The 55447-nt window shown below is 69.0% G+C and carries 52 protein-coding genes (2 of these 52 only partly in view); 24 read left to right on the plus strand and 28 right to left on the minus strand.

The annotated features are described in order from the left end of the window. Together B043_RS0108740 and ilvD are read left to right on the plus strand one after the other, a co-directional pair. A protein-coding gene (locus tag B043_RS0108740; RefSeq protein WP_016329483.1) for an SDR family NAD(P)-dependent oxidoreductase crosses the window boundary here: on the plus strand, nucleotides 1-187 show its 3' end. Its footprint begins 548 nt before the window's first position; only the last 187 of its 735 coding nucleotides appear in the window; its start codon lies beyond the left edge, outside the window; it ends in the stop codon at nucleotides 185-187. Continuing rightward, complete coding sequence (gene ilvD / locus B043_RS0108745; protein ID WP_026234202.1) at nucleotides 184-1857, plus strand: dihydroxy-acid dehydratase; 1674 nt, start codon at nucleotides 184-186, stop codon at nucleotides 1855-1857. The genes B043_RS0108740 and ilvD overlap by 4 nt, the downstream gene beginning before the upstream one ends. On the opposite strand, the gene B043_RS0108750 is transcribed toward ilvD, so the two are convergent. Genes B043_RS0108750 through B043_RS0108790 form a run of 9 tightly spaced genes read right to left on the minus strand, consistent with a single transcriptional unit; the run spans nucleotide 1844 to nucleotide 8464 of the window. Continuing rightward, nucleotides 1844-2221: a c-type cytochrome gene (locus tag B043_RS0108750; protein ID WP_018461715.1), complete on the minus strand. Its 378-nt coding sequence runs from the start codon at nucleotides 2219-2221 to the stop codon at nucleotides 1844-1846. The two genes, ilvD and B043_RS0108750, sit on opposite strands and share 14 nt — an antisense overlap. Nucleotides 2222-2256: 35 nt before the next feature. Next, entirely contained in the window at nucleotides 2257-3312 is a 1056-nt protein-coding gene (locus B043_RS0108755) for a polyamine ABC transporter substrate-binding protein (RefSeq protein WP_016329486.1), read from the minus strand. Then, entirely contained in the window at nucleotides 3309-4088 is a 780-nt protein-coding gene (locus B043_RS0108760; protein WP_018461716.1) for an ABC transporter permease, read from the minus strand. Before B043_RS0108760 ends, B043_RS0108755 begins: the two co-directional genes overlap by 4 nt. Next, on the minus strand, nucleotides 4085-4945 hold the full coding sequence (locus B043_RS0108765) for an ABC transporter permease (protein WP_018461717.1): 861 nt from the start codon (nucleotides 4943-4945) through the stop codon (nucleotides 4085-4087). The genes B043_RS0108760 and B043_RS0108765 overlap by 4 nt, the downstream gene beginning before the upstream one ends. Continuing rightward, the gene (locus B043_RS0108770; RefSeq protein ID WP_018461718.1) at nucleotides 4938-6008 is read right to left on the minus strand and encodes an ABC transporter ATP-binding protein; all 1071 of its coding nucleotides are present in this window, start codon (nucleotides 6006-6008) and stop codon (nucleotides 4938-4940) included. The genes B043_RS0108765 and B043_RS0108770 overlap by 8 nt, the downstream gene beginning before the upstream one ends. Before the next feature lie 42 nt (nucleotides 6009-6050). Next, a complete protein-coding gene (gene rodA, locus B043_RS0108775; protein WP_016329490.1) occupies nucleotides 6051-7127 on the minus strand; it encodes a rod shape-determining protein RodA in 1077 nt (358 codons plus the stop codon). Between the two features lie 4 nt (nucleotides 7128-7131). Beyond that, complete coding sequence (minE, locus tag B043_RS0108780; RefSeq protein WP_016329491.1) at nucleotides 7132-7356, minus strand: cell division topological specificity factor MinE; 225 nt, start codon at nucleotides 7354-7356, stop codon at nucleotides 7132-7134. After that, complete coding sequence (gene minD / locus B043_RS0108785) at nucleotides 7356-8162, minus strand: septum site-determining protein MinD (RefSeq protein WP_016329492.1); 807 nt, start codon at nucleotides 8160-8162, stop codon at nucleotides 7356-7358. Before minD ends, minE begins: the two co-directional genes overlap by 1 nt. Continuing rightward, nucleotides 8159-8464: a winged helix-turn-helix transcriptional regulator gene (locus B043_RS0108790; protein WP_016329493.1), complete on the minus strand. Its 306-nt coding sequence runs from the start codon at nucleotides 8462-8464 to the stop codon at nucleotides 8159-8161. Before B043_RS0108790 ends, minD begins: the two co-directional genes overlap by 4 nt. A 79-nt stretch (nucleotides 8465-8543) precedes the next feature. Here B043_RS0108790 and B043_RS13355 point away from each other — a divergent pair, with 79 nt between their 5' ends. From B043_RS13355 to B043_RS0108805, 3 genes are read left to right on the plus strand one after another with little or no spacing between them, the layout of a single operon-like run. Next, entirely contained in the window at nucleotides 8544-8678 is a 135-nt protein-coding gene (locus B043_RS13355) for a hypothetical protein (RefSeq protein ID WP_274532297.1), read from the plus strand. A 9-nt stretch (nucleotides 8679-8687) separates the two neighbouring features. Beyond that, on the plus strand, nucleotides 8688-10232 hold the full coding sequence (locus B043_RS0108800; protein ID WP_018461721.1) for an acyl-CoA mutase large subunit family protein: 1545 nt from the start codon (nucleotides 8688-8690) through the stop codon (nucleotides 10230-10232). 6 nt (nucleotides 10233-10238) lie between these two features. Next, nucleotides 10239-10625 carry a nuclear transport factor 2 family protein gene (locus tag B043_RS0108805; RefSeq protein WP_018461722.1) on the plus strand — a complete coding sequence of 129 codons (387 nt, stop codon included), beginning with the start codon at nucleotides 10239-10241 and terminating at the stop codon, nucleotides 10623-10625. A 75-nt stretch (nucleotides 10626-10700) separates the two neighbouring features. Here B043_RS0108805 and acs read toward each other — a convergent pair whose 3' ends face one another. After that, the gene (acs, locus tag B043_RS0108810; RefSeq protein ID WP_018461723.1) at nucleotides 10701-12647 is read right to left on the minus strand and encodes an acetate--CoA ligase; all 1947 of its coding nucleotides are present in this window, start codon (nucleotides 12645-12647) and stop codon (nucleotides 10701-10703) included. A gap of 130 nt (nucleotides 12648-12777) precedes the next feature. Between acs and B043_RS0108815 the strand changes: the two genes are divergently transcribed. Both B043_RS0108815 and B043_RS0108820 read left to right on the plus strand, forming a co-directional pair. Next, nucleotides 12778-15306: an AMP-binding protein gene (locus B043_RS0108815; RefSeq protein WP_026234203.1), complete on the plus strand. Its 2529-nt coding sequence runs from the start codon at nucleotides 12778-12780 to the stop codon at nucleotides 15304-15306. Further along, complete coding sequence (locus B043_RS0108820) at nucleotides 15284-17167, plus strand: acetate--CoA ligase (RefSeq protein ID WP_018461725.1); 1884 nt, start codon at nucleotides 15284-15286, stop codon at nucleotides 17165-17167. Before B043_RS0108815 ends, B043_RS0108820 begins: the two co-directional genes overlap by 23 nt. Before the next feature lie 25 nt (nucleotides 17168-17192). Here the strand turns inward: B043_RS0108820 and secA are convergent, their stop codons facing one another. Then, complete coding sequence (gene secA / locus B043_RS0108825; RefSeq protein WP_018461726.1) at nucleotides 17193-20186, minus strand: preprotein translocase subunit SecA; 2994 nt, start codon at nucleotides 20184-20186, stop codon at nucleotides 17193-17195. 53 nt (nucleotides 20187-20239) lie between these two features. Between secA and tsaD the strand changes: the two genes are divergently transcribed. Genes tsaD through dnaG form a run of 9 tightly spaced genes read left to right on the plus strand, consistent with a single transcriptional unit; the run spans nucleotide 20240 to nucleotide 30898 of the window. Next, nucleotides 20240-21211, plus strand: coding sequence for a tRNA (adenosine(37)-N6)-threonylcarbamoyltransferase complex transferase subunit TsaD (gene tsaD, locus B043_RS0108830; RefSeq protein ID WP_018461727.1), 972 nt, complete (start codon nucleotides 20240-20242; stop codon nucleotides 21209-21211). A 6-nt stretch (nucleotides 21212-21217) separates the two neighbouring features. Next, nucleotides 21218-22540 (plus strand): vWA domain-containing protein, encoded by a 1323-nt coding sequence (locus B043_RS0108835; protein ID WP_018461728.1) that lies wholly within the window; start codon nucleotides 21218-21220, stop codon nucleotides 22538-22540. Nucleotides 22541-22544: 4 nt separating this feature from the next. Continuing rightward, a complete protein-coding gene (locus B043_RS0108840; protein WP_018461729.1) occupies nucleotides 22545-22970 on the plus strand; it encodes a DUF1999 family protein in 426 nt (141 codons plus the stop codon). A 28-nt stretch (nucleotides 22971-22998) separates the two neighbouring features. Then, nucleotides 22999-23208: a heavy-metal-associated domain-containing protein gene (locus tag B043_RS0108845; RefSeq protein WP_016329504.1), complete on the plus strand. Its 210-nt coding sequence runs from the start codon at nucleotides 22999-23001 to the stop codon at nucleotides 23206-23208. Next, nucleotides 23208-25409, plus strand: coding sequence for a DEAD/DEAH box helicase (locus B043_RS0108850; RefSeq protein WP_018461730.1), 2202 nt, complete (start codon nucleotides 23208-23210; stop codon nucleotides 25407-25409). The genes B043_RS0108845 and B043_RS0108850 overlap by 1 nt, the downstream gene beginning before the upstream one ends. Before the next feature lie 47 nt (nucleotides 25410-25456). Beyond that, nucleotides 25457-26086, plus strand: coding sequence for a hypothetical protein (locus tag B043_RS0108855; RefSeq protein ID WP_018461731.1), 630 nt, complete (start codon nucleotides 25457-25459; stop codon nucleotides 26084-26086). A 50-nt stretch (nucleotides 26087-26136) separates the two neighbouring features. Continuing rightward, nucleotides 26137-26538 (plus strand): hypothetical protein, encoded by a 402-nt coding sequence (locus B043_RS0108860; protein WP_018461732.1) that lies wholly within the window; start codon nucleotides 26137-26139, stop codon nucleotides 26536-26538. Continuing rightward, a complete protein-coding gene (locus tag B043_RS0108865) occupies nucleotides 26538-29177 on the plus strand; it encodes an AAA family ATPase (RefSeq protein WP_018461733.1) in 2640 nt (879 codons plus the stop codon). Before B043_RS0108860 ends, B043_RS0108865 begins: the two co-directional genes overlap by 1 nt. Continuing rightward, nucleotides 29156-30898, plus strand: coding sequence for a DNA primase (gene dnaG / locus B043_RS0108870; RefSeq protein WP_016329508.1), 1743 nt, complete (start codon nucleotides 29156-29158; stop codon nucleotides 30896-30898). The genes B043_RS0108865 and dnaG overlap by 22 nt, the downstream gene beginning before the upstream one ends. Here dnaG and malQ read toward each other — a convergent pair. The 5 genes from malQ to B043_RS0108895 all read right to left on the minus strand — a co-directional run bounded on the left by malQ (nucleotide 30895) and on the right by B043_RS0108895 (nucleotide 36630). Next, a complete protein-coding gene (gene malQ, locus B043_RS0108875) occupies nucleotides 30895-32397 on the minus strand; it encodes a 4-alpha-glucanotransferase (RefSeq protein ID WP_018461734.1) in 1503 nt (500 codons plus the stop codon). The two genes, dnaG and malQ, sit on opposite strands and share 4 nt — an antisense overlap. Before the next feature lie 71 nt (nucleotides 32398-32468). Next, entirely contained in the window at nucleotides 32469-33341 is an 873-nt protein-coding gene (locus tag B043_RS0108880; protein ID WP_018461735.1) for a 3-hydroxyacyl-CoA dehydrogenase family protein, read from the minus strand. 26 nt (nucleotides 33342-33367) lie between these two features. Further along, nucleotides 33368-34222, minus strand: coding sequence for a DMT family transporter (locus B043_RS0108885; RefSeq protein ID WP_018461736.1), 855 nt, complete (start codon nucleotides 34220-34222; stop codon nucleotides 33368-33370). Then, nucleotides 34212-35432 carry a M16 family metallopeptidase gene (locus B043_RS0108890; protein WP_018461737.1) on the minus strand — a complete coding sequence of 407 codons (1221 nt, stop codon included), beginning with the start codon at nucleotides 35430-35432 and terminating at the stop codon, nucleotides 34212-34214. Before B043_RS0108890 ends, B043_RS0108885 begins: the two co-directional genes overlap by 11 nt. Beyond that, a complete protein-coding gene (locus B043_RS0108895; RefSeq protein WP_018461738.1) occupies nucleotides 35422-36630 on the minus strand; it encodes a M16 family metallopeptidase in 1209 nt (402 codons plus the stop codon). The genes B043_RS0108890 and B043_RS0108895 overlap by 11 nt, the downstream gene beginning before the upstream one ends. A 15-nt stretch (nucleotides 36631-36645) precedes the next feature. On the opposite strand from B043_RS0108895, the gene recG reads away from it, so the two are divergent. Both recG and B043_RS0108905 read left to right on the plus strand, forming a co-directional pair. Further along, entirely contained in the window at nucleotides 36646-38958 is a 2313-nt protein-coding gene (gene recG, locus B043_RS0108900; RefSeq protein ID WP_018461739.1) for an ATP-dependent DNA helicase RecG, read from the plus strand. Next, entirely contained in the window at nucleotides 38955-39701 is a 747-nt protein-coding gene (locus B043_RS0108905; RefSeq protein WP_018461740.1) for a hypothetical protein, read from the plus strand. The genes recG and B043_RS0108905 overlap by 4 nt, the downstream gene beginning before the upstream one ends. Here the strand turns inward: B043_RS0108905 and B043_RS0108910 are convergent. The 11 genes from B043_RS0108910 to B043_RS0108960 all read right to left on the minus strand — a co-directional run bounded on the left by B043_RS0108910 (nucleotide 39685) and on the right by B043_RS0108960 (nucleotide 49666). After that, the gene (locus B043_RS0108910) at nucleotides 39685-40674 is read right to left on the minus strand and encodes a pectin acetylesterase-family hydrolase (protein ID WP_018461741.1); all 990 of its coding nucleotides are present in this window, start codon (nucleotides 40672-40674) and stop codon (nucleotides 39685-39687) included. The genes B043_RS0108905 and B043_RS0108910 overlap by 17 nt on opposite strands. Before the next feature lie 94 nt (nucleotides 40675-40768). Then, a complete protein-coding gene (locus B043_RS12390) occupies nucleotides 40769-41146 on the minus strand; it encodes a CBS domain-containing protein (RefSeq protein ID WP_018461742.1) in 378 nt (125 codons plus the stop codon). A 162-nt stretch (nucleotides 41147-41308) separates the two neighbouring features. Continuing rightward, the gene (atpD, locus tag B043_RS0108920; protein WP_018461743.1) at nucleotides 41309-41971 is read right to left on the minus strand and encodes a V-type ATP synthase subunit D; all 663 of its coding nucleotides are present in this window, start codon (nucleotides 41969-41971) and stop codon (nucleotides 41309-41311) included. 9 nt (nucleotides 41972-41980) lie between these two features. Continuing rightward, the gene (locus B043_RS0108925) at nucleotides 41981-43408 is read right to left on the minus strand and encodes a V-type ATP synthase subunit B (protein ID WP_016329074.1); all 1428 of its coding nucleotides are present in this window, start codon (nucleotides 43406-43408) and stop codon (nucleotides 41981-41983) included. Nucleotides 43409-43418: 10 nt separating this feature from the next. After that, nucleotides 43419-45155 (minus strand): V-type ATP synthase subunit A, encoded by a 1737-nt coding sequence (locus tag B043_RS0108930; protein ID WP_016329073.1) that lies wholly within the window; start codon nucleotides 45153-45155, stop codon nucleotides 43419-43421. A 12-nt stretch (nucleotides 45156-45167) separates the two neighbouring features. Continuing rightward, nucleotides 45168-45482 carry a V-type ATP synthase subunit F gene (locus B043_RS0108935; RefSeq protein WP_187288205.1) on the minus strand — a complete coding sequence of 105 codons (315 nt, stop codon included), beginning with the start codon at nucleotides 45480-45482 and terminating at the stop codon, nucleotides 45168-45170. A gap of 2 nt (nucleotides 45483-45484) precedes the next feature. After that, complete coding sequence (locus tag B043_RS0108940) at nucleotides 45485-46456, minus strand: V-type ATPase subunit (RefSeq protein WP_018461744.1); 972 nt, start codon at nucleotides 46454-46456, stop codon at nucleotides 45485-45487. 4 nt (nucleotides 46457-46460) lie between these two features. After that, nucleotides 46461-47027: a V-type ATP synthase subunit E gene (locus B043_RS0108945; protein WP_018461745.1), complete on the minus strand. Its 567-nt coding sequence runs from the start codon at nucleotides 47025-47027 to the stop codon at nucleotides 46461-46463. Between the two features lie 58 nt (nucleotides 47028-47085). After that, nucleotides 47086-47385: an ATP synthase subunit C gene (locus tag B043_RS0108950; protein ID WP_016329069.1), complete on the minus strand. Its 300-nt coding sequence runs from the start codon at nucleotides 47383-47385 to the stop codon at nucleotides 47086-47088. An 11-nt stretch (nucleotides 47386-47396) separates the two neighbouring features. Next, nucleotides 47397-49355 (minus strand): V-type ATP synthase subunit I, encoded by a 1959-nt coding sequence (locus B043_RS0108955; RefSeq protein WP_018461746.1) that lies wholly within the window; start codon nucleotides 49353-49355, stop codon nucleotides 47397-47399. Beyond that, on the minus strand, nucleotides 49352-49666 hold the full coding sequence (locus B043_RS0108960; RefSeq protein ID WP_016329067.1) for a V-type ATPase subunit subunit G family protein: 315 nt from the start codon (nucleotides 49664-49666) through the stop codon (nucleotides 49352-49354). The genes B043_RS0108955 and B043_RS0108960 overlap by 4 nt, the downstream gene beginning before the upstream one ends. A gap of 112 nt (nucleotides 49667-49778) precedes the next feature. Between B043_RS0108960 and B043_RS0108965 the strand changes: the two genes are divergently transcribed. From B043_RS0108965 to B043_RS0108990, 6 genes are read left to right on the plus strand one after another with little or no spacing between them, the layout of a single operon-like run. Continuing rightward, nucleotides 49779-50921: a 23S rRNA (cytosine(1962)-C(5))-methyltransferase gene (locus B043_RS0108965; protein ID WP_018461747.1), complete on the plus strand. Its 1143-nt coding sequence runs from the start codon at nucleotides 49779-49781 to the stop codon at nucleotides 50919-50921. Nucleotides 50922-50946: 25 nt separating this feature from the next. Beyond that, nucleotides 50947-51168, plus strand: a complete 222-nt coding sequence (locus B043_RS0108970; RefSeq protein ID WP_016329065.1) for a DUF3248 domain-containing protein — start codon at nucleotides 50947-50949, stop codon at nucleotides 51166-51168. After that, on the plus strand, nucleotides 51156-51497 hold the full coding sequence (locus B043_RS0108975; RefSeq protein ID WP_038037012.1) for a DUF3809 family protein: 342 nt from the start codon (nucleotides 51156-51158) through the stop codon (nucleotides 51495-51497). The genes B043_RS0108970 and B043_RS0108975 overlap by 13 nt, the downstream gene beginning before the upstream one ends. Nucleotides 51498-51518: 21 nt before the next feature. After that, nucleotides 51519-52193 carry a metal-dependent hydrolase gene (locus B043_RS0108980; protein WP_018461749.1) on the plus strand — a complete coding sequence of 225 codons (675 nt, stop codon included), beginning with the start codon at nucleotides 51519-51521 and terminating at the stop codon, nucleotides 52191-52193. Continuing rightward, nucleotides 52186-52953: a serine/threonine-protein kinase gene (locus B043_RS0108985; protein ID WP_018461750.1), complete on the plus strand. Its 768-nt coding sequence runs from the start codon at nucleotides 52186-52188 to the stop codon at nucleotides 52951-52953. Before B043_RS0108980 ends, B043_RS0108985 begins: the two co-directional genes overlap by 8 nt. Before the next feature lie 10 nt (nucleotides 52954-52963). Beyond that, nucleotides 52964-54865: an AMP-binding protein gene (locus B043_RS0108990; RefSeq protein ID WP_018461751.1), complete on the plus strand. Its 1902-nt coding sequence runs from the start codon at nucleotides 52964-52966 to the stop codon at nucleotides 54863-54865. Here the strand turns inward: B043_RS0108990 and murJ are convergent. Then, on the minus strand, nucleotides 54833-55447 hold the end of the coding sequence (gene murJ, locus B043_RS0108995; RefSeq protein WP_018461752.1) for a murein biosynthesis integral membrane protein MurJ. It continues 843 nt past the right edge of the window; the window shows 615 of its 1458 coding nt (coding positions 844-1458); the start codon falls outside the window, past its right edge; its stop codon occupies nucleotides 54833-54835. The genes B043_RS0108990 and murJ overlap by 33 nt on opposite strands.

A 55447-nucleotide genomic window follows, 5' to 3' on the forward strand; every position in this document is an offset into this window, starting at 1 on the left:
AACGGAGATGCAGCGCGCGGCCCGGGAGGCCCAAGGCGGGGCCGCCCCGGTGCTCCAGCGGGTGTTTAGGGGGTACAAGGAGGAAGGCCGCCTCCTCTCCCCCGAGGAGGCGGCCAAGGCCCTGGTCCGGCTTCTCCCCCGGGCCCGGAGTTTTCACGGAAAGATCGCCACCTGGAGGGACGCATGAGGTCAGACCGGATCAAGAAAGGACTGCAGCAGGCCCCCGCCCGGGCCATGCTCCGGGCGGTGGGCGTGGGGGACGAGGACTTCTCTAGGCCCTTTGTAGGGGTGGTGAACACCTTCACCGACGGCATGCCCTGCAACGCCCACCTCCGGCAGCTCGCCCTGGACCTGAAGGCGGGGCTCAAGGAGGCCGGGGTCTTCCCCTTTGAGTTCGGGGCCCCCGCCATCTCCGACGGCATCAGCATGGGCACCCCGGGGATGCGGGCAAGCCTGGTAAGCCGCGAGGTCATCGCGGACAGCGTGGAGCTCGTGGCCCAGGGCTACCTCTACGACGGGATGGCGGTGCTCTCCGCCTGCGACAAGACCATCCCCGGGGGGGCCATGGGGGTCATCCGCAGCGGGGTGCCGGGGATGGTCCTCTACGGGGGGACCATCGCCCCGGGGGTCTACGGGGAGCGGAAGCTCACCATCGTGGAGGTCTTTGAGGCGGTGGGGCAACGGGCCGCGGGAAGGATCTCCGAGGAGGAGCTTCTGGAGATCGAGCGGCGGGCCATCCCCGGCCCCGGGGCCTGCGGGGGGCAGTACACCGCCAACACCATGGCCATGGCCCTGGAGGTCCTGGGCCTTTCCCCCATGGGCTACAACGCCATCCCCGCGGTGCACCCCGAAAAGCCTAAGGCCACCCGAAAGGCCGCGGAGGTCCTAGCCGAGGCCATTCGGAGGGACTGGAAGCCCAAGGACTTCCTCACCCGGAAAAGCTTCCTCAACGCCATCGCCGCGGTGGCCGCCACCGGCGGGAGCACCAACGCCGTGCTCCACCTCCTGGCCCTGGCCAGGGAAGCGGGGGTGGAGCTCAGCCTCGAGGACTTCGACCGGATCTCCCGCAAGACCCCGGTCATCGCCGACCTCCGCCCCTGGGGGACCTACACCGCCTGGGAGCTCTACGAGGCGGGGGGCACGCCCCTCGTCTTCAAGCGGCTTCTGGAGGCGGGCCTCCTTTACGGGGAGGAACGGACGGTTACGGGCCGGACCCTGGAGGAGGAGGTGGAGGCCCACTTCCGGGAGGCGGAGGGCCAACGGGTGGTCTTCCCCGTGGAGAAGGCCCTAAAGCCCCAGGGGGGCCTCGTGGTCCTCTTCGGGAACCTGGCCCCTAGGGGGGCGGTCTTAAAGCTTGCGGGCACGGAGCGCACCTTCTTTGAGGGGCCCGCGCGGGTGTTTGACTCGGAGGAGGAGGCCATGGCCAAGGTCCTGGCGGGGGAGATCCGCCCGGGGGACGTGGTGGTCATCCGCTACGTGGGGCCCAAGGGGGCGCCCGGCATGCCCGAGATGCTCTCCGTGACCAGCGCCCTCGTGGGGGAGGGCCTGGGGCCCGAGGTGGCCCTCCTCACCGACGGCCGCTTCTCCGGAGGCACCCGCGGCCTCATGATCGGCCACATCGCCCCCGAGGCCTTCGTGGGCGGGCCCATCGCCCTATTGGAAGAGGGGGACCGGGTGCGGATTGACGTGGAGGGCCGGCGCCTCGAGGTCCTCCTCCCCGAGGAAGAGCTGGAAAGGAGGAGGGCCCGCTGGCAGCCCCGCCCCCCCGCCTTCCGCCACGGGCTTTTCGCCCGCTACGCCGCCCTGGTGCGCCAGGCGGACGAAGGGGCGGCCCTGGAAGACCCTAGGGGCGCTTGACCGCGTCGGGGGTGAGGTTCTTCCCCCGCTCCCGGGCCACCTCCTCCGGGCTGAAGGGCTCCCCCTTGGCCCGGAGGAGGTCCTTTAGGTGGTTCAGGAGCCGGGCCACCTCCTCGTCCTTGAGCTGGTAGAAGCCGGGCATGAGCCCGGCCTCCCCCTTCCGGCCGTAGAGGACCACCAGCACCAAGTAGCGGCGGCCCTCCGGGGTGGCGAAGAAGGGAAGGGCGGAGGCCAGGCCGGGGTAGGGGCGCACCCCCTGGGCCTTATCCCCGTGGCACTGGGCGCAGGTGCGCCCCCACAGGGCCTCCACCCCCTGGGCCAGGGCCAGGCCCAGGAAGAAGAGGAGGAAAAGGGCCCGCTTCATGGGGCCAGTATACCTTGCCGGGGAGGGCCGCCCCTTTAGCGGGCCTTTACCTCCGTCCAGACCTGGTCAAAAAGGGCGATGTCCGGACCCAAATCCTTGAGGTACTCCAGCTTGGAACGCACCTCCTCCGGCGGGAAGACCACCGGGTCCTGGCGCATCTCCTCGGGGAGGAGGGGGATGGCCGCGGCCACGGGGGTGGCGTAGCGGGTGTACTCCGCAAGGGCCGCGGCGTTTTCCGGCTCCAGGAGGAAGTCTATGAAGCGGTAGGCCAGGTCCTGGGCCGGGCCCCGCTTGAGGACCACCATGGCGTCCGTCCAGAGGGTGCCCCCCTCCTTGGGGATGGCGTAGCGCAGGCGCGCGTCCTCCTGGCGGGCCTGGAGGACATCCCCGGAGTAGGCCAGGGTCACCGCCGCGTCCCCTGCCAGGAGGCGGTTTAAGGCCTCTATTCCCCCGGCAAAGCCCACGGAGCGGGCCTTGGCGGAAAGGAGCAGGGCCTTGGCCTCCTCCAGGGCCTTGGGGTCGGTGGCGTTCACGGAGTAGCCCAGGTACTTGAGGGCGGCCCCCACCGTCTCCCGCATCTCGTCCAGGAGGAGGAAGGGCCCCACGGCCTTTTCGGGGTCAAAGAACACCGCGTAGGAGTCCACCGGCCCCGTCACCAGGTCCTCCCGGTAGGCCAGCCCCGTGGTGCCCCAGAGGTAGGGGACGGAGTACTGGAGGCCAGGGTCGTAGGGGGGGTCCTGGAAGAAGGGGTCCAGGTGGGCCAGGTTCTTAAGCCTTCCCTTGTCTAGGGGAGCCAGGAGGTCCTCCCGGGCCATCTGGAGCACGTAGTAATCGGGGGCCACCACCAGGGAGAACTCCCGGTCGGCCCCCGCCTTGAGCTTGGCCAGCATGGCCTCGGGGGACTCAAAGGTGTCCAGGACCACCTTGGCCCCCGTTTCCGCCTCAAACTTCTGAACCAGTTCCTCCGGGATGTAGTCCGCCCAGTTCAGGAAGTACAGGGTGCCCGCGGTTTGAGGGGGCTTGGGCCGAAGGAAGAGGTACCCCACCCCCACCAGCAAAAGCGCCAAGAGAATCCAAACTCCCCGCTTCATACCCGCCTCCTTCCCACCGCGTAGGCCAGGGCCAGGAAGAGGGCGCTTGCCCCCACGATCAGGGTGGAGAGGGCGTGGACCTTGGGGCTCACGCCCAGCTTCACGCTGGAGTAGATGTAAAGGGGCAGGGTGGTGGCCCCAGGCCCCGCGGTGAAAAAGGTTACCACGAAGTCGTCCAGGGAGAGGGTGAGGGCGAGAAGGGCCCCCGCCGCCACCCCCGGCCAGGCCAGGGGGAGGGTCACGTGGAAGAAGGTCTGCCAGCCCCTAGCCCCCAGGTCCCGGGCCGCTTCCTCCAGGGCCGGGTCCAGGAGGAGGAGCCTGGCCCGCACCACCAGGGTCACGAAGGCCACCTGGAAGGTGATGTGCCCCAGGATGACCGTGAGGAGGGAAAGCCGGGGGAAGCCGAGAAGTTCCCGGCTCATGGCGAAGAGGAGGAGCAGGGAAACCCCCATGACCACGTCCGGCACCACCACGGGCACGTAGAGGAGGTAGTAGAGGAAGCCCTTGCCGGGGAAGCGGTAGCGCACCAAGCCGAGGGCGAGAAGCGTGCCCAGGACCGTGGCCACCAGGGTGGAGACCAGGGCCACGAGGAGGGTGTTCAGGGCGTACTCCAAGACCCTGGGGTCGGCGAAAAGGGCCCGGTACCAGTCCAGGGTGAAGCCGGTGAAGCGCACCCCCCGGCGGCTTTGGTTGAAGGAAAGGGCGACGATGACCAGGATGGGGAGGTAGAGGAAGAGGTAGACGAGCAGGGCGTGGAGGGCAAGGAGCCGCTTCATACCAGGTCCTCAAGCCCCCTTTCCCCCTGCACGCGGGCGTAGAGGTAAAGGGCCAGGAGCACGAAAGCCATGAGGAAGACGCTTAAGGCGGCCCCGAAGGCCCAGTCCCGGGTCACGCCGAACTGCTGCTGGATGAGGTTGCCGATGAGGACCACCCGCCCAGCCCCCAGGAGGTCCGCCACCACAAAGGTGCCCATGGCCGGGATGAAGACCAAGGCGCTGCCCGCAAAAAGCCCGGGGTAGGTCTGGGGCAGGACCGCATGGAAGAAGGCCCTCACCGGCCTCGCCCCCAGGTCGTAGGCCGCCTCGAGAAGCTGCCAGTCCAGCCTTTCCACCGCCGCGTAGAGGGGCAGGACGAAGAAGGGAAGGAAGGTGTAGAGGGTGGCGAGGAGCACGGCCAAGAAGGAGGGGTAAAAGGGGAAAGGCCCAAGGCCAAAAGCCCCCAGGAAGGCGTTTAAGAGGCCCTCCCGCTGGAGGAGGACCAGCCAGGCGTAGACCCGGATGAGGAAGTTGGTGAGGAAGGGCAGGAGGAGGAGAAAAAGGAGGAGGTCCCTCCTGGGATGGCGGGCGATGTAGAAGGCCAGGGGGTAGCCCAGGAGGAGGGAAAGGAGCGTGGTGAGGAGGCCTAAGAGGAGGCTATTGGCGAAGACCTCGAGGTAAAGGGGGTTGAGGAGCCGGGCGTAGTTGTGAAGCCCCAAAGGAAGGACAAGCTCCCCGTAGGGCCCCCGGGTGAGGAAGGAGGCCAGGAGGACGAGAAGGGTGGGCAGGAGGACGAAGAGGAAAAGCCAAAGGGCCCCGGGCCCCACGGTCACCAGGACCCGGAAGAGGCGCCTTAGAGGGGTAGCCGCCTCATTCATGGATCACCACCAGGTTCTCCGGGGGAAGGTAGCAGAAGACCTCCTCCCCATAAGCGAACTCCTCGGCCCCCGGCTCCTGCAGGTCCTGGTTCAGGGTGTAGGCCAGAAGCCTTAAGGGGCCCGCCTGGAGGATGTACTGGTTCTCCGCCCCCGTGTAGACGATCTCCTCCACCCGGGCAAGGACCAGGTTCCGCCCGGGCAGGTTTGAAGCGGAGCGGGGGTAGAGCCGGATCTTCTCCGGCCGGACGGCGAGAAGGGCCTCCCGCTCCAGGGGGCGGGGGAGGTGGAGGGGGCCCAAAGGGGTCTCGGCCCCTTGGGGGTGGGGCCTTGCGGGGATGAGGTTGGAGCGGCCCAAAAACTCCGCCACGAAGCGGGTCTTGGGGCGCTCGTAAACCTCGTCGGGCAGGCCCAGCTGCTCAATCCGCCCCGCGCGCATGACCGCGATGCGGTCCGACATCACCAGGGCCTCCTCCTGGTCGTGGGTGACGAAGATGAAGGTGGTGCCAAGCCGCCTTTGGAGCTGCATGAGCTCCACCCTGAGCTCCTGGCGAAGCCTCGCGTCCAGGGCCGAAAGGGGCTCGTCCAGGAGGAGGACCAGAGGCTCCAGGACCAGGGCCCGGGCCAGGGCCACCCGCTGCTTCTGCCCCCCGGAAAGCTCCCTGGGGTAGCGCTTCTCCAGGCCCAGGAGGTCCACAAGCTCCAGGGCCCAGGCCACCTTTTTGCGGATCTCCTCCTCCCTTAGGCCCTTCATCCGGAGGCCAAAGGCCACGTTCCCCTCCACGGTCATGTGGGGGAAGAGGGCGTAGTTCTGGAACACGGTGTTCACCGGCCGGGCGTAGGGGGGGACCCCCGCCATGTCCTTCCCGTCCAGGAGGATCCGGCCCGCGTCCGGGGTTTCAAAGCCCGCAAGGAGGCGGAGGAGGGTGGTCTTGCCGCACCCCGAGGGCCCGAGGAGGCTGAAAAACTCCCCCCGCTTTACCTCGAGGTCCACCCCGTCCAGGGCCACCACCTCCCCATAGGCCTTGCGCACGCCAAGAAGCTTGACCAGGGGCTCTCCGGCCACGCGCACCAGTTTAGGGCCAGGCGGGGGGGAGGACAATACCCGCTAGGGCTGCATCCGGTCCCGGTGGACCAAAAGGACCAGGCCCAGGGCCAGCAGGGTGGCCATGAGGCTAGACCCCCCGTAGGAGAGGAGGGGCAGGGTGAGGCCGGTCACGGGCAAAACCCCCAGGGCCACCCCCAGGTTCACCAGGACCTGGAAGCCCAGCATCCCCCCCACCCCGGCGATGAAGAGCCGGTCGGAAGGGCGCGGACACTCCAGGGCCAGGCCAAAGATCCGGGCCAGGAACAGGCCGTAAAGCCCGAGGAGGGCCACCACCCCCACGAACCCCCACTCCTCGGCGAAGACGGCGAAGACGAAGTCCGTGTGCCGGAAAGGCACGAAGCCCAGCTGGGTCTGGGTGCCCTGGCCGTACCCCTTGCCGAAAAGCCCCCCCGAGCCGATGGCGATGGTGGACTGGATCACCTGGAACCCCTGGCCCAGGGGGTCGCGGTAGGGGTCCAGGACGATGAGGACCCGTTCCCGCTGATAGGGCTTGAGGTTGGGCCAGACCACCGCGGGCACCAGCACCAAAAGAAGCGCCCCCCCAAGGAGGAGGTGCCGCCAGGGAAGCCCCCGGACGAAAAGCACCGCGAAGGCCCCGAAGAGGACCACCAGGCTTCCCCCCAGGTCGGGCTGGAGGAGGAGGAGGGCCACCACGGGGAGGACCAGGCTTGCGGGGAGGAGGTAGTCCCAGAGGGTGCGGATGGGGCGGCTCTCCAGCGCCCGGGCCAGGAGGAGGACCAGGGAAAGCTTGGCCAGCTCCAGGGGCTGGAACTGGATGGGGCCGAGGACGAACCAGGCCTTGGCCCCGTTGATCTCCCGCCCCACCAAAAGGACCAGGAGGAGGAGGAGGAGGCTGAAGGCGTAAAGGGGCAGGGCCAAGGCGAACAGGCGCTTGCGGGAGAGGAACTGGACCCCCACGGCCAGGAGGAGGCCCAAGAGGAGGGCCACCCCCTGGCGGAGGAGGAGGGCGGGGTCGGGGGCCGCGCTTTTCAGGTTGACGAACCCCAGGGCCAAAAGGGCCAGGGTAAGGGCCACGAGCCCCCAGTCGTAGGCCTGTAGGGGGATTCTCGCGACCACCCTTCTAACCCTTTAAGGGGATGTCCGCCAGGAGGACCATCTTCTCCCCCCGCTCCTCCAGGGCCACCTGGATGCCCTCCTCCTGGGCGGGGAAGTAGCGGCGGAGGACCTCCAGGAGGTCTTTTTTAAGGCTCTCCACCAGCCCCGGGGAGAGCTTGGCCCGGTCGTAGGCCAGGACGAGCTTGAGCCGTTCCTTGGCCCGGTCCTTGCTCTTCTTCCGCCACCACATCACCGACCCCCTCCAAAGAGGCGCCTGAGCACGGAAAGGAGCCCCCCCGCCTCGTCCAGGTGGCGGAAGGGCACCTCCTCCCCCCGGATGCGGCGGGCGGTGTCCATGAAGGCCTGGGCCGCGGGGCCCGTGCCCTTCAGGACCAAAGGCTCCCCCTGGTTGGTGGAGACGATGACCTGCTCGTCCTCGGGGACGATGCCGATGGGCTTCAGGCCCAGGATCTCCACCACGTCCTCCACGGAGAGCATGTCCCCCTTGGCCACCATCTTGGGCCGCAGGCGGTTGATGACCAGGAAGTTTTCCCGGATCTCCCGGGCCTCCAGGAGGCCGATGATGCGGTCCGCGTCCCGCACGCTGGAAACCTCGGGGTTCACCACCACAAGCGCACCCTCCGCGGGGTAGCTCGCGGTCTGGAAGCCCTTCTCTATCCCCGCGGGGGAGTCGATGAGCACCCGGTCAAACCCCTCCTCCTCCAGGAGGTAGCGGATGAGCTCCTTAAAGCGCTCCTTGTCCAGGGCCTCCTTGTCCTTGGTCTGGGAGGCGGGGAGGAGGAAGAGGCTTTCCAGCCTCTTGTCCCGGATGAGGGCCTGGCGGGGCTTGGCGCGGCCTTCCAGGACGTCGATGAGGTCAAAGACCACCCGCCCCTCGAGGCCCATGACCACGTCCAGGTTCCTGAGGCCCACGTCCACGTCCACCACCGCCACCTTCTCCCCCAGCTTGGCCAGGGCCGCGCCCAGGTTGGCGGTGGTGGTGGTCTTCCCCACCCCACCTTTTCCGGAAGTCACCACGATGGCGCGCGCGTTCACCGCATCTCCTCCTGAAGCTCCAACACCTGCTCCAATCCCCTAAGGAAATCCAAGAGCTTACGCCCCCTTGCCGTCAGGGTGTATTCTACCCGGGGCGGCACCTCCGCGTAAGCCCTCCGCTCCACCAGCCCCATGAGGGCCAGCTCCCGCAGGCGTTCGGCCAGGGTTCTCGGGGAGAGGAGGAGGGCCTGTTCCAGGTCGGAGAAGCGGGCCGAGCCCTTCCCCAGGGCGAAAAGGACCTCGGGCGCCCCCCGGCGGGCCAGGACCCTTAAGGCCTTGCGGGCGGTCTTGGAAAGGGCCATGGCCCAATCCTATCAGGAGGGGCGGGTTGCTAGGAAGGGGGAAAGCGTTATGCACCCCACCGCGGCGTACACTAAGGGGGTGAAGGAGCTCCGGCCCGACTGGAAGGACTTCCTGGCCCTGGTCCTGGCCCTTTACAGCCTTCTCCTGCCCCCCCTCCTGGCCATCTTCGGGGCGCTTTTCCTTTTCCTTCTCCTCGTACGGGTTTTGCTGTAAAACTAGGGCATGGAAGGCCTCTTTGAGTCCTTGCCCGAGGACTACCAGAAACGCCTGGGCCGCCCCGGGGAGTACCCCTTCACCCGGGGGATCTACCCCCGGATGTACCTGGACCGGTTCTGGACCATGCGGCAGTACGCGGGCTTCTCCACCGCGGAGGAGTCCAACCGACGCTACCGCTACCTCCTGGCCCAGGGCCAGACCGGGCTTTCCGTGGCCTTCGACCTCCCCACCCAGCTGGGCCTAGACCCGGACCACCCCATGAGCGTGGGGGAGGTGGGGCGGGTGGGGGTGTCCATCGCCACCCTCGAGGACATGGAGCGGCTCTTTGAGGGCATCCCCCTGGACCAGGTGTCCACCAGCATGACCATCAACGCCCCCGCCATGATGCTCCTGGCCCTTTACCTCCTGGTGGCCGAAAGGCAGGGGGTTTCCTGGGACAAGGTTTCGGGCACGGTCCAGAACGACATCCTGAAGGAGTACTTCGCCCGGGGGACCTACATCTACCCCCCGGGGCCCTCCATGCGCCTCGTCACGGACATCTTCCAGTTCTGCGCGGAGAAGGTGCCCCGCTGGAACACCATCAGCATCTCCGGCTACCACATCCGCGAGGCGGGGGCCACCGCCGCCCAGGAGATCGCCTTCACCCTGGCGGACGCCAAGGCCTACGTGCGGGCGGCCATAGAGAGGGGGCTGGACGTGGACCGCTTCGCCCCCCGGCTTTCCTTTTTCTTCGCCGCCCACAACGACATCTTTGAGGAGGCGGCCAAGTTCCGCGCGGCCCGGCGGCTTTGGGCCCGGATCATGCGGGAGGAGTTCGGGGCCAAGGACCCCAGGAGCTGGGCCCTCCGCTTCCACACCCAGACCGGGGGCTCCACCCTCACCGCCCAGGAGCCCCTGAACAACGTGGTGCGCACCGCCTACCAGGCCCTGGCCGCCGTCCTTGGGGGCACGCAGAGCCTGCACACCAACGCTTACGACGAGGCCCTGGGCCTGCCCACGGAGAAAAGCGCCCTCCTCGCCCTCAGGACCCAGCAGATCCTGGCCTACGAGAGCGGGGTCACCCGGGCCATAGACCCCTTGGGGGGAAGCTTCTACCTGGAGCACCTCACGGACCGGCTGGAGCGGGAGGCCGAGGCCCTCATCCGGGAGATCGACGCCCTCGGGGGCGCGGTGGCCGCGGTGGAGGCGGGCTACTTCCAGCGGGCCATCGAGGAGTCCGCCTGGCGCTTCCAGAAGGAGGTGGAGGAGGGCGGGCGGGTCATCGTGGGGGTGAACCGCTTCTTTGACCCCCAAAGCCCCCTGAACGAGCCCGTCCCCGTGCAGCGCATAGACCCCGAGCTCCACGAAAAGCGCAAGCGGGAGGTGGCGGAGTTCAAGAGGAGGCGGGACGGGGAAAGCGTCCGGGTGGGCCTCGAGGCCCTAAGGCGGGCGGCAAGGGGCGAGGAAAACCTCTTCCCCTACGTGCTGGAGGCCTTCCGCCGCCGGGCCACCCTGGGGGAGGTCTGCGGGGTCCTAAGGGAGGAGTGGGGGGAGTACCAGCCCCCCCGGTGAGGGCGTATGGAGAGCGAAGCCGAGCTCTGGGCCTTTTTGGAGGAGCACCTCAGGAGCATCTACGAAGGGGACCCGGAGGGCTACCGGGCCACCACCCACGAGGAGCTCTCCCTCTATGAGTGGTTCGTGACCCCCCACCGCCTGGACGGCCTCCCCTTCCACCTCTTCATGACCGAGCGGCGCTGGGCCACGGGGGGCAGGCCCTACCGGCTGGACCTTCTGGAAAGAAGGCTCCAGCGCTACGGGGACGTGGCCATCTTCAGCTACACCCTCCTCCTCACCGTGGAGGAGGAGGGGGGCCTAAGGCACCGGGCGGTGAACGAAAGCCGGGTGGCGGTGCGCTTTCCCGAGGGGTGGAAGGTGGTGCACGTCCACAAGAGCCCGGCGGGCTAAGCGCCTTCCCCTCCCGCCACCTTTTGGAAAAAAACCCACCCCGGGGCTCCGGCCCCGGGGCGGGGGCCTTAGGGGTTAGGCCTCCTCCTTCAGCTTCTCCACCACCCGCTGGTCCTCGAGGGTGGAGGTGTCCCCCTTGATCTCCTTCTCCCCCGCGGCGATCTGGCGCAGGAGGCGGCGCATGATCTTGCCCGAGCGGGTCTTGGGCAGGGCGTCGGTGAAGCGGACCTCGTCCGGCCGGGCGATGGGGCCGATGACCTTGGCCACGTGGGCCTTGAGCTCATCCCGGAGGGCATCGGAAGGGCTGTGCCCTTCCTTGAGGGTCACGAAGGCCACGATGCCCTCCCCCTTCACGGGATCGGGGCGGCCCACCACCGCGGCCTCGGCCACCGCGGGGTGGGAGACCAGGGCGGACTCGATCTCCATGGTGCCGAGGCGGTGCCCGGCCACGTTCAAGACGTCGTCCACCCGGCCCTGGATGAGGTAGTAGCCGTCCTTGTCCCGCCGGGCCCCGTCCCCGGTGAAGTACACCCCGGGGTGCTGGCTGAAGTACTGCTGGATGAAGCGGCCCGGGTCCCCCCAGACCGTGCGGAGCATGCTGGGCCAGGGGCGGGTGATGCAGAGGTGCCCGCCCTCGTCGGGGTTTTCCACCGGGCGGTGCTCGCTGTCCAGGATCTCCGGCACCACCCCGAAGAAGGGCTTGCCCGCGTGGCCGGGCTTCATGGCGTGGGCCCCGGGGAGGGTGGTGATCATGATCCCCCCGGTCTCCGTCTGCCACCAGGTGTCCACGATGGGGCAGCGCCCCTTGCCGATGACGTTGTAGTACCAGAGCCAGGCCTCGGGGTTGATGGGCTCCCCCACCGTGCCGAGAAGCCTTAGGGTGTCCAGGCGGTGCTTCAGGGGCCAGCCCTCCCCCCAGCGCATGAAGGAGCGGATGGCGGTGGGGGCGGTGTAGAGGATGGTGACCCCGTACTTGTCCACGATGCGCCAGAAGCGGTCGGGCTCCGGCCAGTTGGGGGCCCCCTCGTACATCACCGTGGTGGCCCCGTTGAGCAGGGGGCCGTAGACCACATAGGAGTGGCCGGTGATCCAGCCCACGTCCGCGGTGCACCAGTAGACGTCCTCGTCCTTGAGGTCAAAGACCAGCTTGGTGGTGAGGTAGACGTAGGTCATGTACCCGCCCAGGGTGTGGAGGACCCCTTTGGGCTTGCCCGTGGAGCCGGAGGTGTAGAGGATGAAGAGGGGCTCCTCGGCCTCCATGGGCTCGGGCTCGCAGCGGTCCGAGGCCGCCTCCATGAGCTCGTGCCACCAGTGGTCCCGCCCCGGGACCATGGGCACCTCCTCCCCCGTGCGCCGCACCACCACCACGTGCTCCACGCTGGGGGTGTCCTTCAGGGCCTCGTCGGCGTTTTGCTTCAAGGGGACGATGCCCCCCCGCCGGTACCCCCCGTCCGCGGTGATGAGGACCTTGGCCTCCGCGTCCTTGATCCGGTCCGCCAGGGCCCCCGCGGAGAAGCCGCCGAAGACCACGCTGTGCACCGCCCCGATGCGGGTGCAGGCCAGCATGGCGATGGCCGCCTCGGGGATCATGGGCAGGTAGATGGTGACCCGATCCCCCTTCTTGACCCCCAGGCGCTTCAGGACGTTGGCGAACTTCTGCACCTCCCGCCAGAGGTCGTGGTAGGTGAGGACCCTTTCCTCCCCCGGCTCCCCTTCCCAGACGATGGCCGCCTTGTTCCTGCGCCAGGTTTCCACGTGGCGGTCTAAGGCGTTGTAGGAGAGGTTGGTCTTGCCCCCTACGAACCACTTGGGGTGGGGCAGCTCCCCTTCCAGGACCTTCTGCCAGGGGGTGAACCAGTGGAGTTCGGAGGCCACCCGTCCCCAGAACCCTTCGGGGTCCTGGATGCTTTCCTGGTAAAGCCGCTGGTACTCCTCCTCGCTCTTGATGTGGGCCTTTTGCCGGAAGGCCTCGCTGGGGTAGAACACCCGCTCTTCCTTCAAGACGCCCTCAATGCGGTCCATGGCACCCTCCTTTGAGGGTTTTAGGATAGGGAGAAAAGGCCTGGGGGTCAAGAAAGAAGGGGTTTTTCACCATGCGCAAAAACCCGGGTTTCTTGACGGGGGGTCTTGGGAACGGGAAAGATGGGGAAAGATGGCCCGCAAGCGGAGCCTTTCCACCGTTCAGGCGGCCCTGCGCCTCCTCGCCTACCTGGCGGAGCACCCCGAAGGGGTGGAGGTGAAGGAGGTGGCCCGCCTTTTGGGCAAAAGCCTCTCCACCGCCTACGCCCTGCTTAACAGCCTGGTGGAGGAAGGCTTCGCCGTCAAGACCGAGGGGGGCTACCGCCTGGGGAGCACCAAGCCCGTGCCCCAGCCCTCGAGCTTCTTGGAAGAGGCCCTGGAGGAGCTTTACCTGCGCACCCGGGAGCGGTGCTACCTGGCCCTCCCCACCCCGGAAGGGATCCGGCTCAAAAGCCGGGGGCGGCAGGGCCAGCCCCACCCCCTGGGGGAGGCCCTGCCCGAGGAGGCCCACGCCCTGGCCCTGGGCAAGGTCTTCCTGGCCTACGGGGCCCTGCCCACGCCCTCCTTGCGCTCCCGGACCCCCTACACCCTCACCGATCCCCTGGCCCTGGAGGAGGAGCTGAAAAGGGTGCGGGAAAGCGGCCTGGCGGTGGAGATGGAGGAGTACGCCCTGGGGCTTTCCGCCCTGGCGGCCCCCCTCCTCGGGCCTAAAGGGGAGCTCCTCGGGGCGCTAGGGGTGGTGGTGCCGAGCCGCCGCTTTCCCTTCGCCTTCAGCCGCCTGGCCCGGGCCCTTTCCGAGGTGGCCCGGGTGCCCGCCCACCTCACCCCCCCCGAGCCCCCAAACCTCCCCCCACCCGAGGAGGGGCCCTTGCGGGTGGAAAAGGTGGAGCCCCCCCGGGCTCTGAAGGAGGGGGCCAACCTCGGGGACTTCCTCGCGGCCTACCGGGCGAGCCTCGAGGACCCCGAGGGGTTCTGGGGGGGCTTCGCCCGGGGGTTCTACTGGGAAAAGCCCTGGCGGGTGGCCTACGCGCCCGAGGAACGGGCCTGGTTCCAGGGGGGCCTCACCAACGCCGCCCTGAACGCCCTGGACCGCCACCTGCCGGAAAGGGCCCAGCAGGTGGCCCTCCTCACCCTGGACGGGGAGGGGCACCTCAGCAAGTGGACCTACCGGGAGCTCACGGAGCTTTCCTCGAGGCTCGCGGGGGTCCTTAAGGCCCTCGGGGTGGGGCCGGGGGACCGGGTGGCGGTCTACCTCCCCACTGGGCTGGAGGCCGCCCTCACCCTCCTGGCCTGCGCCCGGATCGGGGCGGTGCACGTGGCCCTGCCCCTCGGCCTTGGCCCCGAGGCCCTACGGGAGCGCCTTAAGCAGGTGGGGGCCAAGCTCCTGGTGGCCGCGGACGGCTACTACCGCCGGGGGCGGTTCATCCCCCTGACCCAGGGGGTGGAGGAGGCGGCGGAGGGCCTCCCCATCCTCTGGCATCGCCGGGGCACGAGCGAGTTCCTGGAGCGGGTGAGCGAGGGCAAGCCCCAAGACCCCCTCCCCGTCCCCTCGGACCACCCCCTCTTCCTCCTCCACACCTCGGGCTCCACGGGGAAGCCCAAGGGGGTGGTGCACGGCCACGGGGGGTACATGGTGGGGGTGGCCTGGGCCCTGCGCCACCTCTTTGACCTGAAGCCGGGGGAGGTCTTCCACAGCACCGCGGACCTCTTCTGGATCGTGGGGCACTCCTTCGGCCTCTACGCCCCCCTCTTCCTGGGGGGCACGAGCCTCCTCCTGGAGGACCGGCCCGACCACCCAAGCCCCGCGGCCTTCTACGGAAGGATGGCCGCTCTTGGGGTGGACCTCCTCCTCACCTCCCCCACCCTCCTCCGGGCCCTGAGGCGCCATGGGGAAGCCAGGCCCACGAGGCTAAGGCTCCTGGGAAGCGTGGGGGAGGCCCTGGCCCCCGAGGTCTGGCGCTGGACCCGGGAGCACCTGGCCTGGCCCCTGGACAACTGGTGGCAGACGGAGCTCGGGGCCCCTGCCCTGGCCACACCCCTCGCCCTCCCCGCCAAGCCGGGCTTCGTGGGGGTGCCCCTGCCGGGGGTGGAGGCCCGGGTGGTGGGGCCCAAGGGGGAGGTCCTCCCCCCGGGGGAGAAGGGGCACCTGGTCCTTCTCAGGGCGGGCCCCGCCCAGATGGTGGGCCTCCTCGGGGGGGCCTCCCCCTGGCAGGGGGGGATGTACTGGACGGGGGACCTGGCCGTGATGGACGAGGAGGGGTACTTCCGCATCCTGGGGCGCACGGACGAGGTCATCAAGGTGGGGGAAGCCCGGCTCGGCACCGCGGAGGTGGAGGCCGCCCTCCTCACCCACCCCCAGGTGGCCGAGGCCGCGGCCATCGGCGTGCCGGGGGAGGAGGGGGAGGAGATCGCGGCCTTCGTGGTGCCCCGGAGCAAGGAGCTCCCCGAAGAGCTCAAGCCCCTCCTGGCGGAGAAGCTCAAGGCCCACCTCCTCCGCCACCTGGGGCCTTTGCCCCCGCCCCGCATCTTCTTCGTGGAAACCCTCCCCCGTACCCGGAGCGGCAAGATCCTGAGGCGGGTCCTGAAAGCGGAGCTTCTTGGCCTGAACCCGGGGGACACCTCGGGCCTGGAGGAGGAGTATGGCGGTGGAAAAACTCCTTAAGGAAGCGGAACGGCTTTGGGCACCGGAGGCCTTGCGCCAGGGGGCGAACCTCAAGGACTTCCAAGGGGAGTACCGGCGGAGCCTCGAGGACCCCGAGGGGTTCTGGGGGGCGTGGGCCAGGCGCTTCCACTGGGAGGTCCCCTTCGCGAGGGTGCTGGAGTGGAACCTCCCCGAGCACCGCTGGTTCTTGGGGGGCCGGACCAACGCGGTCTACAACGCCCTGGAAAGGAACGTGGAGCGGGGCCTACGGAACAAGGTGGCCCTCCTCTACCTCTCCGAGGACGGGCGGGAGGAAAAGCTCACCTACGGGGAGCTTCTGGACCGGGTGCGCCGCCTGGCCACGGGGCTAAGGGCGCTCGGGGTGGGGCCGGGGGACCGGGTGGTGGTCTACATGCCCCTCACCCTGGAGGGGGTCCTGACCATGCTGGCCACCGCCTACCTGGGGGCCATCCACAGCGTGGTCTACGCGGGGCTTGGGGTGGGGGCCTTGAGGGAGCGCATCCTGGACGCGGGGGCCAAGGTCCTCATCGCCGGGGACGTGGGGTACCGGCGGGGCAAGGTGGTGGACCTGCGCTCCATCGCCGAGGAGGCCATCCGGGACCTCCCCCTCAAGGTGGTCTGGTTCCAGCGCCTGGGGAAGGCGGAGCTTCCCCCCGGCCACCACGATTTTGAGGAGCTCCTCTGGGGCCACCCCCCCGAGGCCCGGGCGGAGATGGTGGACGCGGAACACCCCCTCTTCATCCTCTACACCTCGGGCTCCACGGGCAAGCCCAAGGGGGTGGTACACGTGCACGGGGGGTACATGGTGGGCACCACCTACCACCTGCGCACCTTCTTTGACGTGAAGGACGACGACCTCTTCTGGGCCACCAGCGACATCGGCTGGATCGTGGGCCACTCCTACATCGTCTACGCCCCCCTCCTGGAAGGGATCACGAGCCTCCTCAGGGAAGGGGCGCCCGACCATCCGGACCCCGGGGCCTTCTGGAAGGTGGTGGAGCGCCACCGGGTGAACGTGATGTTCACCGCCCCCACCGCGGTGCGCATGTTCATGAAGTTCGGCCCCGAGTGGCCCAAAAAGTACGACCTCTCCTCCCTGCGCCTCATCGCCGTGGCCGGGGAGCCCCTGAACCCCGAGGCCCTCCGCTGGGCCTACGCCCACCTGGCGGACGGGGGGCGGCGGGGCTTCGTGGCCGACAACTGGTGGCAGACGGAGCTCGGGGGGCCCACCCTGGGCACCCCCCTCACCCTCCCCGCCAAGCCGGGCTTCGCCGGGGTGGCCCTCCCCGGGGTGGAGGCGGGGGTGGTGGACGAGGAGGGGCGGCCCGTGCCCCCGGGGAAGGGGGGGCTTTTGGTGCTCAAAAGGCCCTTCCCCCACATGATGCGCACCGTCTGGGGGAACCACGAGCGCTACCTCCAGTACTGGCGGGAGGTCCCGGGCGGGGTCTACGCCGCCGGGGACGTGGCCAGCCAGGACGAGGAGGGGTACTATAGCGTCCTCGGGCGGGCGGACGACGTCCTGAACGTGGCCGGGCACCGCATCGGCACCGCGGACGTGGAAAGCGCCCTGGTTTCCCATCCTGCGGTGGCCGAAGCCGCGGTCATCGGCGTGCCCGACCCCCTGAAGGGGGAGGCCATCAAGGCCTTCGTGGTCCTCCGCTCTGGACACACCCCTTCGGAGGAGCTAAAAGAAAGCCTCGTCGCCCACGTGCGCCGGGAGCTCGGCCCCATCGCCACCCCTAGCGAGGTGGTCTTCCTGGACAAGCTCCCCAAGACCCGTTCGGGGAAGATCCTGAGGCGCCTCCTGAAGGCCCAGGAGCTTGGGAAGGACCCTGGGGACCTCTCCACCCTCGAGGAGTAACCCCGCTCCGGGGCGGGGCCTCCCCTTACTTCTTCTTTTTCTTCTCCTCCCGCATGAGCCGCCGGCGCTCCGCCCGGGAAAGGCCCGGCTGGGGCGGCGGGGTGGGGGCGCGTTTCCGCTCCACCCCAAAGGGCGGCGGGGCCTCCTCCTTCTCCGGCACCGGGACGAAGGGGGCCTCCCGCACGGGGCGCACGGGCTCGGCCTCCACCTTGAGGCGGAAGAGGAACTTGGCCACCTCCCCCTTGATGAAGGCCACCATCTCGTTGAAAAGGCGGGTGGCCTCGATCTTGTACTCCTGGAAGGGGTCCTTCTGGCCGTAGCCCCGGAGGAAGATGCCCTGGCGGAGCACGTCCAGGTTGTGGAGGTGCTCCTTCCAGGCGGAGTCCACCACGTTGAGGATCACAAAGCGCTCCACCGCCCGCATGAGGGGGGGCGAAAGCTCGGCCTCCCGGGCCTCGTAGGCCTTTAGGGCCGCCTCCACCAGGCGGTCCACCCCCTCTTCGGGCTTCAGAGCCCGAAGCTCCTCAAAGGGGAAGTCCGCAAGCTGGGGGGCGGTGTCCAGAAGGGCGGTCTTCAAGCCCTCCAGGTCCCAGTCCTCGGGGTGGACCTGGGGGTTTAGGAAGTTCTCCGCCAGGGCGGCCACCGTCTCCTCCACCATGCCGGTGGCGGCCTCCCGCACCTCCTCGTCCTTCCCCAAGAGGATGAGGCGGCGCTGGGCGTAGATGACCTCCCGCTGGCGGGCCATCACGTCGTCAAACTGGAGGAGCTGTTTGCGGATGGCGAAGTTGCGGTCCTCCACCCGCTTTTGGGCCCGTTCTATGGAGCGGGTGACCATGGGGTGCTCAATGGGCTCGGAGTCGTCAAAGCCCATGCGGTCCAGCATGGCGATGACCCGGTCGGAGGCAAAGAGGCGCATGAGGTCGTCGTCAAAGGAGACGTAGAACCGGCTCCCCCCCGGGTCCCCCTGGCGGCCCGCCCGGCCCCGGAGCTGGTTGTCGATGCGCCGGGACTCGTGCCGCTCGGTGCCCAGGATGAAAAGCCCCCCAAGCTGGCGCACCCTCTCCTCGTCCCGCTTGCACTCCTCCCGGATCTCGCGGATCCTCTCCAGAAGCTCGGGCTTCACCCCAAGCTCCTCCGCCAGGGCCTTCGCCTCCTCCTCCTGCCCCGCCACCATCTTCTTGATGAAGAGCTCCACCTTCCACTCGTAGCGGTTGAAGCCCTCCTTCTCCAAAAGGGCCGCGGCCAGGTACTCGGGGTTGCCCCCGAGCTTGATGTCCGTGCCCCGGCCCGCCATGTTGGTGGAGATGGTGACGGTCTTGGAGCGCCCCGCCTGGGCCACGATCTCCGCCTCCCGGGCGTGGTGCTTGGCGTTTAGGACCTGGTGGGGGATGCCCTGGCGGAGGACCTCCAGGGTGTGCACCGCCCGCTTTAGCCCTTCCCAGGCGGTGCGGATATTCCCCTTCTGGGGGATGAGCTCCTCAAAGGGCTTCAGGTCCTCGTCCCTAAGCTGGCCGGGGCGTTCCAGGAGCTTCTTAAGCCGGTCCCAGCCCTCCCCCCCCTGCTTGGCTATGGCCTTTTTGAAGAGCTCCACCCGCATCTCCAGGCGGGGGAGGTAGAGGCGGGGCTCCTTCAGCATCTGGGAAAGCCTTTCGGATTTCTCAATGCTGATGGTGCCCACCAGGACGGGCTGGCCCTTCTCGTACTTCTCCGCGATCTCCTCCACCACCGCGTAGAACTTCCCCTTCTCCGTGCGGTAGACCACGTCGGGGAAGTCCTGGCGGATCATGGGGCGGTTGGTGGGGACCACCACCACGTCCATGCCGTAGATCTCCTGGAACTCCTTCTCCTCGGTCTTGGCGGTGCCGGTCATGCCCGCCCGCTTCTCGTAGAGGCGGAAGAAGTTCTGGTAGGTGATGGTGGCCAGGGTCTGGTTCTCCCTTTCAATCCGGACCCCCTCCTTGGCCTCTATGGCCTGGTGGAGGCCCTCCCCGTAGCGGCGCCCGGGCATGAGGCGGCCCGTGAACTCGTCCACGATGATGACCTGGCCGTCTTGGACGATGTAGTCCCGGTCCCGGTGGTAGAGCTCCTTGGCCCGGATGGCCTGGATGAGCATGTGGGCGAGCTCCATGTTCTCCGGGCTGAAAAGCCCCTCCACCCCAAGGAGCCTCTCCGCCTTGGCGATGCCCTGGAGGGTGAGGTGGACGGAGCGGTTCTTCTCCTCGATGGTATAGTCCCCCGTGGGCTCCTTGCGCACCCCGGGCTCCGCGGGGAGGCCTCTCTCCAGCTTCTTGGCGATCTCCGCCATCTTGTAGTAGAGGTCGGTGGCCTTCTCCGCGGGGCCGGAGATGATGAGGGGGGTGCGGGCCTCGTCGATGAGAATGGAGTCCACCTCGTCGATGATGGCGTAGTGGAGGGGGGTGTCGTGGCGGAGGACCAGCTGGTCCGGGCTGATGGCCATGTTGTCCCGGAGGTAGTCAAAGCCCAGCTCGGAGTTGGTCACGTAGGTGACGTCCGCCAGGTAGGCCCTCCGCCGCTCCTCGGGGGTGGAGCTGTGCTGGATCACCCCCACGCTAAGCCCCAGGCCCCGGTAGACGGGCCCCATCCACTCCGCGTCCCGCCGGGCCAGGTAGTCGTTCACCGTCACCACGTGCACGCCCTTGCCGGTGAGGGCGTTGAGGGCTACGGCCAGGGTGGCCACCAGGGTCTTGCCCTCCCCGGTCTTCATCTCGGCGATCTTGCCCTCGTGGAGCACCGCCCCGCCGATGAGCTGCACGTCAAAGTGGCGCATGCCCAGGTAGCGCTTGGCGGACTCCCGGGTGAGGGCGAAGGCCATGGGGAGGAGCTCGTCCAGGGGGGCCCCCTTTTGGTGCTTTTCCTTAAGCTCCCGGTAGGCCGAGGCCAGGTCCGCGATCTTTTCCACCTCGGCCTCGAGGGCGTTGGTGGGCTCCACCACCTGCTTGCGGTAGCGGGCGATTTCCTTTTCGTTGTTGTCAAAAAGCCGCCTGAGAAGACCCAACATCCTAAGGCCGATTCTACCCCCAAGGGAGATGAGAAAACCGTGTAGCCTAAGGGGTGTGGGTCTTAGGGATTGACACCTCCTGCGACGACACCGGGGTGGGCCTCGTGCGGGACGGGAGGGTGGTGGTGAACCTGGTGGCGAGCCAGGTGGCCCTCCACGAGGCCTTTGGGGGGGTGGTGCCGGAGCTGGCCAGCCGGGAGCACCTGAAGGTCTTAAGACCCCTCACGGAACGGGCCCTAGGAGAGGCGGGGATCGGGCCGGAGGACCTCGGCCTCATCGCCGCCACCCGGGGCCCGGGGCTCATCGGGGCCCTTCTCGTGGGCTACACCTTCGCCAAGGGGCTCGCCTGGGCCTTGGGAAAGCCCTTCTACGCAATCCACCACCTCGAGGCCCACATGGCCGCCGCCTGGCCCGAAGACCTGGCCCCCCCCTTCCTGGCCCTGGTGGCCTCCGGCGGGCACACCCACCTCTTCCTGGTGGAGGACCTGGGCCGCTACCGCCTCCTCGGGGCCACCCGGGACGACGCCGCGGGGGAGGGGTTTGACAAGGTGGCTCGCCTCCTGGGCCTCGGCTTCCCGGGGGGGCCGGAGATCGAGCGGCTGGCCCAGGAGGCCGAGGAGAAGGCCCCCTTCCCCGTGCCCCTCAAGGGGCAGGAGGGGCTGGACTTCAGCTTCTCCGGCCTCAAGACCCAGGCCATCCGGCTTTTGGAGGCGGGCTGGCCCAAGGCGGCCATCGCCAAGGGCTTCCAGGAGGCGGCCATCGCCCACCTGGGGGAGGTGGTCCTAAAGGCCGTGGAGCGGACGGGGCTCAAAACCCTCCTGGTGGCGGGCGGGGTGGCGGCGAACCGGGCCCTACAGGCCCGCTTCCAGGAGGCGGGGCTGAGGGTCTTCTTCCCCCCCAAGGGGCTTTCCCAGGACAACGGGGCCATGGTGGCCCTGGCGGCCTGGCGCCGCCACCAAAGGGGCTTCCCCCCAAGCCCCTTAAGCCTCGGGGCCACCCCCTACTGGCCCCTGGAGGAGGCCTAGAGGGGGATGCTCTGGCTCCTCCTTCCCGTCCTCCTCCTCATCTACGTCCTCTACCGAAGGGGGGGGCCTAGGCCCAGGCCCTGGGCCGGGGTGTGGCTCTGGCGGCGGGGCCGGGCGCGGCGCTTCCGGCCGAGGCTGGACCTGAGGCTTCTCCTCCTCCTCCTTGCGGGGGCGGCCCTGGTCCTGGCCCTGGAGGACCCCCCCCTCCTCCCCTCCCCCCTGGTCCTGGTGGTGGACGCCTCGGCCAGCATGGCCGCCAAGGAAAGGGGAAGGACCCGGCTGGACCTGGCCAAGGAAAAGGCCCTGCCCCTCTTGGAAAGGGCCCCGGAAGCGGTGCTGGTGGCGGCGGGGGAAACCCCCAGGGCCTTCGGCCCCGCCCCGGGGGTGGCCCTGAGGGGGAGGCTTCTGGCCCTCGAGGCGGAAGGGGGCGGGGCAGACCTGGAAGGGGGGGTGGCCCTCGGGCGGAGGCTCCTTAAGGCCCCGGTGGTGGTGGCCACGGACGGCCCCCCGCCCCCAGGGGTGGAGGGGTACCTGGGGGTGGGGAGCGGAGCGGAGAACCTGGGGCTCGTGGCGGTGGCGGGGGGGTTTCTGGCGGTGGGGAACGGGGGCTTTAGCCCCAGGACCGCCCGGGTCCTGGTGGAGGGGCGCCCCTACACCCTACCCGTCCCCCCCAGGGGGTACGCCCGCCTGGAGGGCCTCCCCCAGACCTTCACCGCCCGCCTCCTGGGGGAGGACGCCCTGGCCCTGGACGACACCGCCGGCTTCGCCCTCCGCCCCTTGGGGGTGCGCCTTCCCGAGGAGCCCGCCCTAAAGCGCCTTTTCGCCCTCCTCGGAGCCCGGCCGGGGGAGGAGGTGCGGGTGGCGGTGGGAAGCCCGGAAGGGGCCCCGGAAAGGCCCACCCTCTACCTGGCCCGGGAGGGGGGTGCCCCCACGGCGGTCCTTTCCGCCCTTCCCCACCCCCTCCTGGAAGGGGTGGCCCTCCTGGGGGCCCGCCTGCCCCCACCCCCCCCGCCCCCGCCCCCCTGGCGGCCCCTGGCCGAGGGGGAGGGAGGGGTGGGCCTGATCTATTGGACGGAAGGGGGGCTCTACCTCCCGCCCCTTTCCGCCTTACAGGATGAGCCCTTTTTCCCCCTCCTGGTCTACAACTTCCTAAAGCCCTACCGGGAGGTGAGGACCGGCCTCCTCCGCCCCGAGGAAACCCTCCTCCCCACCCCCAAGGAAAGCTTCCTCCCCAAGGGCCAAGGGGGTGGGGGGCGCTTCTTCGCCCTCCTCGCCTTTGGGCTTCTCCTCCTGGAGCTCGCCCTCTGGCCGAGGCGGAGGGTAGCATAGGGGCATGCGCTTCCGGCCCTTCAGCGAGCTGGACCTCGAGGCCTTAAACCGGGTGGCGGGGGATAGGCCCCTAAGCCTGGGGGCGGTCCGCCACTTCGCCCGCACCGGCCACTCCTTCCTGGCGGAGGAGGGGGAGGAGCCCCTGGGCTTCGCCCTGGCCCAGGCCCTCTGGCAGGGGGAGGCCACCACGGTGCTTGTGACCCGGATAGAGGGCCAAAACGCCCGGGTCCTGGAGGGCCTCCTGGGGGCGGTGGTGAAAAGCGCCTACGACGCAGGGGTCTACGAGGTGGCCCTGCACCTGGACCCCAAGCGGGAGGACCTCAAGGAAGCCCTCCTGGCCCAAGGGTTCACCGTGGGGCCCTTGGTCCTGGCGGTGCGCCTTCTGGGAAGCCGGGGCCTGAGGGGGGAGGCCCGGGGGGTCTTGGAATAGGCGGGCCTTCCCGGAAAGAATGGGAGGCATGAACCGCGTCTTTCTCGGCGTCCGGGGGGAGCCCACCCCCGAGGGGATGGAGCGCATCCTGGCGGCCCTCCGCCGCCTTCCGGGGGTGGCCGAGGCCCAGGCGGTGGGGCCGGCCCAGATCCAGGTGGAGTACGACCCCCAGGCCCTCACAGTGATGGACCTCATCCGCACCGTGCGGGAGCAGGGCTTCCTGGCGGGCATGCTCTGATGCTCCCCGAGGGCCTGAAGGGGTTTGGTAGCTACCGGGAGTGGCTGGAAAGCGACCCCGAGTACCGGGGCCGCATCGCCTTCGCCCGCCTCCTCCCCGCAAAACCCCCCAGGCCCGTCCCCTACGGGGGGGTCTTCAGCGGGGTGCTGGGGGCCTTGGGCCTCACGCCCTTCGCCCACCAGAAACGGGCCCTGGAGGCCTTGGAAGAGGGGCACCACCTGGTCATGGCCTACGCCACCGCCTCCGGGAAAAGCCTGGTCTTCCAGGCCCCGGTGCTGAAGGCCGCCCTGGAAGGGGGAACCAGCCTCCTCCTCTTCCCCACCAAGGCCCTGGCCCACGACCAGCTTAAGCGCCTCAAGGCCATGGGAAAGGCCCTAGGGGTGGAGGGGATCTTCCCCTACGACGGGGACACCCGCTCGGAGGTGCGCAAGGAGGCCAGGGAAAGGGGAACGGTCCTCCTCACCAACCCGGACATGCTCCACTTCGGCCTCCTGCCCCGGCACGGGGCGTGGGCCCACTTCCTGGCCCGGCTCCGCTACCTGGTCCTGGACGAGCTCCACGCCTACCGGGGGGTCTTCGGAACCCACGTGGCCTGGGTCCTAAGGCGCCTCCTCCGCCTGGCCCGCCACTACGGGGCAAACCCCCAGGTGATCGCCGCAAGCGCCACCATACGGAACGCCAAGGCCCACGCGGAGGAGCTCACGGGCCTCCCCTTCCTGGAGCTTTGGGAGGAGGTGGCCCGCTCGGAACGGGAGCTTCTGGTGCTTCCTCCCAAAGCCCTGGACAAGAAGGGGGAAAGGCGGCGGAGCCCCCTCCTGGAGGCCGCCCACCTGGCCCGCACCCTGGCCGAGGGGGGGCTTAGGGGCATCGTCTTCGCCAACGCTAGAAAGGCGGCGGAGCTCGTGGCCCGCTACGCGGACCACCCCCTGGTGCGCCCCTACCGGGCGGGCTACACCGCAAAGGCCCGCCGGGCCCTGGAGGAGGGCCTAAAGCGGGGCGAGGTCCGGGTCCTGGTGGCCACCAGTGCCCTGGAGCTCGGGGTGGACATCGGGGAGCTGGACGCGGTGGTCCTCCTGGGCTACCCCGGCTCCATCGCCTCCTTCTGGCAAAGGGCCGGGCGGGCGGGGCGGGGGGGGAGGCGGGCCCTCGTGGTCTACATCCCCCGGGAAGACCCCCTGGACGAGTACTTCCTCCACCGGCCTGAACTCCTCCTCCAAAGCCCCCCGGAGGAGGCGGTGGCCGACCCCAAGAACCCCGTCCTCTGCCCCCTTCACCTCCACGCCGCGGCCTACGAACTCCCCCTCACCCGGGAGGAGGTCCCCTGCCCGGAGGCCCTAGGGGAGCTCAGGGAAAAGGGGGGCCGCTTCTACACCCCCAAACGCCACCCCCACCGGGACCTCTCCTTGAGGGGCCTAGGAGCCACCTTTACCCTCAGGGGCCCCGACGGGGAGGTGCTGGGCCATTTGGACGAGCGCCAGGCCTACTGGGAGGCCCACCCGGGGGCGGTCTACCTCCACCAGGGGGAAAGCTTCCTGGTGCGGAACATAGACCCCCTGAAGCGGGAGATCTGGCTCCTGCCGGCCCTGGAGGACTACTACACCGAGCCCCGGGCGGAGATGGACCTCGAGGTCCTCTCGGGGGAGCCCGTGGGCCATGGGGTCTGGGTGGGCCGGGTCCTCCTAAGGGAGCGGGTGGTGGGGTACGTGAAGAAGCGCTTCTATACGGGAAGCGTCCTGGAGGAGGTGCCCCTTTTCCTTCCCGAGATCGCCTTCCCCACGGAAGCCCTCTGGTTCCACCCCCCCGAGGTCCTCCCGCCCCACAGGATCCCCGGGGGGATCCACGCCCTGGAGCACGCCATGATCGGCCTCCTGCCCCTTTTCGTCCTGGCGGAGCGGCAGGACATCGGGGGGCTCTCCTACCCCGTCTACCCCCGCCCCCTCCCCTCGGGGGGCGGCCCCACGGTCTTCATCTACGACGGCTACCCGGGCGGGGTAGGGTACGCGCGGGCCGCGGCCCGGCGCTTCCCCGACTGGATCCGGGCCACCCTGGAACTCCTGAAAGGGTGCCCCTGCGAGGAGGGCTGCCCCCGGTGCGTCCTCTCCCCCAAGTGCGGGAACGGCAACCAGCACCTGGACAAGGGGGCGGCCCTCCAGCTTGCGGCCAACCTGGTCCTCTCCTTACCCGGACGCACCCTGCACTGAGCCCCAAAGCTTGACAAAAGCGCAAAGAAAAGGATATTTGTGAAGCCATGAAGAGGTTCAAAAGCCTTTTTGGGCTGATGCTTTTTCTAAGTGCTCTGCTAAGCGGTTGCGGCAGCCAAAACCAGAGCTCCGGTAACACCGCGCCAAGCCAAACGGAGGTGGAAGCCATACTAACCGCCCTCGCCCCCTACATCGCCCCCACTTACAACCCCATGGGCCTAAGCCCCCAGAGCTCCATGAGCGCCACCTCCTCCGTCGCCTGCCCCGCCGGCGGCACCCTGACCTCTAACCTCACGGTTTCGGCCAGCGAAACCTCTCTCCAGCTCAGCGGGAGTCTCACGGGGACCTGTAGGGTTAACCGGCCCGAGCCCACCGCGCTAGAAAACGTGAATCTCTCCTACCAAGGTGCTCTCACCTTTAACAGCAGCCAAACCAGCGTGACCCTCTCGGGTAACTTCACGGAAACCGGCGGGTTCACCCTGCAGTACAAAGGGAACACCTACCAGGTAAGCGACCTAAGCCTGACCGTCTCCACCACCGACACCCTCACCTTCAGCCAGTCGGGGTACACCGTAAGCCGCTCCGGTAGCCTCCAAGGCACCCTAAAGGTGAACGGCCAGACCTACACCGTAAACAAGACCTTCTCCGGTAGCGTCTCCGTATCCTTCAGCCGGTAACGGCCAAACCCCCCTAGCAAGCCCCCCTTGGGGGGGCTTAGACTTTTCCCATGACCCCAAGGCCCATAGAGGAAAGCCCAGAAAGCTTCCTGGAGCGGTTCTCCGCCCACCGGGAGGAGGTCTTCCTCTTCCCCGAGCCCTGGGGAAGCCCCTTGGTGGAGGCCAAAACCCCCGCGGGGGTGGTCTACGCCTTTGACCGGGGCCCCCCGCCCACCCCCACAGGCCCCCTCAAGGCCCTCCTCCACGGCGTGGCGGAGGCGGTGGGGCCCTTGGAGGGCGAGGCCTTCCTCCGCCGGGAAGGCCCCCGCTACCGCCTAGGGGGGGAGACTACCCCCTTGGGGGGAGGGTTCTACCTCCTGGAGGCGGGGGCCAAGGTGGTGGTCTACTGGGAAGGCCCTATGCCGAAAAGGGCCGAGGTCCTCCTAAGCCCCCCCCTCATGCTCTTCCGCTGATGCGCTGCTCCTGCGGCCAGAAGAACCCCCCCGAGGCCCGCTTCTGCATGGCCTGCGGCCAGGCCCTGGGGGTCACCCTGCCCCGGGAAAGGCGCTGGGTGAGCGTGGTCTTCTTTGACCTGGTGGGCTCCACAAGGGGGTTCCAGAAGGGCCTCCACCCCACCTATGAAGCGGTGCAGGAAACCCTCACCCGCGCGGCCCAGGCCGCCCGGGCCCACGGGGGCCACGTGCACGCCTTCCCAGGGGATGGGGTCCTGGTCCTCTTCGGCGCGCCCCGGGCGAGGGGCCTCGAGGCCCACCGCGCCCTGGAGGCCGCCCTGGCCATGGTCCGGAGAAGCCCCTGGCCCGCCCGGGCGGGGGTGGCCAGCGGGGAGGTGCTCTGGACCCCTTTGGGGGATGGCCTCGCCGGCCGGCCCACGGCGGTGGGGCCGGTGGTGGCCCTGGCGGAGCGGCTTTCCAAAGCCGCCCCCACGGGAAGCGTCCTAGCGGACCCCGCCACCTTGGACCTGGCCCCGGGGGCGAAGGCCCACCTCCTGGGCGAGGAGGCGCTTCCGGGCCTGGGGCCCTTTCCCCTTCTGCAAGTGGAAGGGGTGGGGCTCCAGCTCACCCCGGAGGAGGAGGCCCTCCTGGACGCCTTGGAAAGGGATCTTCGGACCCAGAGGCGGGCCCTCCTCACGGGGCCCCCGGGAAGCGGGAAAAGCTTCCTCCTGGAGGCCTTCCTGCGGAGAAAGGCCCCGGGGATGAGGCTCCCCGTAGCGGTCCTGGAGCGGATGGGGCCGGAAACCCCCTTGAGGGAAAGCCTGAAACGGGCCGCGGAGGAGCTTTTCGGGGAGGCGGAAGGGGCCCTGGAAGGCCTGGAAGGGGAGGAAAGGACCGCTTTGGCCTACAGCTTGGGGCTTGGAGAACGCCCCCCCTGGCCGCGGGAGGTCCTGGAGGAAAGGATCCTCCAGGCCTGGACCGCAAGCCTGGCCCGGCTCGGCCCTTTCCTTCTGGTCCTCAAGGACCTCCACCTTCCCGACCGCACCTTGGCCCGCTTTCTTGAGCGTCCTCCGGAAGGCCTTTTCCTCCTGGTGGAAAGCCGCAAGCCCCTATGGGCGCCCCACCTGGCCCTAAAACGGACCCGCCCGCCCCTTCCCTGGACCCTGCAGCCCGCCCTGGACGGCCTGCCCCACCGGGAGCGGAAGGCCCTTCTCGCCCTTGGGGTCCTGGGCCGGGCCACGCCAGCGCTTCTGGAGGAGCTGGTGGGGCCTTTTGACGGGCAGCGCCTCGAGGCCGAAGGCCTCATCCGAACCCAAGGGGCCTGGCTTCTGCCCCTCCCCGAGGTGGGGCAGGCGGCCCGGGGGTTGGTCCTGGAGGAAGAGGCCCATGGGTGGCGCCGGGAAGCGGCCCAGCGCCTATTGGCCCAAGGGGCCTACCTCCTCGCGGCCAGGCTCCTGGAGGAGGCCGGGGAGGGCGAAAAGGCGGCCCGGGTGTACCGGGCCCTGGCCCACGCCGCCTGGAACCGGGGGCACCCGGAGCGGGCCCTTTCCCTTTACGAACGGGCCCTAAGGGCGGCCCCAGAAGCCATGAGGCCCGCCCTGGAAAGGGAAAGGCAGGACGCCCGGGCCAGCCTCGGCCTGGGGGAAGGGGCCCGGGGGGGCCTTAGGGCCAAGGACCCCGCCCTCGAGGCCTACCGGAGGCTCCGCAAAGCCCCAAGCGCCCCGGAGCTTGCCAACCTCCTCCCCGCCCTAAAGCCCTACCCCCTGGAGGCCACCGAGGCCCGGCTTCTCCTGGCGGGCCTCCTCTGGCGGGGCTTCCAGCCCCAGCTCGCCCTGGCCCACCTCCCTCCCCCCCATCCCCACCTCCCCCCCGCCTTGAAAGCGGAGGTAGAGGCCCTCCGGGCGGGCCTCCTCATGGACCTGGGGCGGCACGAGGAAGCGGGAAAGATCCTGAAAGCCCCCCCGCCCCCGGAGGAACGGGAGGCCTGGGCCCGCTTCCAAGCCACCCGCCTTAGGCTCCTCTTGGAGACGGGGAGGCTTCACGAGGCCCTGGCCCTGGGAGAGGCGGCCTACCGCCAAGCCCCCCACCCCTGGCTGGCCGCGGCCCTCCTGGCCGCCTCCACCTTAAGGGGCCGATTCCGAATAGACCTCCTGGAGGAAGCCCACACCCACCCCGACGGCCGGGCCCTGGCCGACCTGGCCCAGGCCCTGGACCGCTGGCGGAAGGGCCTAGACCCCAGGCCCCTCCTGAAGGAGGCCCTGAAGGCGGGGCGGACGCTCCCCAACCCCTACGTCTACCACCTGGCCCTCTCCACCTTAAGCCTCTACCTCTGGCCCCAAAGCCCGAGGAAGGCCAAGGCCCTCTCCCAGCACCTCCTCTACCACACCCACAAGACCGGCTTCGCGGTCCAGCTGGAGCTCGCCCGCCTCCTCAGGGCCCAGCTCCTCCTGGAGGAGGGGGAGGGGGTGGGGCACCTCCTGGGCTTCACCCCAAGCCTCCCCTTCCTTCAGGCCTGGCGGGCCTACCTCCTCCGGGCCTCCGGGGGCGGAGGGTGGGAGGAAAGGGTGGCCCCCAAGCTCCGGGGGTACGGTATCCTGGGGGAGTGGGTGCGCAGGCTTTGGGGTAGGGGGAAGCCCGTATGGACGTGGCCCAGGCGGTAGAGGCCATTAAGGCCCGCCTTTCCCTTCGGGAAGTGGTGGGGCGGTACGTGGCCCTGAAGCCCGCGGGCAAGGGCCGGTGGAAAGGGCTTTGCCCCTTCCACCAGGAGAAGACCCCCTCCTTCTACGTGGACGAGGACAAGGGCCTCTTCCACTGCTTCGGCTGCAAGGCGGGGGGGGACCTCTTCGCCTTTGTGGAGCGCATGGAGGGCCTGGACTTCCGGGGGGCCCTGGAACGCCTGGCGGAAGAGGCCGGGATTGCCCTCGCCCCCCTGGGGGGTGCGGGGCCCCGCAGGGAGCTTCTGGACCTCCTGAAGGCGGCCCAGGCCTACTTTCAGGAAAACCTCCAAACCCACCCCGAGGCCCTGGCCTACCTGAGGGCTCGAGGGCTTTCCGAGGAGAGCGTCGCCCGCTTCGGGCTGGGCTACGCCCCCCCCAAGGGGGACGGGCTCCTCACCTTCCTGGCCCAAAAGGGCTTCACCCCCGAGGAGGGGCTTAAGGCGGGGGTGCTGGCGGAAAAGGAGGGCCGGCCCTACGACCGCCTCAGGGGCCGCATCACCTTCCCCATCAAGGACGCCCTGGGGCGGATCGTGGCCTTTACGGGGAGGGCCCTTGGGGAGGAAACCCCCAAGTACCTGAACACCCCCGAAACCCCCCTTTTCCGCAAGCGGGAGGTCCTCTTCGCCTACCCCGAGGCCAAGGAGGCCATGCGGGAAAAGCGCAGGGCCATCGTGGTGGAAGGGCTTTTTGACGCCATCGCCCTGCACCAGATGGGCTTCCCCGAGACGGTGGCCGTCCTGGGCTCGGGGCTTTCCGAGGCCCAGGCGGCCCTCTTGAAGAAGGCGGAGGTCCTGGAGGTCTACCTGGCCTTTGACGCGGACGAGGCGGGCCAGAGGGCCACCCTGCAGAGCCTGGACCTGGAGGTGGCCCGCCGGTTCCTCTTCTTCGCCGTGCGCCTCCCCGCCAAGGACCCGGGGGAACTCCTCCTGGCCGCGGGCGGCCCGGCCCTCTTTCAGAAGGCCCTGGAGGAGGCCCTGCCCGAGGTGGAGTTCCGCTTCCGGGAGGCGGCCCAAGGCCTGGACCTGAGCCGCCCCGAGGCCAAGCGCAAGGTGCTGGAGAGGCTCGCCCCCAGGATGCTCTCCCCCGAACCCTTTGACCCGGTGGCGGAGAGGCTCAAGGCGGTGGCCATCACCGAGCTCGGCCTCAGGCCCAAGGCCCTGGAGGACTACCTGGAGGCCCTAGCCCGCAAGGGGCGGAAAGCGGCCCCACCCCCTGCTCCCCCCAAACCCCTCCCCCAAAACCGGACCCTCCTCCTGGAGCTGGACGTGATGGCCCTGGCCCTCTCCGCACCGGAGGAGGCCTTTGCGGAGACGGTCCGCTTCATCGCGGATAGGGTCTGGCCTCCCGAGGGCTCCCTTCTAGGGGAGTTTCTGGAAAGCGCCCAGAAGGACCCCCGGAGGGACCACCTCCGCCGGGTCCTGGGGAAAAAGGAAGCGGGGGGTCTTCTTTTTGAAAGGCTCCTCCTGGCCCCGGCCCTGGAGGACCCCAAGCGGAAAGAGGTCTTGGAAAAGGCCCTGGCCCGCCTGCGGGAGGCCTACTACACCGAGAGGCTGGAGGAGGTGAAGGCCCTTTTGAAGGAACGGGCCACCACGGAGCTCCTCAAGGAGTACCAGGAGCTCCGGGCGGCCATAGAGGCGGAACGGCGGCTCTACCGGGGCCCCTAAACCCGCCCCGTGTCTTGGGCCAGGGCGAGAAGCCGCGCCCCGTGGGCCTCGGTGAGGGCCCCTGGGAAAAGGCGCCAGGCCCAGTTGCCCGCGGGGCGCCCGGGGTAGTTCATCCGGGCCTCGGAGCCCAGGGCCAGCACGTCCTGCACGGGGAAGACCGCAAGCCGGGCCACGGACTTCATCCCCAAGGCCATGAGGGCCCAGGGCACCTCCTCTTCCCTCTCAAAGCCTAGGCCCCACTCGGAAAGGTACTGGGCCAGGAAGGCCCGCTCGTGGGGGGTGGCGGTGCGGTACCAGCCTAAGGTGGTGTCGTTGTCGTGGGTGCCGGTGTAGACCACCACCCGGCCGTGGGGGGGGTAGTTGTGGGGGAGGAAGGGGTTCTCCCGCCCCCCGTCAAAGGCGAACTGCAGGACCTTCATCCCCGGGAGGCCGAACCGGTCTCTTAGGGCCTCCACCTCGGGGGTGATGACCCCGAGGTCCTCCGCCAGGATGGGCACCCGGCCGAAGACCTCCTCTATGCGGGCGAAGAGCTTTTCCCCCGGGGCCTTCACCCACCGCCCCTCCACCGCGGTGGGGCAGGAGGCGGGGATCTCCCAGTAGGCCTCAAACCCCCGGAAGTGGTCGATGCGCACCAGGTGGAAAAGCTCTAGGGCCTTCCCCAGGCGCTCCACCCAAAAGGAAAACCCCTCCCGCTCCAACACGTCCCAGCGGTAGAGGGGGTTGCCCCAGCGCTGGCCCGTTTCCGAGAAGTAATCCGGGGGCACTCCGGCCACCACCGTGGGCCGGCCCTCCTCGTCCAGGTGGAACCACCCGGGGTGGGCCCAGACCTCCGCGGAGTCCTCGGCCACGAAGATGGGCATGTCCCCGATGAGCTCCACCCCCAAGGCCTCCGCCTCCTCCTTCAAGGCGCCCCACTGGCGGAAGAAGAGCCACTGGGTCCAGGCGTGGAAGGCCACCTCCTGGGCCAGCTCCCCTTCCGCCCTCCTAAGCGCGGCCTCCTCCCTGAGGCGCAACGGGTGGGGCCAGGCGTTCCAGGGAAGCCCCCCGTGCCGGGCCTTTAGGGCCATGAAGAGGGCGTAGTCCCTAAGCCAGGCCCCTTCCCGCTCCTGGAAGGCCTCAAAGGCTTCTCGCTCCGACCTTGGCGCCTTTTCCAAAAAGCCCTGGAAGGCCGCCCTTAGGGCGGGCCACTTCCAGCGGTAGAGGAGGCCATAGTCCACCCGCCCTTGGGGGAAGCCGGGGTCCTCGAGGCGGAGGTAGCCCGCCTCCTCCAAAGGCCTAAGGTCTACGAGGTAGGGGTTCCCCGCGAAGGCGCTGAAGGACTGGTAGGGGGAGTCCCCGTAGCCCGTGGGGCCCAGGGGGAGGACCTGCCAATAGCGCCCGCCGAAGCGGTGGAGGAAGCGGAGAAACCCCCGGGCTTCCTCCCCCAGCACCCCCACCCCGTAGGGGCCGGGAAGGCTCGTGGGGTGGAGGAGGAGGCCGTAGGCGCGTGGAAGCTCCATGCCTCCAGTCTAGCCCGGGATTGGAAGCCTTTCCAGCCCCCCACCCCCTGGGGCCTACCCTCTTGGGGTGCTTACCCCACCTTGTTCCCCTTCTCGTCGTAGGTGTAGAACCCCCGGCCCGTCTTGCGGCCCAGAAGCCCCGCCTGGACCATGCGGCGGAGGAGAGGGGAAGGGCGGTACTTGTCGTCCCCGAAGCCCCGGTGGAGGACCTCCATGATGGCGAGGCAGGTGTCCAGGCCGATGAAGTCCGCAAGCTCCAGGGGCCCCATGGGGTGGTTCATGCCCAGGCGCATCACCCCGTCGATGGCCTCCTTGGTGGCTACCCCCTCCCGCAGGGCCTCGATGGCCTCGTTGATCATGGGCATGAGGAGGCGGTTGGAGACGAAGCCGGGGTAGTCCTGGACCTCGAGGGGGGTCTTCCCCATGCGCCTCGCCGCCTCCACCACCCGGTCCCGGGTGGCCTCGGCGGTGAGGGCCCCCCGGATCACCTCCACCAAGGGCATGAGGGGGACGGGGTTGAAGAAGTGCATGCCGATGAAGCGCTCCGGGGCCCCCGAGTAGCGGGCTAAGGCGGTGATGGGGATGGAGCTGGTGTTGCTGGCCAGGATGGCCTCCCCCTTGGCCAAGGCCCCCAGCCTCTCCCAAAGGGCCCGCTTGGCCCCCTCGTCCTCCACGATGGCCTCCACGATGAGGTCGGCCTCCGCTAGGTCCTCCAGGCGGAGGCTGGTGCGGATACGGCCCAAGGTGGCCTCACGGTCTTCTTGGGTGATCCGCCCCTTTTCCAGGAACCTGTCCAAAGAGCGCCGGATGGTGGAGAGCGCCCGTTCCAGGACGCTTTCCGACACGTCCACCAGGACCACCCCGTAACCCGCCTGGGCCGCCACCTGGGCGATCCCCGAGCCCATCTGGCCCGCGCCCACCACACCCACCGTGCGGATCTCCATATCTAGCCTCCCGAGGAGATTCTACGCTACCGGCGGAGGTTCACCAGGAGGACCCCAAGGAGGGCCAGAGCCCCCCCCAGGAGGCTCAAGGGGGAAGGCACCTCCTTAAGCCAGACCCAGGCGATGAGGATGGCCAGGGCCGGGGAAAGGTAGAGGAAGGAGGAAAGCCGGGCCGCCCCCGTGAGGGAAAGGGCGTAGGTCCAGGTGAGGTAGGCCAGGGCCCCGGGGAAGACCCCCAGGTAGACCGCGCTCAAGAGGGCCTCCCGGGGGGCCTCCCTTAGGGCCTGCGGCAGGCCGGGCAGGAAGACGAGAAGGGGCAGGGTGCCGAGGAGAAGGGTGTAGACCGTCATCTCCCAGGCGGTGTAGCGGGCGAAAAGGGGCTTTTGCAGGACGAAGTAGAAGGCGGTGGAGAGGGCGGAGAGGAGGACGAGAAAGGCCCCCGGGCTCACCCCCACCCCACCCCCCTCCCCGAAGGCGATGAGGGCCACGCCGAGGAAGGCCAGGCCCATCCCCAAGGCCCCTCTCCTCCCCAGGCGCTCCCCCAGGAGGAAGCGGGCGAGGAGGGCGGTGAAGATGGGCCCCGAGGCGATGAGGAGGCTCGCCGCCCCCGCGGTGACGGTCTTTTCCCCGTAGACCAAGGCGGTGTGGTAGAGGGTGATGCCGAGGAAGCCCAGGAGGAAGAGCCGGGGAAGGTCCTCCCTGCGGGGCGGGCGCACCCTGAGGAGGGGGGCGAGGAGGAGGAGAACCCCCCCCGCCACCAGGAAGCGGAGGAGGACCAGGTGGCCGGCCTCGAGGCCCCTAAGCCCCGCGCGGATGGCGGCGAAGGCGCTGGCCCAAAAGAGGATGGTGACCAGGGCGGCGAGGAGGGCCCTAGGGCTCATGGGGAAGGAGGAGCTGGTAGAAGCCTTGGCGGAGAAAGCCCCGCTCCAGGAGGGCGTTCACCTCCTCCGCGGTCACCCGGAGAAGGCGGGCCTTGGCCTCCTCCAGGGTAAGGGGGTAGCCCGTGTAGAGGTACTCCAGGCCCAGGTGGAAAAGCCGCCCCATGGGGGTTTCCCCCGCGAAGACCAGGCCCGTGGCCAGGGGGGTTTTGGCCCGCTCCACCTCCTCCTCCCCCACCCCTTCCCGCTCCAGGCGGGCCAGGGTCTCCTCCAGGGCCTCGAGGACCGCTCCCCTATAGGCGGGGTCCGCCTGCACGTAGGCGTGGAAGAAGCCCGCCCGGTCCCCCTCCTCGTGCCCAAAGGCCGCCACCTCCGCCAGGCCCCGGTCCACCAGGGCGAAGTGGAGCCGCCCCGAGCCCTCCTCCCCCAGGAGGTAGGCCAGGACCTGGGCGGCGAAGCGGGCCTCCTCCTGGTAGGCGAAGCCGGGGAAGAGGGCCACCAGGTAGAGCTGGCTGGCCTTCTCGTAGGGCCTTTCCGAAAGGCCCACCTGGGGGACGAGGGGGGGGTAGGCCCTTTCCGCCTCTCCCCCGGGGAACCCCTCCGTGAGGGCCTCCGCCTGGGCGAGGAAGGCCTCAAAGTCCACCCGCCCCGTGGCGAGGAGGACCATGTTCCCCGTGCGGTAGCGCCTGTGGTGGTAGCGGGCCATGGCGGCAGGGGTGAGGGCCCGAATGGTCTCCGGCGTCCCCAGGACGCTTTGGCCCAAGGGGTGGTCCCCGAAAAACCCCTTCCGGGCCCACTCGTAGGCCACGTACCCCGGGCGGTCCTGGTAGCGGGCGATCTCCTCCAGGATCACCTGCCGCTCCACCTCAAAGTCCTCCGGGCGGAGGGCGGGGCGCATGAGGCGGGAGAAAAGCGCGAGGAGGGAAGGCCCGTGCTCCGGAAGCACCGCCCCGTAGTACACCGTGGCCTCCTCGGAGGTGAAGGCGTTGTACTGGGCCCCCAGGCGGTCAAAGGCCAGGTTCACGGAAAGGGCGTCCATGCCTTCCGGGCCCTTGAAGACCATGTGCTCCAGGAAATGGCTCACCCCGCTCTCCTCCGGACGCTCGTCCCGGGCCCCCGTTCTCACGAAGTAGCCCAGGGCCACGCTCCGAGCCTCGGGAAGGATCTCCGCCGCCACCTTCAGGCCGTTTTTCAGGGTCGCTTCACGAAACATCGTTCACCTCCCCCAGAAGCCCCACCCAGGGGTCGCGGTAGGGGTGGGCCTGTAGGTAGGCGTTCACCCCCTCCAGGGTGAGGGCCTCCAGGGCGCCCTCGATCTCGGAGAGGGGGCGGACCCGGCCCAGCATGAAGAGGTCCCGGGCCATGGAGGCCGCCCGGCTCCGCACGGACTCGTCCGCAAGGACCAAGGCGGTCTTCAGGCCCACCTTGGCCCGCTGGAACTCGTCCTCCGTGATCCCCTCGGAAAGCCGTTCCACCTCTTCCCTCAGGACCTTCAGGGTCTCCCCCGCCCGCTCGGGGGTGGTGCCCGCGTAGGCCATGAGGAGGCCCTGGCCCTTGACCCCGGCGGGGAAGGCGGAGACCGCGTAGACCAGGCCCCGCTTCTCCCGCACCTCGGTGAAGAGGCGGCTCGCCATCCCCCCGGAGAGGGCCTCGAGGGCCAGCCTCGCCGCGTAGAACCCTGGGTCCTCTGGCCCCACGTCCTTGTAGGCCAGGCCGATCTGCACCTGGGCCGTGGGGCGCTTTAGGAGGAGGCGGCTGGGCTCGGAAAGCTCAGGGGTGGGGTAACCCACCCCCTCCCCCCGCCAGGCGAGGAGGGGTTCCAGGGCCCCCCTAAGCCGCCCCCAGTCCACCCCGCCGGCCACGGCCAGGATGGCCCCTTCCGGGGTGTAGCGGCGGGCGAAGTCCTCCCTGAGGGCCTCCGGGGTGGCCCCCCGAATGGCCTCCTCCTCCCCCAGGGGATCCCGCCCGTGGGGGGAGCGGAAGACCCGCTTCCTGAGCTCGGAAAAAAGCTTCCTCGCGGGCTGGTCCTCCTGGGCCCTTAGGGCCTGGAGGGCCACGCTCTTCACCGCGGGGAGGTCCTCCCCCTTAAGCCAAGGCTCGGTGAGGAGCAGGGCGTAGAGGCGGAAGACCTCCTCCAAGACCTCGGGGAGGAAGGCGGCGCTGAAGGCGGTGTACTCCAGCCCCGCCCCGCTTCCCCGCCGCACCCCAAGGGCGTCCAAGGCCCCCGCAAGCCCCTCCGCGTCCAAGCCCCCCGCCCCCTTCCAGAGCCACCCCTCCAAAAGGGTGCTCGCCCCGGGAAAGGGTTCGTTCACCGCCCCTGCAGGGAGGAGGAACTGGAAGGCCACCCCGGGGTAGTCCCGCTCCTCCAAGGCCACGAGGAGCCCGTTTTCCAACCGTTCCACCCGGCTCACAGGCCTAAGGGTATCATGAAGACCGTGACGGAAGGGGAGCTCAAGGCCAGGCTCCGCAAGCCCCTTCTCCTGGAGCTCAAGGACGGGGCCCAAGACCGGGTGGTCATGGGGGGCCTCGAGGCCCTGGTGGAGAACCTGGCCCGGCCCTTCCCCGAGATCCGGGCCCTCTTCCAGGGCTACGGGGCGAAGACCCCGGAGGAGCGAAGGAAGGCGCTGGAGCAGGCCCTAGCCCTCCTGGAGGACGGGGAAGAGGCGCGGAAGGAGCCCCCCTCCAAAGGCGGGGGGCGGATGGGCCTCGAGGACCCCGCCCACCCCCTCGTCCCCCCCCAGAGCCGGAAGAGGCTCGCTGAACTCGGCCTAAGGACGGTGCGGGACGTCCTCCTCTACTTCCCCCGCCGCTACGAGGACCGCCGGGCCCTCCCCGGGGTGCGCTACCTGGAGGACGGCCAGAAGGCCACCTTAAGCGTCAAGGTCCTCTCCAAGGAGCTGGTCAAGACCCCCAAGAAGGGGATGACCCTGGTCCAGGTGAGGGCGGTGGACGCCTGGGGGTGGCGGCTCACCCTGGTGTGGTTCAACCAGACCTGGGTCCTGAACCAGATCCAGGAAGGGGCGAGCCTCATCGTCACCGGGAAGGTGCGGCGCCAGGGGGGGGTGCAGCTCTACGTGGAGCACTTTGAGGACGAGGGGACGGAGTCCCTCTCCACGGGCCGCATCGTCCCCATCTACCCCGCCAAGGAAGGGGTGGGCCAGGCCTTCTTGAGGCGCACGGTCCACCGGGCTCTGGAAAAGGCCCTCCCCCTGGAGGACCCCCTTTCGGCCTACCGGGAGGAGCACGGGCTCATGGACTTTAGCTTCGCCCTCAAGGCCATCCACTTCCCCGAGGACGAACGGGAGCTCGCCCGGGCCCTCCTCCGCCTGAAGTTTGACGAGTACCTGCTTCTGGAGCTCAAGGCCCTCCTGGACGCTGGGGGCCTGGTCCTGGGCCGGGCGTTCCGGGTGGAGGAGGCCTGGGTGGAGGCCTTCAGGAAGGCCCTCCCCTTCCCCCTCACCCGGGCCCAGGAGCGGGTCATGGGGGAGATCGCCAAGGACATGCAAAGCCCCCGGCAGATGGCCCGCCTCCTCCAGGGGGACGTGGGCTCGGGGAAGACGGTGGTGGCGGCCTTCGCCCTCTTCCTCGCCGCCAAGAACGGGGCCCAAGGGGCCCTCATGGCCCCCACGGAGATCCTGGCCCGGCAGCACTACGAGAACCTCCTCCGCTACCTCTTCCCCCTGGGGGTGAAGGTGGAGCTCCTCCTGGGCTCCATGGGGGAGCGGGAGCGGCGGGGGGTCTTGGAGAGGCTAAAAAGCGGCGAGGCCCAGGTGGCGGTGGGCACCCACGCCCTCATCCAGGAAGGGGTGGGGTTTCGGGACCTGGGCCTGGCGGTGGTGGACGAGGAGCACCGCTTCGGGGTCTTACAGCGCCGGGCCCTCCTCAAGATGGCCCAGCACCCCCCAGACGTCCTCGTCATGTCCGCCACCCCCATCCCCCGCTCCCTGGCCCTCACCCTCTACGGGGACCTGGAGGTGAGCGTCCTGGACGAGATGCCCCCGGGGCGGAAGCCCGTGAAGACCAAGGTCCTCCCCCACGCCCTCCGCCTCCAGGCCTACGCCTTCGCCCGGGAGGAGATCAGGAAGGGCCACCAGGTCTTCGTGGTGGCCCCGGCCATCGAGGAGTCCGAGGCCCTGGAGTTAAAAGCGGCCACCGCCCTTTACGAGGAACTCAAGGGCCTCCTCCCCGAGGCCAGGCTGGCCCTCCTCCACGGCCGCATGCCCGCCCGGGAGAAGGAGGAGGTGATGGAGGCCTTCCGCCAGGGGGCCTTTGACCTTCTGGTCTCCACCACGGTCATAGAGGTGGGGGTGGATATCCCCAAGGCCACCCTCATCGTCGTGGAGAACGCGGAGCGCTTCGGCCTGGCCCAGCTCCACCAGCTTAGGGGCCGGGTGGGGCGGGGGGGCCTCGAGGGCTACGCCCTCTTCATCGCCGGGGAGGCGAGCCGGGCCACCCTCAAGCGCCTCAAGGTGCTGGAGGCCTCCACGGACGGGTTCTACATCGCGGAGATGGACCTGAAGCTTAGGGGCCCCGGGGAACTCCGGGGCACCCGCCAGTCGGGCTACCCCGAGCTCCGCCTCGGGGACCTGGCGGAGGACACGGAGATCATAGAGAAGGCCCGGGCCCTGGCCAAGCGCATCCTGGAGGAAGACCCCACCCTCTCCAAACCCCAGCACCAGGCCCTGAGGCGGGAGCTCCAGGCCCAGGCGGAGCGCATCGGCTTCCGCGAGGTGATATGAAAGCCCTCCCCCACCCCCACCTCCCGGCCTTCGCCTCGGAGGGGGCGGAGCTCCGGGCGGAAAACCTCAGGGCCTACCTCCTGGACCTGCGCAGGGTCTACACCGCCTACGCCCCCCTTCCCCCGGTCACCCTCTACGTGCTCTCGGAAGGGGACTGGCGGGCCCGCCTCCCCTACCCCTACGGCCTCCCCTTCCAGCGCACGGAAGGGGGGCGCCTAAGCCTCTTCGCCCCCGCCCGCTACCCCGAACGCCTCCTCCACCGCCTGAGGGCCCTCCTCCTCCCCCTGGGGCCCCCGCCCGGGGAGATCCCCTTCTTCCTGGACCTCACCCTGGGCCACGAGTACGCCCACGCGGTGCAGGTGGCCTTCCGCTTGCGCACGGGGGCCCGCTGGCTGGATGAGTTTCTGGCCAACTACCTCTTCCTCCTAGGCCTTGGGGCCCGGCCCGACCTCAAGGAGCACCTCCTCGCCTGGTCGCGGTATCTCGCGGCCCTGGACCCCGAGGAACGGCGCCTTTCCGCCTATGAGAAAAGGCGGGGGAACCTGAAAACCGCCCTCTGGTTCCAGGCCCACTTCACCCTAAAGGCGGAAGCCCTCCTGAGGGAAAAAGGCGACGCCCCCCTGAGGGCGCTTCTGGAGGCGGCCCCCCTGGACCGGAAAAAGGGGCACCGCCTCCTCCTCGCCCTTTACCCCGGGCTCAAGGGGTGGTTCGCCACCCTAGGACGGCCTAAGGCCGGACCCTAGGGGGCACCTTCCCTTCCGAAAGAGCCCTTAGCCAGTCCAGGAAACCTGTCTCCCCCACCTTGAGGGTGTAGAGCTCCGGCCGGGGCAGGATGCAGTGCTGGGACCCCGGGGCCAGGAAGAAGGTGTAGTTCTGGGCCTGGGCCGGGAGGGTCACCGCCTGGAGGGCGCGGGCCGCCCACTCCCGGGCCGTGGCCTCGGAGGGGGTCCTCTCCCCCTTCATGAGCCCGTAGAAGAAGATCTGGGTCCCGTCCAGGGCGGTGGTGTACTGGGCGATGGCCGCCTTGGGGTAGGCCTGGGCCAGGGCGGCGTAGATCTCCGCCACCTGGGGCCTAGGGGAGAGGCCGGGGAGGTCGGGGTAGCGGGGGTTCCAGACCCTAAAGCCGGGGAAGTCCTCCGTGGCCACCCCCACCCCCGCGTCCCCGCAGAGGGCCACCTGGGCGTTTTTGTAGGTGGAGAGCACCTTGTCCGCCCAGAACACCGCCCCGTAGGCCCCGGCGCTGCAGCCGGTGACAAAGACCCGCTCCGCCTGGGGGTGGTTCCGGAAGAGGTACTCCAAAACCGCCAGGGCGTTCCGGGCCCCCTGGTGGTGGCCCCTAAAGCCCCCGTAGTCCACCGTGGCCTGGCCCACGTGCAGGTCCCCGGTGCAGTAGGGGACGAAGATGTGGGTCCAGCCGAAGAAGGGGTTGGCGATGCTCATGCGGTTGTAGATCCCCTGGGCCAGGAGGAGCTCCTGGGGGTCCACCTTCTTGCGGTAGGTCTGGCTTGCCGGGCCGCAGGTGGCCGCGTCCCAGCAGGCCCCGCCCCCCTGGAAGTCCAGGACCACCCGCTTGGGGTCCCCGGGGCTCACGTAGAACCTGTAGGGGGAGCCGTCGGAACACACCCCGCCCGGAACCTGGACCTCCTGCCAGAAGGGGCCCAGGCCCTGGGCCAAGGCCATAACCAGGAAGAGGAAAAGCCCGATAAGGCGCTTCATTGTTGACCTCCCTCCTAGAGTGTAGGGAATTTGCTGGACTAGGTCAAGAAAGTACCCCGCCGAAGCCCAGGCTTCGGCGGGGGCCCCGCAACGCTTAGAAGACCGCCTTCCGCAGGATGTCCGTCACGGAAACGATGCCGATGACCTCCCCCTGGATCACCGGGGCCCGGCGGATGCCGGTGTTGGCGAAGAGGCGGGCCACGTACTCCACCCCTAGGTCGGGGTTCACGGTGATCACGGGCTTGGTCATGATCTCGTGGACCTGGACCGTGGCCGGGTCTTTGCCGTAGGCGATGACCTTATAGACGATGTCCGTCTCGGTGACGATGCCGTAGGCGTCCTCCTCGCTCCGGCGCTCCACGAGGAGGGCCCTGAGGCCCGTCTCCTTCATGAGGTTGATGGCCTCCTTCACCGTGGCCGAGCCCTGGATCCGCACCACCTCGGTGGTCATGATGTCCTTGGCCTTCTTCACGGCGCACCTCCTTGCCCAAGAAGGCGGTGGGGGTGTTGGGCACCCTCAGGGTACATCTGTGGGTTTTTTCTCCAATAGAGGCAAAGGTCCCTTTTTTCTTAAGAACCCATGGAAAATCCCCCCCGGTCCATAAGGACCAGGGGGGGCTAGGGGGACCAGCGCTCAGAGGCCGGCCCCGATTTCCAGAGCGGGGTTGGGCCGCCCGCCCTCCTCGGCCTCCCGGGCCTCGATCTTGCCCTTGATGCGCTTCAGGCGGAAGGTGTCCTCCCGCTCCCTTTGCTCCAGGACCTGCTGGATGAAGCGGATCTGGCCGCGGATGCCGGGGATGACCACCTGCTCCAGGGCGTTCACCCGCCGGGTGGTTTTCTTGATCTCCTCCCCGAGCTTCTTCAGGCGGGTCTCCGTGTTGGCCACCCGGACCAGGGCCTCGGCGTAGCGGAGGAAGGCCCGCTGGGCCTCGAGGACCTGGGCGGGGGTGGCGGGGGAAAGCCCCCCTTTGGGGAAGTCCACCTTGAGCCGGGGCACCCGGCTCCCCCAGACGTTCTCCACCTCCGCCTCCACCCCTCTTAGGGGGGGCACCCCGAGGGCGGCCGCGGCCACGGCCTCTGGGCCCGCAAAGGCCTGGGCCAGGAGGAGCGCCCCGTAGGCCTCCTTGGCGGCCTCGTTCAGGGCCTTCCTGGCCTCCAGGGCCTCCCGCACCAGCCCGAAGAACTCGGCCACCAGGGCGTCCCGCTTCTTCTTGAGGAGGTCCACCCCCTTCTGGGCCAGGCGGAGCTGCCCCCGCCTTTGCAGAAGGTTCATCCGGGTGGGGCTCACCTGGCTCATGCCGCCTCCTTAGAGGGCCGTGCCCCAGATCTCTTCCAGCTTCTGGCCGTAGTACTTGCCGATGTGGTCCTTGGAGATCCGCTTAAGCTCGCCCTGGGGCAGCATGGAGAGCAGGGCCCAGGCGATCTGGAGGCTCTCCTCAATGGAGCGGTTCTGCTGGCCCTGGTTGATGAAGAACTTCTCAAAGGCGTCGGCGAACTGGAGGTAGCGGCGGTCGTTCTCCGTGAGGGCGTCCTCGCCGATGATGGCCACCAGCTTGCGGATGTCCACCCCGTTGGCGTAGGCGGAGTAGAGCTGGTCGGAGACCTGCTTGTGGTCCTCCCGGGTCTTGCCCTTGCCCACCCCGTTGTTCATGAGCCGGGAGAGGGAGGGCAGGGGGTCAATGGGGGGGTAGATGCCCTTGCGGTGGAGCTCCCGAGAGAGCTGGATCTGCCCCTCGGTGATGTAGCCCGTGAGGTCGGGGATGGGGTGGGTGCGGTCGTCGTCGGGCATGGAGAGGATGGGGATCTGGGTCACGCTCCCCTTCTTCCCCTCCACCACCCCCGCCCGCTCGTAGATGGTGGCCAGGTCGGTGTACATGTAGCCCGGGTAGCCCCGGCGCCCGGGGATCTCCTCGCGGCTCGCCCCGATCTCCCGCAGGGCCTCGCAGTAGTTGGTCATGTCCGTGAGGATGACCAGGACGTGGTAGTCGTGCTCAAAGGCCAGGTACTCGGCCACGGTGAGGGCCATGCGGGGGGTGAGGATGCGCTCAATGGTGGGGTCGTCCGCCTTGTTCAGGAAGAGGACGGAGCGGGAAAGGGCCCCGGTGCGCTCAAACTCCTGGATGAAGTAGGAGAGCTCCCGCTGGGTGATGCCCATGGCGGCGAAGACCACCGCGAAGGGCTCCTCCTTCTCCCCTTCCCCGGAGAGGTCGGGACGGACGGTGGCCTGGCGGGCGATCTGGGCGGCGATCTCGTTGGCGGGGAGGCCGGAGCCCGAGAAGATGGGGAGCTTCTGCCCCCGCACCAGGGTGTTCATCACGTCAATGGTGGAGATGCCGGTCTGGATGAACTCCTCGGGCTTCCTGCGGGCCACAGGGTTCAGGGGCAGGCCCACGATGGGCAGGCGCTTCTCCGGGGTGATGGGGGGCAGGCCGTCAATGGGCTTGCCGATGCCGTTGAACCGGCGGCCCAGCATCTCCTTGGAAACCCCGAGCCGGGCCACGTCCTCCACCAGGCTCACGCTGGTGGTGGCCAGGTCCAGCCCCGTGGTCTCCTCAAAGACCTGGATGACCGCGTACTCCTCGGAAACCTCGATGACCTGCCCGCCGCGGACCCGGCCCGAGCCGTCCTTGATGTCGACGATGGCCCCGTAGGCCAGGTCCTTGGCGTTCTCCACGAAGAGGAGCGGCCCGGAGATGTAGGTGATGCCGGTGTATTCCTTCTTCAAGAGGTCCATCTTCCCTCCCTTAGGCCAGGGCCTTAAAGGCGCCCTCAATCTCCTTCAGGGCCTCCTCCAGATAGGCGGGGAAGGCCTCCTCCGTGACGTAGCGGGCGCGGCCGATGCGCTCCACCACGGGGAGCTGGAGAATCTCGTCAATGGAAACCCCGCGCTTGATGGCCGCCTCGGCCTCCTTGTAGAAGGCCAGGATCATCTTCATGATGCCGTAGGCCTTGGGCATGGAGCAGTAGGCGTCCACCTCGTGGTAGGCGTTCTGCTGGAGGAAGTCCTCGCGGATGATCCGGCCCACCTCGATGATGAGCCTTTCCGCGTCCTGGAGGGCATCGGGCCCCACCAGCTGGACGATCTCCTGCAGGCCGGCCTCCCGCTGGAGGAGCTCGGAAATCGTGTCCCGGAGCTCGGGGTAGTCGGGGGCCACGTGCTCCCGGTACCAGGGGTCCAGGGCCGGAGTGAAGAGGCTGTAGGAGCCGTTCCAGTTGATGGCGGGGAAGTGGCGGCGGAAGGCCAGGGAGGCGTCCAGCCGCCAGAAGGCCCCCACGATGCGCAGGGTGGACTGGGTCACGGGCTCGGACATGTCGCCGCCCGGAGGGGAGACCGCGCCCACGATGGTCACCGCCCCCTCCTCGCCCCCTAAGGTGATGACCTTGCCCGAGCGCTCGTAGAAGGCCGCCAGACGGGCCGCGAGGTAAGGGGGGTAGCCCTCTTCCGCGGGCATCTCCTCCAGGCGGCTAGAGATCTCCCGCAGCGCCTCCGCCCAGCGGCTGGTGGAGTCGGCCATGAGGGCCACGGAGAAGCCCTGGTCGCGGAAGTACTCGGCGATGGTCACCCCCACGTAGATGCTGGCCTCGCGGGCGGCCACGGGCATGTTGGAGGTGTTGGCGATGAGCACGGTGCGGTGCATGAGGGGGCCGCCGGTCTTGGGGTCGGTGAGCTCGGGGAACTCCACGAGAACGTCCGTCATCTCGTTCCCCCGCTCCCCGCAGCCCACGTAGACCACCACGTCGGCGTTGGACCACTTGGCCAGGGACTGCTGGGTCACGGTCTTGCCGCTCCCAAAGGGCCCGGGGATGGCCGCCGTCCCCCCCATGGCCACGGGGAAGAGGACGTCCAGGATGCGCATGCCCGTGAGGAAGGGGGTGTTGGGGTCAAGCTTCCTTTGCACGGGGCGGGCGCGGCGCACGGGCCAGGTGTGGTACATCCTGAGCTCGGTGCCGTCCTCCAGGATCACCACCGGCTCCTCCACGGTGTACTCGCCCGCGGGCTTGACCTCCTTCACCCGGCCCCTCACGTCCGGGGGCACCAGGATCTTGTGGGTGAAGGCGAACTCGGGCACGGTGCCGAGCACCATCCCCCCCCGCACCTCGTCCCCGGGCTTCACCCTGGGGGTCCAGGCCCATTTGCGCTCCCGGTCCAGGGCGTGGACCACCACGCCCCGGCTGATGTAGATGCCCGTCTTCTCCCGGATGCGCTCCAGGGGACGCTGGATGCCGTCGTAGATGCCGTTCAGCATCCCGGGGCCGAGCTCCACCGCCAAAGGAAGCCCCGTGGAGACCACGGGCTCGCCCACCTTGAGGCCCGAGGTGTCCTCGTACACCTGGACGAAGGCGGTGTCCCCATCCAGGCGGATGATCTCCCCCACCAGGCCCTCGTGCCCCACCTTGCAGATGTCGTACATCCGGGCCCCGGTCATGCCCTTGGCGATGACGGCCGGGCCCGCAATCTTCTGGATGACACCTTGGATCATCTTCCCTCCATTCTAAAGCTTGATGTCAAAGCCGATGGTCTCGCGCACCAAGGCGCGCATGTAGGCCTCCACGTCGGGGTTCTGGAAGGCCTCCTTTAGCCCCGCGATGGACAGGAGGACGGGCAGGTCCCGCCCCCGCATGAGCTTCTCCACCGCCTTCTCCGGATCGGGGAGGAGGCTTCCGTCCACGGCCACCAGGGCGTAGTCCTTGCTCTGGACGAGCTCGGAAAGCCGGGCCTTGGCCTCCTCGGGGGTGGAGGCCCCATAGGCCTCGAGGCCCGCCAAAAGGAACCCCTGGGCGGTCTCGGGATGGGCGATCACCGCGATCTTCACGAGCAGGTCACCTCCTCCTCCACCTGGGCCCGGGGAAGGCCATAGTAGGCCTTACGGGCGATGAGCCTCAGGCGCTGGCCCTCCCACTCCCGCTCCTTCACGTAGGCCAGGGCCAGCCCCGCCCCCAAGGGGTCGTTCAGGCCCTTCCTGGCCTCCTTGAGGAGGACGCACCGCAGGCGGCGGGCCGCCTCCTTGAGGTCCCGCACCCCCGCCAGGGGGGCAAGGGGGGTGCCGGAAAGCTCGTCCAGCACGGCGTAGTCCCCCTCCAGGAGGCGGGCGAAGGCCACCCGGTCCAAAAAGCGCCCGCCCCGGATGAAGACCTCCTCCGGAGGGAGGCTTTCCCCCTGGAACTTGAAGGCGTTCAGGATGTTCTCCGCGTCCACCTCCAGGGCCAGGTAGTCCCTAAGGGCGGGCTGGTCCAGGCCCTTGGCCCCCTTGGAGAGCTCCTCGTAGAAGCGCTTGGCGAGCAGGGCCTCGAGGCGGGCCGGGTCCTGGGTCTCCCGCAGGGCCTGCCTCAGGGCCCGGGCCAGGGGGTGGCCGGGCACGGCCAAGAGCTGGGCCAGGCTGGCCGCGTCCTGGGCCTCGTAGAGAAGGGGCCAGAGGCCCTCCTTGAGGGTCCCGGGCAGGAGGGCCACCTCCTCCAAGGGGCGGCCCGTGGCCTTGGCCCGGAGGACGGCGAGAAGGTTGGTGAGGTCGTTTCTCAGGAGGAGGAGGCGCACCGCCTCCCGGGCCTCCCCCGTGACCAGCCGGAAGAGGTCCCCCACCAGCCGGGCCTGGGTCCTTTCCACCGCCCGGTCCACGTCCCCTAGGGCCTGGCCCGCCAGGTCCTGGCCGTAGGGGGTTTCGGAAAGGAGGCGGAGGAAGTCAGGGAAGGGCAGGTCCAGGGCCTCCTGGAAGAAGCTCTCCTTGAGGAGGCCCGCCCGCCGGGCCCGGACGCGCGCGTTGAGGTAAGCGAAATCGTCCGCCATGGCCTTAGCCCCAAAGGACCTGGGCCACCTTGGCCGAAAGGGCATCCCAGGCCCGCGCAAGACGGGAGAGGACCGAGTTCTCCACCTGGGTCTTCCCCCCCCGGCCCACGGCCCGCACCCCCAGGCGCAGGGCGGGGTCGGGGCGGAGCTCCAGGCCCCGGGCCCTGGCCAAGTCCTCGAGGTGGGGCAGGTCCTCCGGGTGGGCCAAGAGGGCCTCGGGCTCGGGCAGGGCGGATAGGGCCTCTTCCGCAAGCTTCCTCAGGATCTCGGGCCAGCGGGGGTCTTGGGGCAGGGCGGAGAGGGCCTCCTCCACCTGGGCCCGCACCCCGTCCAGCACCTCCCCCCTGGCCTGGGCCCGGGCGGTGGAAAGGAGGAGCTCCCCGGCGCTTTCCGCCCGCTTGAGGGCGGCTTGGAAAGCGGCCTTCACCGCCTTTTCCTTGGCGGAAACCAGGGCCTCGGCCTTGGCCCGGGCCTCGGCCAGGAGGCCTTCCGCCTCCTTCCTCGCCCCCTCCAGGATGGCGCGGATCTCCGCCTCCACCTCTTGGCTCAGGATGGCTTCCAGCTTAGACATTCACCCTCCTTTGGGGAAAAGGGCCCCACCCCAAGGAGGGCAGGGCCCGGAAAGGGGCTTAGAGCTTGCCGTTCAGGATGAAGGCGATGAGCAGGCCGAAGATCACCAGGGTCTCGGGCAGGAGGAGGAAGATGAGGGCGGTACCGAAGTTGCCCCGGTCCTCCGCGATGGCCCCCACGCCCGCGGCCCCGATGCGGGCCTGGGCCACACCCGTGCCCAGGGCGGCCAGGCCCACCGCCAGACCCATGCCCACGGCGATGAGGCCCCGGTCCAGACCCCCGGAGGCCGCCGCCTCCTCCGCCGCAAAGGCCAACGCGCCGAACACCGCCAGGAAAAGAACCGCCAGTAGCTTCTTCATCGTTTCCCTCCCTACTGCGTCTCGCGGACGCTTTTGAACGGCCGGTATGGCCTGCCGTTCTCCTCGTAGAAGCCAAACTTGGTGAAGAACTCCACCCAGATCAAACGGATGGGCTGGAGCATGTGCCCCAGGGTGGTGAGGAGGAGGATGAGGAGGTGGAGCACCCCCGCCACCGCGAGGCCCAAAAGGACCCCCACCAGGCCCAGGCTCGAGGCCAGGGCGAAGCCCACGTCCGTGAGGAGCCCCGCCAGGATGCCCCCCGCGGCCCCCACGGCGTAGATACGGATGTGGGACAGGATGTGCCCCGCCTGGGTGAAGATCTCCGGGATCATGAGCCAGATGCGGCTCATGAGGACGGAAAGCAAGAACACGCCAAAGCCCAGGTACATGAGGAGGCTGAGCCAGCCCGCCTGGAGGTTCCCCAGGTAGGAGGCCGCCAGGGCCAGGATGCCGGTAAGCCCCCCCAGGTACCCCACCCCCTCCCAGAAGTGGGCCATGTGGTGGTGCTTGAGGCCCAGGTAGGCCCGGAGGAGGAGGCCGTAGAAGACCATGACCACCCCAAAGGCCACGGAGAGGAGGATGAGAAGGTTGGCCGTCTCGGCGGTGTTGATGCGGTGGATGAGGATGGGGATGAGGCCCGGATGCTCGGGGGTGCCGAAGACCCCCAGGTGCTCCAGGAAGGTCCCGAAGAACTCCCCGTAGACAAAGCCCCACACCACCGTCCAGAAGACCATCCAGTTCAGGATGTAGACCAGCTTGCGGATGACCTCGGGCTTGAGCTTGAGGGCGAAGAGGTCTATGACCAGGGGCTCGTTCCGCCGGGCATAGCCGGAAAGCCAGCGCCCGAGGAGGAGGAAGAGCAGGGCGTAGCCGATGTCCCCCACGATCATCCCGAACCAGAAGGGGAAGAAGAGGGGGACCACCGGGGTGGGGTCCAGGGTGCCGTACTTGGGGGTGTTGAGGAAGGAGACCAGAAGCTCAAAGGGCTTGACCCAAGGGGGGTTGTCCAGGGCCACGGGGATGCGGTCCGCCTCGTGGTGCTCGTCCACGGGCTCAAAGGCGTAGACCACCTCCTCCTTGTGGCGGGCCAAGGCCTCCTCCACCTGGGGCTTGGCCTTCACGGGCACGTACCCCAGTAGGGCAAACCCGTACCGCCCCGAGGCCAGCTCCTCCAGGGCCTTGAGCCGGGCCACCTCGTCCTTGGCCCGGGTCCAGAGGGCGCGCAGGGTGGAGAGGCTTTCCCCGGCCAGCTTATACAGGGCCTGGCGCACCTCGGAAAGCTCCTTGGGGGCCTTCTCCGAGCGTTCCTTGAGGAGGCGGGCCGCCTCGGAAAGGGGAAGCTCCCCAAAGCGCCCGGGAAGCCTAAGCTCCGCAAGGCCAGCCCGGGAAAGGGCGGCCTTGGCCGCCTCCAGGTCCTTGCGGTGGACCACGAGAAGGGCCGCGAGGCCCTTGCCGTAGGGCTCCTGGGCGAGGAGGTAGCGGTCCTCCAGGGCCTTCTTCAGGGCCTCCTCCACCAGGGGAAGCTCCTTCTCCGTGAGGAGGAAGGGGAGGACCCGGAGGAAGGGGCTTTTGTCCAGGCCCTGGGCCATGGCGGAAAGCTTCTCCAGGGCCTCCAAATAGGTGGCGGCCAGGGCGATCTCCTCCTCCAGCTCCTGCTTTTGGCGGGTGAGGCCTTCCGCGTGGGCCTGGATGGGCTTCAGGGCCTTTTCCGCCTCGGGAAGGCCCTCAGGGAAAGGCCTGGCGGGCTCGGGCTCCTGGCCCAGGAGGGCCAGGGTGTGCTCGGCCCCCGCGGCCACCCCCTCCCAGCGCCGAAGCTCCTCCCTTTCCTCGGGGGAAAGCCGGTACTCGGAGAGGGCCTCCGTCCTTAGGGTTTCCAGGTGGACCACCCCCGCCTGCTGGAGGCTTTGGAGAAGAGCCCTGGACCTGGACTTGGGCCCGGCCAGGACCAGCTTCTCCATGGGGGCGATCACGGAAGGACCTCCCGTAGGACGAGCTCCACCGCGGCCTTGAGCTTGGCCTCCGCGGCCTCCTTCACCTTCCTAGCCTCTTCCTCCGCCCGCTGGCGGTAGGCCGAAAGAAGGGCCTCCACCTCCTTGGCCTCCTTCGCCCGGTGCTCCTCCTCCAAGGCCTTGGCCTTGGCCTCCGCCTCCTGGAGGAGGGCTTTGGCCTCCTCTTGGGCGCGCTTTACGAGGGCTTCCGCCTCCTTCTTCGCGGCCTCGAGGCGGGCCAGGAGCTCCTGCTCCTTCTCCGCTAGGCTTTTGATAAGTCCCAGGCCTGCCATCGCCCCTCCCTTGTGAAAAGATGCGCAAAACGCGCTCGCCGGCTATGTTACCGGCTCTTCCGGGGCCTGTCAATGTGCCATCCATCAAGCCCCGACTAAGTATACTTGGCCGATGAGGATTTCCGTCAACGAACGGGGCGCAGAAAGGCTCCTAGGCCGCCACCTCTGGGTCTTCCGCCGGGACGTGGTCTCGGGCCCCGAGGAGCCCGGGCTTTTCCCGGTGTACTTCGGACGGCGCTTCCTGGCCCTCGCCCTTTACAACCCCCAAAGCGACCTCACGGTGCGGGCCTACCGCTTTCAGGAAGGGGAGCCTGAGGAGGCCCTCCTGGAAAACCTGAAGCGGGCCCTAAGGCGGAGGGAAAAGGCCCTGGAGGAGGAGCCCGAGGGGGGCTTCCGGCTGGCCCACGCGGAAGGGGACTTCCTGCCCGGACTGGTAGTGGACAGCTACGCGGGCCACCTGGTCCTCCAGGCCACGGCCTACGCCTGGGAGGGGCTCCTTCCCCGGGTGGTGGAGGTCCTAAAGCCCTACGCCAAAAGCCTCCTAGCCAAGAACGACGCCCCCACCAGGACCCTGGAGGGGCTTCCCCTCTACGTCCGGCCCCTCCTGGGGGAGGTGCCCCCAAGGGTGGAGGTGAAGGAGGGGGGGATCCGCTACCTCGTGGACCTTCTGGAAGGGCAGAAGACCGGGGCCTTCCTAGACCAGCGGGACAACCGGATCCTTATGGAAAGGTTCCGGGGGGAAAGGGCCCTGGACGTCTTCAGCTACATGGGGGGGTTCGCCCTGCACCTGGCCCTGGGCTTCAAGGAGGTCCTGGCGGTGGACAGCTCCAAGGCCGCCCTCGAGCGGGCGGAGGAGAACGCCAGGCTGAACGGGTTCTCCTTAAAGACCCTGGAGGCCAACGCCTTTGACCTCTTAAGGGCCTTGGAAAAGGCGGGGGAGCGGTTTGACCTCATCGTCCTAGACCCCCCGGCCTTCGCCAAGGGCAAGAAGGACCTGGAGCGGGCCTATCGGGCCTACAAGGAGGTGAACCTAAGGGCCATGCGCCTCCTAAAAGAGGGGGGCATCCTGGCCACGGCCAGCTGCAGCCACCACCTCACCGAGCCCCTCTTCTACGAGATGCTGAAGGAGGCCGCTCAGGACGCCCGCCGGGCCTTCCGCATCCTGGAAAAGCGGGGCCAGGGGTGGGACCACCCGGTCCTCCTCAACCACCCGGAAACCCACTACCTGAAGTTTGCCCTGCTCCAGATGGCCTAGGAGGGGATGGGGGTAGACTGGAGGCATGGAAGGGCAGGGGCTCCTGGAAGACCATCTGGAGAAGCTGGGGCAGCACCTGGTCTGGCGCATCGGCAAGGCGGAGGAGGAGGACGTGGTGGTGGTGCGGGTGGGCCTGGCCTCCGCCACCCCCCGGTTCCGGGAACTGCCCCGCCTCCTGAACGTGCCGGACGCGGAGATGGCCCGCCTGGTGAGGGAAGGGAAGGTGCGGGTGGAATGGGTGGAGTGAGGATCCCCTTCCCCCCCAAGGGGCTCCCCCTTTCCCTAAGGCTGGAGGGGGACCGCCTCCAGGGGGAGGTCCAGGCCAGGGTTCCGGTCTTCGGGGAGGTGCGCCTCCCCTTCGCCGCCCGCCTCGAGGGGCTTCTCCTTAAGCCCCTCCCCCTCCCGCCCCCCGCCCTGGAGGTGGAGGGGCGGCTTGGGGACGGGGTGCTGGACCTCTCCTTCCGGCTCCACCTGGGGGAGAAGTGGGGGGACCGGGCCCTGGCCCATATCCTGGAGGCCCTGCTCCTTCGTCACCTGGAGGACGCCCTTTCCCCGGAGGCCAAAACGCTGGTATAGTGGCCCCTAAAGGAGGCGCGTATGGTGGAAGTCCGCTATCTGGGCCACTCGGCGGTGCTCCTTTCGGACGGGAAGACGCGGCTCATCATAGACCCCTTCCTCACCGGAAACCCCATGGCCGCGGCGGGGGTGGGGGAGGTGGAGGCCGACCTCATCCTGGTCACCCACGCCCACGGGGACCACTTCGGGGACAGCGTGGCCCTCTCCAAAAAGGGCGGGGTGGTGGTCTCCACCTTTGAGATCGCCACCTACGCGGAAAAGCACGGGGCGAGGAGCGTCCCCATGAACCTCGGGGGCACCTACCGCTTTGAGGGGGGATGGCTTAAGTGGGTCCCCGCCTGGCACTCCTCGAGCTTCCCCGACGGCACCTACGGGGGGATGCCCATGGGGGTGGTGGTGGAGCTTTCGGGCAAGCGCATCTACCACGCGGGGGACACCGCCCTCTTCTCCGACATGGCCCTCATCGGGGAACTGGGCCTGGACCTGGCCCTCCTCCCCATCGGGGACCACTTCACCATGGGCCCTGAGGACGCCCTAAAGGCCCTGGAGCTCCTCAAGCCCAAGAAGGTGGTTCCCATCCACTACAACACCTTCCCCCCCATCCGCCAAGACGGGGAGGCCTTCGCCAAAAGGGCCACGGAAAGGGGCGTGGAAGGGCATGCCCTGAAGCCCGGGGAGGTCCTAAGGCTTGACTAGCCCCACCCGGAAGGACTTCCGCCTGGAGATGCTCCTAGGCCTCGGGCAGACGGCCCAGGTCCACCTGGCCCGGGGGCCTAGGGGGGAGCGGGTGGCCCTCAAGATCCCCAAAAAGGAGGTGCGGGAAAACCCCCGCCTTTCGGAGCGCTTCGCCCGGGAGGTGAACTTCACCCTTTCCCTCCAGCACCCCCACCTGGTGCGGGGGCTGTGGGGGGTGCCCTTCGGGGAGGAGGCCTTTTTGGCCCTGGAGTACCTGGAAGGGGGCACGCTGGAAGAACGGCTCCTCCGAGGCCCCCTCCCTAGGGAGGAGGCCAAGAAGGCCCTCCTTCAGGTGGGGGAGGCCCTCCTCTTCCTCCACGAAAAGGGGTTTTTGCACCAGGACGTGAAGCCCGCCAACGTCTTCGTGGGCCAGGGGGTGTACAAGCTGGGGGACCTGGGCACGCTAAGGGCCAGGGAGGACCGGAGCCTGGAGTACGCAGGAAGCCCCTTCTACCTGGCCCCGGAGCTCCTCTTGGGAGGCCTTCCCAGCGAGAAGAGCGAGGCCTACAGCTTCGGGGTCATGGCCTACGAGCTCCTCACGGGAAGGCGGCCCTTCCGGGGGGAGAGCGCAGAGGAGGTGGCCCGGGCCCACCTCCTCCTCCCCCCACCCCCCACCCCCCTTCCCCCCAGGCTGGACCGGGCCCTAAGGCGGCTTCTCGCCAAGCGGCCCGAGGACCGAGGGAGCATCCGGGACTTCCTGGAAGTCCTGGCCAAAACGTAAGGAGACCCCTATGGAAGGCATCTGGTACCCCCGCGAGGCGGAGGCCACCCGGCTTTACCGCCTGATGCAGGCCCTGGGCTTTTCGGACTATGGGGCCTTCCACCGCTACAGCGTGGAGGAGCCCGAAGGGTTTTACCGGGCTCTCCTGGACCACCTGGCCCTCCCGTGGCGGAGGCCCTATGAAAGGGCCATAGAGGGGGGCTTCCCCTTCCCCCGCTTCTTCACAGGGGGGGCCTTGAACCTCACGGACTGGGCCCTCCGCCACCCGGAAGGGGCCCTGGCCCTGGTCCACGAGACGGAGGACGGGGCGGTGCGAAGCCTCACCTACGGGGAGCTGAAGGAAGAGGTGGCGAGGCGGGCCGGGGAGCTTAGGGCCTTCGGGGTGGAGCGGGGGGACCGGGTGGGGCTTTGGCTCCCCCTGAGCCTCGAGGCCGCCCTCTACCTCCTGGCCACGGCCCACCTGGGGGCCATCGCCATCCCCATCTTCTCGGGCTACGGGGCGGAGGCCGCCGCAGTGCGGCTTAAGGACGCGGAGGCCAAGCTCCTCATCGTCCAGGACGGCTTCCTCCGCCGGGGGCGGAGGGTGGAACTCCTCGGCGAGGCCCGGAAGGCCCGGGCCCTTGCGGGCACGGAAAAGCTCCTCGTGGTGCAGAGGCTTGGCCTCCCCCTGGAGGAGGGAGAGGCCCCGGCGGGAAGCCAGGGGGAGGAGGTTTCCGGAAAGACCCTGGAGAGCATGGACCCCTTCATGCTCATCTACACCTCCGGCACCACCGGCCGCCCCAAGGGCACCGTGCACTACCACGCGGGCTTTCCCCTGAAGGCCGCCTTGGACCTGGCCCTCCTCTTTGACCTCCGCCCGGGGGACCGGCTCTTCTGGTTCACCGACCTGGGCTGGATGATGGGCCCCTGGGCCATCCTGGGGGGGCTTGCCTTGGGGGCCACGGTGATCCTCTACGACGGGGCCCCCGACCACCCGGGGCCCGGGCGGCTCTGGCAGCTGGTGGAGGCCCACCGGGCCACCCACCTGGGCCTCTCCCCCACCCTGGTGCGGGCCCTCATCCCCTTTGGGGAAGAGCCCGTCAAGGCCCACGACCTCTCCTCCTTAAGGGTCCTGGGCTCCACGGGGGAGCCCTGGAACCTCGAGCCCTACCTCTGGTTCTTCCGGGTGGTGGGGGAAGAGCGCCGCCCCATCGTGAACTACTCCGGGGGCACGGAGGTCTCCGGGGGCATCCTGGGGAACGTCCTCCTCCGCCCCATCAAGCCCATGGGCTTCAACGCCCCCGCCCCCGGCATCGAGGCCGCGGTCTTGGACGAGGGGGGAAGGCCCATCCGAAACCAGGTGGGGGAGCTCGCCGTCCTAAAGCCCTGGCCGGGGATGACCAAGGGCTTCTGGCGGGACGAGGAGCGCTACCTGAAAACCTACTTCGGCAAGATCCCCGGGGTCTGGGTCCACGGGGACTTCGCCCTTTTGGACGAGGAAGGGCACTTCTTCATCCTGGGCCGCTCCGACGACACCTTGAAGGTGGCGGGCAAGCGGGTAGGCCCCGCGGAGGTGGAGACCGCGGCCATGACCCACCCCGCCCTCCGGGAGTGCGCCGCCATCGGGGTGCCCCACCCGGTGAAGGGGGAGGCCATCCTCCTTTTCGCCGTCTTAAAGCCCGGCTTCCAGGCGAGCCCGGCCCTGGCGGAGGAGGTGGCGGAGGAGGTGGCGAAGGCCCTCGGGAAGCCCCTAAGGCCCGAAAGGGTCCTCTTCGTCCCCGACCTCCCCAAAACCCGGAACGCCAAGGTCATGCGCCGGGTGGTGCGGGCGGCCTACCTGGGCCAGGACCCGGGGGACCTCTCCGCCCTGGAAAACCCCGAGGCGGTGGAGGCCATCCGCCTAGCGGCCCAATCGGGGGAGGGGAAGCCTTAGGAGAAGGGCCCCGGCCCCAAAGAGGAGCCCCCCAAGCCCCCCGCCCAGGAGGAGGGGGAGGAGGGTGGCCCCTGGGGTAAGGGCGGGCACGACCCCTTGGAGAAGGAGGCCGGGAACGGCGGCGAGGAGGCTTAGGAGGAAAAGGCGCGGGAGAAGCCCCCCCACCCCAAGCCCCCCCACCCCCTCCCGGCGGAGGAGGAAGAGGTAGAGGAAAAGCCCCAGGTACCCGGCCAGGGCGGTGGAGAGGTTGAGGAGGAAAAGCCCCGCGTCCTTGAGGAGCCAGTAGCCCAGGGTGTTGCTGAGGAAGACGAGGGCGCTGGCCGCGACCGCCTCCCGCACCCGCCCCAGGGCGTAAAGCCCCCGGAGAAGGAGGGTGTTCAGGCCCCAGGGGAGGAGGGCGAAGCCCAAGGCGGTGAGGACCTCGGCGCTGTAGCGGCGGTTTTCCGGGCTTAGGGGCCCGAAGAGGCCAAAGAGGAGGACCACCCCATAAGGGGCAAGGCCCACGGTGAGGCCGGAGAGCAGCCCCAAAAGGAGGCCCACCCGCGCCAAAGGGCCCCTTAGGAAGCGGGCGAGCTCCGCCCC

The organism is Thermus oshimai DSM 12092 (assembly GCF_000373145.1).
GTDB classification, from domain to species: domain Bacteria; phylum Deinococcota; class Deinococci; order Deinococcales; family Thermaceae; genus Thermus; species Thermus oshimai.

Coding starts and splice junctions, on each gene's coding strand:
- B043_RS0108835 (WP_018461728.1), top strand. CDS start 21,218: ATGCTCTGGCTCCTCCTTCCCGTCCTCCTCCTCATCTACGTCCTCTAC.
- B043_RS0108930 (WP_016329073.1), bottom strand. CDS start 45,155: ATGATCCAAGGTGTCATCCAGAAGATTGCGGGCCCGGCCGTCATCGCC.
- B043_RS0108840 (WP_018461729.1), top strand. CDS start 22,545: ATGCGCTTCCGGCCCTTCAGCGAGCTGGACCTCGAGGCCTTAAACCGG.
- B043_RS0108905 (WP_018461740.1), top strand. CDS start 38,955: ATGAAAGCCCTCCCCCACCCCCACCTCCCGGCCTTCGCCTCGGAGGGG.
- dnaG (WP_016329508.1), top strand. CDS start 29,156: ATGGACGTGGCCCAGGCGGTAGAGGCCATTAAGGCCCGCCTTTCCCTT.
- B043_RS0108910 (WP_018461741.1), bottom strand. CDS start 40,674: ATGAAGCGCCTTATCGGGCTTTTCCTCTTCCTGGTTATGGCCTTGGCC.
- B043_RS0108965 (WP_018461747.1), top strand. CDS start 49,779: ATGAGGATTTCCGTCAACGAACGGGGCGCAGAAAGGCTCCTAGGCCGC.
- recG (WP_018461739.1), top strand. CDS start 36,646: ATGAAGACCGTGACGGAAGGGGAGCTCAAGGCCAGGCTCCGCAAGCCC.
- B043_RS0108970 (WP_016329065.1), top strand. CDS start 50,947: ATGGAAGGGCAGGGGCTCCTGGAAGACCATCTGGAGAAGCTGGGGCAG.
- B043_RS0108790 (WP_016329493.1), bottom strand. CDS start 8,464: ATGGCCCTTTCCAAGACCGCCCGCAAGGCCTTAAGGGTCCTGGCCCGC.
- B043_RS0108860 (WP_018461732.1), top strand. CDS start 26,137: ATGACCCCAAGGCCCATAGAGGAAAGCCCAGAAAGCTTCCTGGAGCGG.
- B043_RS0108850 (WP_018461730.1), top strand. CDS start 23,208: ATGCTCCCCGAGGGCCTGAAGGGGTTTGGTAGCTACCGGGAGTGGCTG.
- B043_RS0108820 (WP_018461725.1), top strand. CDS start 15,284: ATGGCGGTGGAAAAACTCCTTAAGGAAGCGGAACGGCTTTGGGCACCG.
- acs (WP_018461723.1), bottom strand. CDS start 12,647: ATGGACCGCATTGAGGGCGTCTTGAAGGAAGAGCGGGTGTTCTACCCC.
- B043_RS0108760 (WP_018461716.1), bottom strand. CDS start 4,088: ATGAAGCGGCTCCTTGCCCTCCACGCCCTGCTCGTCTACCTCTTCCTC.
- B043_RS0108765 (WP_018461717.1), bottom strand. CDS start 4,945: ATGAATGAGGCGGCTACCCCTCTAAGGCGCCTCTTCCGGGTCCTGGTG.
- B043_RS0108885 (WP_018461736.1), bottom strand. CDS start 34,222: ATGAGCCCTAGGGCCCTCCTCGCCGCCCTGGTCACCATCCTCTTTTGG.
- B043_RS0108805 (WP_018461722.1), top strand. CDS start 10,239: ATGGAGAGCGAAGCCGAGCTCTGGGCCTTTTTGGAGGAGCACCTCAGG.
- B043_RS0108880 (WP_018461735.1), bottom strand. CDS start 33,341: ATGGAGATCCGCACGGTGGGTGTGGTGGGCGCGGGCCAGATGGGCTCG.
- secA (WP_018461726.1), bottom strand. CDS start 20,186: ATGTTGGGTCTTCTCAGGCGGCTTTTTGACAACAACGAAAAGGAAATC.
- malQ (WP_018461734.1), bottom strand. CDS start 32,397: ATGGAGCTTCCACGCGCCTACGGCCTCCTCCTCCACCCCACGAGCCTT.
- B043_RS0108960 (WP_016329067.1), bottom strand. CDS start 49,666: ATGGCAGGCCTGGGACTTATCAAAAGCCTAGCGGAGAAGGAGCAGGAG.
- B043_RS0108990 (WP_018461751.1), top strand. CDS start 52,964: ATGGAAGGCATCTGGTACCCCCGCGAGGCGGAGGCCACCCGGCTTTAC.
- B043_RS0108865 (WP_018461733.1), top strand. CDS start 26,538: ATGCGCTGCTCCTGCGGCCAGAAGAACCCCCCCGAGGCCCGCTTCTGC.
- B043_RS0108975 (WP_038037012.1), top strand. CDS start 51,156: ATGGGTGGAGTGAGGATCCCCTTCCCCCCCAAGGGGCTCCCCCTTTCC.
- ilvD (WP_026234202.1), top strand. CDS start 184: ATGAGGTCAGACCGGATCAAGAAAGGACTGCAGCAGGCCCCCGCCCGG.
- B043_RS0108855 (WP_018461731.1), top strand. CDS start 25,457: ATGAAGAGGTTCAAAAGCCTTTTTGGGCTGATGCTTTTTCTAAGTGCT.
- B043_RS0108950 (WP_016329069.1), bottom strand. CDS start 47,385: ATGAAGAAGCTACTGGCGGTTCTTTTCCTGGCGGTGTTCGGCGCGTTG.
- B043_RS0108890 (WP_018461737.1), bottom strand. CDS start 35,432: ATGTTTCGTGAAGCGACCCTGAAAAACGGCCTGAAGGTGGCGGCGGAG.
- B043_RS0108755 (WP_016329486.1), bottom strand. CDS start 3,312: ATGAAGCGGGGAGTTTGGATTCTCTTGGCGCTTTTGCTGGTGGGGGTG.
- B043_RS0108980 (WP_018461749.1), top strand. CDS start 51,519: ATGGTGGAAGTCCGCTATCTGGGCCACTCGGCGGTGCTCCTTTCGGAC.
- atpD (WP_018461743.1), bottom strand. CDS start 41,971: ATGAGCCAGGTGAGCCCCACCCGGATGAACCTTCTGCAAAGGCGGGGG.
- B043_RS0108940 (WP_018461744.1), bottom strand. CDS start 46,456: ATGGCGGACGATTTCGCTTACCTCAACGCGCGCGTCCGGGCCCGGCGG.
- B043_RS0108945 (WP_018461745.1), bottom strand. CDS start 47,027: ATGTCTAAGCTGGAAGCCATCCTGAGCCAAGAGGTGGAGGCGGAGATC.
- B043_RS0108925 (WP_016329074.1), bottom strand. CDS start 43,408: ATGGACCTCTTGAAGAAGGAATACACCGGCATCACCTACATCTCCGGG.
- B043_RS0108750 (WP_018461715.1), bottom strand. CDS start 2,221: ATGAAGCGGGCCCTTTTCCTCCTCTTCTTCCTGGGCCTGGCCCTGGCC.
- minE (WP_016329491.1), bottom strand. CDS start 7,356: ATGTGGTGGCGGAAGAAGAGCAAGGACCGGGCCAAGGAACGGCTCAAG.
- B043_RS0108800 (WP_018461721.1), top strand. CDS start 8,688: ATGGAAGGCCTCTTTGAGTCCTTGCCCGAGGACTACCAGAAACGCCTG.
- B043_RS0108815 (WP_026234203.1), top strand. CDS start 12,778: ATGGCCCGCAAGCGGAGCCTTTCCACCGTTCAGGCGGCCCTGCGCCTC.
- B043_RS0108845 (WP_016329504.1), top strand. CDS start 22,999: ATGAACCGCGTCTTTCTCGGCGTCCGGGGGGAGCCCACCCCCGAGGGG.